The 56695-nt window shown below is 72.1% G+C and carries 47 protein-coding genes; 18 read left to right on the top strand and 29 right to left on the bottom strand.

What is annotated here, in order from left to right; genetic code table 11:
- From AC4IJH_RS31650 to pulA, 3 genes are all read left to right on the top strand, one after another.
- Positions 1–434 (top strand): substrate-binding domain-containing protein (locus tag AC4IJH_RS31650; RefSeq protein WP_490855366.1); only part of this gene is annotated, 434 nt, incomplete at its 5' end.
- A gap of 151 nt (positions 435–585) precedes the next feature.
- Positions 586–1980, top strand: coding sequence for an alpha-amylase (locus tag AC4IJH_RS31645; protein WP_490855365.1), 1395 nt, complete (start codon positions 586–588; stop codon positions 1978–1980).
- Between the two features lie 59 nt (positions 1981–2039).
- Positions 2040–4664 (top strand): pullulanase-type alpha-1,6-glucosidase, encoded by a 2625-nt coding sequence (gene pulA / locus AC4IJH_RS31640; protein WP_490855364.1) that lies wholly within the window; start codon positions 2040–2042, stop codon positions 4662–4664.
- 79 nt (positions 4665–4743) lie between these two features.
- Here the strand turns inward: pulA and AC4IJH_RS31635 are convergent, their stop codons facing one another.
- Positions 4744–5871, bottom strand: a complete 1128-nt coding sequence (locus AC4IJH_RS31635; RefSeq protein WP_490855363.1) for a PP2C family protein-serine/threonine phosphatase — start codon at positions 5869–5871, stop codon at positions 4744–4746.
- 352 nt (positions 5872–6223) lie between these two features.
- Here AC4IJH_RS31635 and AC4IJH_RS31630 point away from each other — a divergent pair, with 352 nt between their 5' ends.
- On the top strand, positions 6224–8305 hold the full coding sequence (locus AC4IJH_RS31630; protein WP_490855362.1) for an ATP-binding protein: 2082 nt from the start codon (positions 6224–6226) through the stop codon (positions 8303–8305).
- Here AC4IJH_RS31630 and AC4IJH_RS31625 read toward each other — a convergent pair.
- The 13 genes from AC4IJH_RS31625 to AC4IJH_RS31565 all read right to left on the bottom strand — a co-directional run bounded on the left by AC4IJH_RS31625 (position 8277) and on the right by AC4IJH_RS31565 (position 22525).
- Positions 8277–8789 carry a GNAT family N-acetyltransferase gene (locus AC4IJH_RS31625; RefSeq protein WP_490855361.1) on the bottom strand — a complete coding sequence of 171 codons (513 nt, stop codon included), beginning with the start codon at positions 8787–8789 and terminating at the stop codon, positions 8277–8279. The genes AC4IJH_RS31630 and AC4IJH_RS31625 overlap by 29 nt on opposite strands.
- Before the next feature lie 141 nt (positions 8790–8930).
- Complete coding sequence (locus tag AC4IJH_RS31620) at positions 8931–9629, bottom strand: TetR/AcrR family transcriptional regulator (RefSeq protein ID WP_490855360.1); 699 nt, start codon at positions 9627–9629, stop codon at positions 8931–8933.
- 35 nt (positions 9630–9664) lie between these two features.
- Positions 9665–10747 (bottom strand): PDR/VanB family oxidoreductase, encoded by a 1083-nt coding sequence (locus AC4IJH_RS31615; RefSeq protein ID WP_490855359.1) that lies wholly within the window; start codon positions 10745–10747, stop codon positions 9665–9667.
- A 1-nt stretch (position 10748) separates the two neighbouring features.
- Entirely contained in the window at positions 10749–11663 is a 915-nt protein-coding gene (locus AC4IJH_RS31610; RefSeq protein WP_490855358.1) for a metal-dependent hydrolase, read from the bottom strand.
- A gap of 116 nt (positions 11664–11779) precedes the next feature.
- Complete coding sequence (locus tag AC4IJH_RS31605; RefSeq protein WP_490855357.1) at positions 11780–13741, bottom strand: hypothetical protein; 1962 nt, start codon at positions 13739–13741, stop codon at positions 11780–11782.
- Between the two features lie 85 nt (positions 13742–13826).
- Positions 13827–14057, bottom strand: a complete 231-nt coding sequence (locus AC4IJH_RS31600) for a DUF397 domain-containing protein (protein ID WP_490855356.1) — start codon at positions 14055–14057, stop codon at positions 13827–13829.
- A gap of 79 nt (positions 14058–14136) precedes the next feature.
- Positions 14137–17241, bottom strand: a complete 3105-nt coding sequence (locus tag AC4IJH_RS31595) for an alpha-N-acetylglucosaminidase (RefSeq protein WP_490855355.1) — start codon at positions 17239–17241, stop codon at positions 14137–14139.
- Positions 17242–17379: 138 nt separating this feature from the next.
- On the bottom strand, positions 17380–18027 hold the full coding sequence (locus AC4IJH_RS31590; protein ID WP_490855354.1) for a LuxR C-terminal-related transcriptional regulator: 648 nt from the start codon (positions 18025–18027) through the stop codon (positions 17380–17382).
- On the bottom strand, positions 17991–19337 hold the full coding sequence (locus AC4IJH_RS31585) for a sensor histidine kinase (protein WP_490855353.1): 1347 nt from the start codon (positions 19335–19337) through the stop codon (positions 17991–17993). The genes AC4IJH_RS31590 and AC4IJH_RS31585 overlap by 37 nt, the downstream gene beginning before the upstream one ends.
- A gap of 153 nt (positions 19338–19490) precedes the next feature.
- Positions 19491–20108, bottom strand: a complete 618-nt coding sequence (locus AC4IJH_RS31580) for a winged helix-turn-helix domain-containing protein (RefSeq protein ID WP_490855352.1) — start codon at positions 20106–20108, stop codon at positions 19491–19493.
- A 302-nt stretch (positions 20109–20410) separates the two neighbouring features.
- Positions 20411–21034: a rhomboid family intramembrane serine protease gene (locus AC4IJH_RS31575; protein ID WP_490855351.1), complete on the bottom strand. Its 624-nt coding sequence runs from the start codon at positions 21032–21034 to the stop codon at positions 20411–20413.
- A 200-nt stretch (positions 21035–21234) separates the two neighbouring features.
- On the bottom strand, positions 21235–21501 hold the full coding sequence (locus AC4IJH_RS31570; protein ID WP_490855350.1) for a carboxypeptidase-like regulatory domain-containing protein: 267 nt from the start codon (positions 21499–21501) through the stop codon (positions 21235–21237).
- Between the two features lie 94 nt (positions 21502–21595).
- Complete coding sequence (locus AC4IJH_RS31565) at positions 21596–22525, bottom strand: trypsin-like serine peptidase (RefSeq protein ID WP_490855349.1); 930 nt, start codon at positions 22523–22525, stop codon at positions 21596–21598.
- 376 nt (positions 22526–22901) lie between these two features.
- On the opposite strand from AC4IJH_RS31565, the gene AC4IJH_RS31560 reads away from it, so the two are divergent.
- Complete coding sequence (locus tag AC4IJH_RS31560; protein ID WP_490855368.1) at positions 22902–23783, top strand: Gfo/Idh/MocA family protein; 882 nt, start codon at positions 22902–22904, stop codon at positions 23781–23783.
- A gap of 44 nt (positions 23784–23827) precedes the next feature.
- Here the strand turns inward: AC4IJH_RS31560 and AC4IJH_RS31555 are convergent, their stop codons facing one another.
- The 3 genes from AC4IJH_RS31555 to AC4IJH_RS31545 all read right to left on the bottom strand — a co-directional run bounded on the left by AC4IJH_RS31555 (position 23828) and on the right by AC4IJH_RS31545 (position 26413).
- Positions 23828–24307, bottom strand: coding sequence for a hypothetical protein (locus AC4IJH_RS31555; RefSeq protein ID WP_490855348.1), 480 nt, complete (start codon positions 24305–24307; stop codon positions 23828–23830).
- Between the two features lie 487 nt (positions 24308–24794).
- Positions 24795–25418: an NAD(P)H oxidoreductase gene (locus AC4IJH_RS31550; protein WP_490855347.1), complete on the bottom strand. Its 624-nt coding sequence runs from the start codon at positions 25416–25418 to the stop codon at positions 24795–24797.
- A 167-nt stretch (positions 25419–25585) separates the two neighbouring features.
- Positions 25586–26413 carry a polysaccharide deacetylase family protein gene (locus AC4IJH_RS31545; RefSeq protein ID WP_490855346.1) on the bottom strand — a complete coding sequence of 276 codons (828 nt, stop codon included), beginning with the start codon at positions 26411–26413 and terminating at the stop codon, positions 25586–25588.
- A gap of 281 nt (positions 26414–26694) precedes the next feature.
- On the opposite strand from AC4IJH_RS31545, the gene AC4IJH_RS31540 reads away from it, so the two are divergent.
- The 4 genes from AC4IJH_RS31540 (at position 26695) to AC4IJH_RS31525 (ending at position 30063) form a co-directional block, all read left to right on the top strand.
- The gene (locus tag AC4IJH_RS31540; protein WP_490855345.1) at positions 26695–27402 is read left to right on the top strand and encodes a response regulator; all 708 of its coding nucleotides are present in this window, start codon (positions 26695–26697) and stop codon (positions 27400–27402) included.
- Positions 27399–28973 carry an ATP-binding protein gene (locus tag AC4IJH_RS31535; RefSeq protein ID WP_490855344.1) on the top strand — a complete coding sequence of 525 codons (1575 nt, stop codon included), beginning with the start codon at positions 27399–27401 and terminating at the stop codon, positions 28971–28973. Before AC4IJH_RS31540 ends, AC4IJH_RS31535 begins: the two co-directional genes overlap by 4 nt.
- Positions 28970–29518 (top strand): hypothetical protein, encoded by a 549-nt coding sequence (locus AC4IJH_RS31530; protein WP_490855343.1) that lies wholly within the window; start codon positions 28970–28972, stop codon positions 29516–29518. Before AC4IJH_RS31535 ends, AC4IJH_RS31530 begins: the two co-directional genes overlap by 4 nt.
- Positions 29519–29790: 272 nt before the next feature.
- Complete coding sequence (locus tag AC4IJH_RS31525) at positions 29791–30063, top strand: hypothetical protein (RefSeq protein WP_490855342.1); 273 nt, start codon at positions 29791–29793, stop codon at positions 30061–30063.
- Positions 30064–30130: 67 nt separating this feature from the next.
- On the opposite strand, the gene AC4IJH_RS31520 is transcribed toward AC4IJH_RS31525, so the two are convergent.
- Positions 30131–30517 (bottom strand): hypothetical protein, encoded by a 387-nt coding sequence (locus AC4IJH_RS31520; RefSeq protein WP_490855341.1) that lies wholly within the window; start codon positions 30515–30517, stop codon positions 30131–30133.
- A gap of 806 nt (positions 30518–31323) precedes the next feature.
- On the opposite strand from AC4IJH_RS31520, the gene AC4IJH_RS31515 reads away from it, so the two are divergent.
- The 5 genes from AC4IJH_RS31515 (at position 31324) to AC4IJH_RS31495 (ending at position 36348) form a co-directional block, all read left to right on the top strand.
- A complete protein-coding gene (locus tag AC4IJH_RS31515; protein ID WP_490855340.1) occupies positions 31324–32364 on the top strand; it encodes a hypothetical protein in 1041 nt (346 codons plus the stop codon).
- 230 nt (positions 32365–32594) lie between these two features.
- Complete coding sequence (locus AC4IJH_RS31510; protein ID WP_490855339.1) at positions 32595–33182, top strand: TetR/AcrR family transcriptional regulator; 588 nt, start codon at positions 32595–32597, stop codon at positions 33180–33182.
- Positions 33183–33303: 121 nt separating this feature from the next.
- Entirely contained in the window at positions 33304–34515 is a 1212-nt protein-coding gene (locus AC4IJH_RS31505; RefSeq protein ID WP_490855338.1) for an MFS transporter, read from the top strand.
- A gap of 200 nt (positions 34516–34715) precedes the next feature.
- Complete coding sequence (locus AC4IJH_RS31500) at positions 34716–35420, top strand: NADPH-dependent F420 reductase (protein ID WP_490855337.1); 705 nt, start codon at positions 34716–34718, stop codon at positions 35418–35420.
- Between the two features lie 154 nt (positions 35421–35574).
- Positions 35575–36348, top strand: a complete 774-nt coding sequence (locus AC4IJH_RS31495) for a methyltransferase domain-containing protein (protein WP_490855336.1) — start codon at positions 35575–35577, stop codon at positions 36346–36348.
- A gap of 101 nt (positions 36349–36449) precedes the next feature.
- Here AC4IJH_RS31495 and AC4IJH_RS31490 read toward each other — a convergent pair whose 3' ends face one another.
- Positions 36450–38051 (bottom strand): ABC-F family ATP-binding cassette domain-containing protein, encoded by a 1602-nt coding sequence (locus tag AC4IJH_RS31490; protein WP_490855335.1) that lies wholly within the window; start codon positions 38049–38051, stop codon positions 36450–36452.
- Between the two features lie 344 nt (positions 38052–38395).
- On the opposite strand from AC4IJH_RS31490, the gene AC4IJH_RS31485 reads away from it, so the two are divergent.
- Complete coding sequence (locus tag AC4IJH_RS31485; RefSeq protein WP_490855334.1) at positions 38396–39307, top strand: maleylpyruvate isomerase family mycothiol-dependent enzyme; 912 nt, start codon at positions 38396–38398, stop codon at positions 39305–39307.
- A 464-nt stretch (positions 39308–39771) separates the two neighbouring features.
- On the opposite strand, the gene AC4IJH_RS31480 is transcribed toward AC4IJH_RS31485, so the two are convergent.
- From AC4IJH_RS31480 to AC4IJH_RS31440, 9 genes are all read right to left on the bottom strand, one after another.
- Complete coding sequence (locus AC4IJH_RS31480; RefSeq protein ID WP_490855367.1) at positions 39772–40764, bottom strand: acyl-CoA desaturase; 993 nt, start codon at positions 40762–40764, stop codon at positions 39772–39774.
- Between the two features lie 306 nt (positions 40765–41070).
- A complete protein-coding gene (locus AC4IJH_RS31475) occupies positions 41071–41499 on the bottom strand; it encodes a DUF5994 family protein (protein ID WP_490855333.1) in 429 nt (142 codons plus the stop codon).
- Complete coding sequence (locus tag AC4IJH_RS31470; protein WP_490855332.1) at positions 41496–41909, bottom strand: hypothetical protein; 414 nt, start codon at positions 41907–41909, stop codon at positions 41496–41498. The genes AC4IJH_RS31475 and AC4IJH_RS31470 overlap by 4 nt, the downstream gene beginning before the upstream one ends.
- Positions 41906–42496, bottom strand: coding sequence for a DUF5994 family protein (locus AC4IJH_RS31465; protein WP_490855331.1), 591 nt, complete (start codon positions 42494–42496; stop codon positions 41906–41908). The genes AC4IJH_RS31470 and AC4IJH_RS31465 overlap by 4 nt, the downstream gene beginning before the upstream one ends.
- A gap of 178 nt (positions 42497–42674) precedes the next feature.
- The gene (locus AC4IJH_RS31460) at positions 42675–43727 is read right to left on the bottom strand and encodes a zinc-binding dehydrogenase (RefSeq protein WP_490855330.1); all 1053 of its coding nucleotides are present in this window, start codon (positions 43725–43727) and stop codon (positions 42675–42677) included.
- A gap of 155 nt (positions 43728–43882) precedes the next feature.
- Complete coding sequence (locus AC4IJH_RS31455; protein WP_490855329.1) at positions 43883–45142, bottom strand: MFS transporter; 1260 nt, start codon at positions 45140–45142, stop codon at positions 43883–43885.
- 10 nt (positions 45143–45152) lie between these two features.
- Positions 45153–46532, bottom strand: a complete 1380-nt coding sequence (locus tag AC4IJH_RS31450; protein ID WP_490855328.1) for a hypothetical protein — start codon at positions 46530–46532, stop codon at positions 45153–45155.
- Positions 46533–47716: 1184 nt separating this feature from the next.
- Positions 47717–49417 (bottom strand): glycosyltransferase, encoded by a 1701-nt coding sequence (locus AC4IJH_RS31445; RefSeq protein ID WP_490855327.1) that lies wholly within the window; start codon positions 49415–49417, stop codon positions 47717–47719.
- Positions 49410–50813 carry an alpha-amylase family glycosyl hydrolase gene (locus tag AC4IJH_RS31440; protein WP_490855326.1) on the bottom strand — a complete coding sequence of 468 codons (1404 nt, stop codon included), beginning with the start codon at positions 50811–50813 and terminating at the stop codon, positions 49410–49412. The genes AC4IJH_RS31445 and AC4IJH_RS31440 overlap by 8 nt, the downstream gene beginning before the upstream one ends.
- Positions 50814–51487: 674 nt before the next feature.
- On the opposite strand from AC4IJH_RS31440, the gene AC4IJH_RS31435 reads away from it, so the two are divergent.
- The gene (locus AC4IJH_RS31435) at positions 51488–53599 is read left to right on the top strand and encodes a glycoside hydrolase domain-containing protein (RefSeq protein ID WP_490855325.1); all 2112 of its coding nucleotides are present in this window, start codon (positions 51488–51490) and stop codon (positions 53597–53599) included.
- 147 nt (positions 53600–53746) lie between these two features.
- Positions 53747–54214 carry a hypothetical protein gene (locus AC4IJH_RS31430; RefSeq protein WP_490855324.1) on the top strand — a complete coding sequence of 156 codons (468 nt, stop codon included), beginning with the start codon at positions 53747–53749 and terminating at the stop codon, positions 54212–54214.
- 97 nt (positions 54215–54311) lie between these two features.
- Here the strand turns inward: AC4IJH_RS31430 and glnA are convergent, their stop codons facing one another.
- The gene (gene glnA, locus AC4IJH_RS31425) at positions 54312–55721 is read right to left on the bottom strand and encodes a type I glutamate--ammonia ligase (RefSeq protein WP_490855323.1); all 1410 of its coding nucleotides are present in this window, start codon (positions 55719–55721) and stop codon (positions 54312–54314) included.
- A 284-nt stretch (positions 55722–56005) separates the two neighbouring features.
- Between glnA and AC4IJH_RS31420 the strand changes: the two genes are divergently transcribed.
- The gene (locus tag AC4IJH_RS31420; protein WP_490855322.1) at positions 56006–56473 is read left to right on the top strand and encodes an RDD family protein; all 468 of its coding nucleotides are present in this window, start codon (positions 56006–56008) and stop codon (positions 56471–56473) included.
- Positions 56474–56695 lie beyond the last annotated feature (222 nt).

The raw sequence follows: 56695 nt of genomic DNA, 5'->3' as shown, positions 1-56695 counted from the left end.
CGTTCGGCCTGCGGAGGGGGCAGGCCGAACGACTCGTGCAGCACACCCTGTTCAGTGTGGAGGGCGGGCACGCCGCGGGCGCCGCGCTGCTGGAGGCGGGGTGCACGGGAGTGGTCTGCGGCAGCGACCTGATGGCGCTGGGCGTCGTACGGGCGGCCCGGCAGCGCGGCCTGGACGTGCCGCGGGCGGTGTCGGTGGTGGGCTTCGACGACTCCCGGCTGATCGCCTTCACCGACCCGCCGCTGACCACGGTGCGCCAGCCGGTGCAGGCGATGGCCACGGCCGCGGTGGGCGCGCTGATCGAGGAGATCCAGCAGGTGCGCGCGCTGTCCCAGGGGGAGAGCGGGGAAAGCCCGGTGCGGCACACGGAGTTCGTCTTCCAGCCGGAGCTGGTGGTGCGCGGTTCGACGGGGCCGGTACGGGCAGGGGCGTGAGCCGCGGCGTCGGCGCGGTGCGCAACACCACTGCAATCTCTTGCGCAAAACCTTGCACCACGGCGGGGTGGCGACTAGAACCGTCAACGGCCCCACGGACATGGCGCCTTGCCGCACCGGGGCCACTCCTCACCCCCCTCAGGAGGACCCCATGCACCATCGGTTCCGTATACCGAGCAGACCGGCGAGCGCCGTTCTCGCGCTGCTCACGTGCGCATCGGCCGCTCTCGCCGCCCCACCGGCGCAGGCCGCCCCGCCCGGCGACAAGGACGTCACCGCCGAGCTCTTCCAGTGGCGCTACGACGCGGTCGCAAGGGAGTGCAAGAACACGCTGGGGCCCGCCGGTTACGGCTATGTGGAGGTCTCCCCGGCCACCGAACACATCCAGGGCGGCCAGTGGTGGACCTCGTACCAGCCGGTCAGCTACCAGATCGCCGGCCGGCTCGGCGACCGCACCGCCTTCAAGAACATGATCGACACCTGTCATACGGCGGGCGTCAAGGTCGTCGCGGACGCCGTCATCAACCACATGTCCGCCGGCTCCGGCACCGGCACCGGCGGCTCGTCGTACACCAAGTACACCTACCCGGGCATCTACCAGCCCCAGGACATGGACGACTGCACCGCGCGCATCGACAACTACAAGGACCGCTTCAACGTCCAGCGCTGCGAACTGGTGGGCCTGGCCGACCTGGACACCGGCGAGCCTTATGTCCGCACCCGCATCGCCCGCTACCTGGACGACCTGCGCTCGCTGGGCGTGGACGGCTTGCGCATCGACGCCGCCAAGCACATGGCGGCCGAGGATCTGGCCGCCATCAAGAGCCAGGTGAAGGACCCCGGCGTCTACTGGAAGCAGGAGGCCATCCACGGCGAGGGCGAGGCCGTCTCGCCCACGGAGTACCTGGACAACGGCGACGTGCAGGAGTTCCGCTACGGCCGCGACCTCAAGCGGGTCTTCCAGAACGAGAAGCTCGCCTATCTGAAGAACTTCGGCGAGGGCTGGGCCTATATGCCCAGCGGGAAGGCCGGGGTGTTCGTCGACAACTGGGACACCGAGCGCAACGGCACCACCCTCACCTACAAGGACGGCTCCGACTACACCCTCGCCAACGTCTTCATGCTGGCCTGGCCCTACGGCTCCCCGGACGTGCACTCCGGCTACGAGTTCACCGACCACGACGCCGGGCCGCCCAACGGCGGGGCGGTGAAGGCCTGTTGGCGGGACGGCTGGAAGTGCCAGCACAAGTGGCCCGAGATCACGTCCATGGTCGCCTTCCGCAACGCCACCCGCGGCCAGGCCGTCACCGACTGGTGGGACAACGGCAACGACGCCATCGCCTTCGGGCGCGGCGGCAAGGGCTTCGTCGCCGTCAACCACGAGAGCGGCGCGATCAACCGTACGTTCCAGACCTCCCTCGCCGCCGGGGACTACTGCGACGTACAGAGTGGCCGGAAGGTGAGCGTGGACGGCGCCGGGCGGTTCACCGCCGCCCTCGGCCCCAACACCGCCCTCGCCCTGCACACCGGCGCCCGGACCTGCTGACCGCCCGTCCGCGCAGCTGACCGTCCGACTTTCCGCCGACGACCTGAAGGAGCCTTTACGTGAGCGGCACCCTTCGCCGTACCGTGACAGCCGTGGCCATGGCTTTGTGTGCGGCGGTCCTGACGACCTCGCCACCCGCCGACGCCGCGCCCCCGCCGGAACCGCAGCAGGTCAAGGCGGAGGCGCAGTGGATCGACCGCGACACGGTGGTGTGGAAGGGTGCCCAACGCGCCGATGCGCGACTGGAGTTCGGGGGTGCCGGGCGGCTGCGCCTGCCACCCGCCCGGCTCACCCCGGCCGAAGCGGCCAAGTACCCCCACCTCAAGGACTTTCCGGCCTTCGCCGTCGACCCGCGCGACCTGCATCTGATCCCCGGCGCGCTGCGCGAGCGCGTCGTGGCCACCCAGGGCGCGCCGGGCGGGCCGCGCGCCACCACCGGCGTGCAGATACCCGGCGTCCTGGACGACCTGTACGGGCCGGCCGCCCTGCGCGCCGACCTCGGCCCCGTCTTCCGGCACGGCCGCCCCACCCTGTCCGTCTGGGCGCCCACCGCACAAGAGGTGGCGCTGGAACTGGACGGGCGCACGGTCCCGATGCGCCGGGACGACGCCAGCGGCGTGTGGAGCGTACGGGGCAAGCGCGCCTGGAACGGGAAGCCCTACCGGTACGTGGTGCGCGTCTGGGCCCCGAGCGCGGGCGCCTTCGTCACCAACCGCGTCACCGACCCCTACTCCACCGCCCTGACCACCGACTCCGCGCGCAGCCTGATCGTCGACCTCACCGACCCCAAGCTCGCGCCCCGCGGCTGGCACCGGCTGAAGAAGCCGCGCGCCGTACCCCTGCGGGCCGCCCAGATCCAGGAACTGCACATCCGGGACTTCTCCGTGGCGGATGGCACCTCCCGCCACCCCGGCGGCTATCTCGCCTTCACCGACCGCGGATCCGACGGCATGCGGCACCTGAAGTCCCTGGCCCGCGCGGGCACGTCGTACGTCCATCTGCTGCCCGCCTTCGACATCGGCACCATCCCCGAGCGGCGCTCCGACCAGGCGCGGCCCGGCTGCGACCTGGCCGCGCTGCCCGCCGACTCCGAGCGGCAGCAGGAGTGCATCGCGAAGACCGCCGCCAAGGACGCCTACAACTGGGGCTACGACCCGCTGCACTACTCCGTCCCCGAAGGGTCCTATGCCTCAGAGCCCGAAGGGCCGCTGCGGACCGTGGAGTTCCGGCGGATGGTCCAGGGCCTGAACCGCACCGGACTGCGCACCGTCATGGACGTCGTCTACAACCACACCGTCGCCGCCGGCCAGGACCCCCGCTCCGTACTGGACCGGATCGTGCCCGGCTACTACCACCGGCTGCTGGACGACGGCAGCGTGGCCACCTCCACCTGCTGCGCCAACACCGCGCCCGAGCACGCCATGATGGGCCGGCTCGTCGTCGACTCCGTCGTCACCTGGGCCCGGCACTACAAGGTCGACGGCTTCCGCTTCGACCTCATGGGCCACCACCCCAAGGCCAACATCCTCGCCGTGCGCAAGGCCCTGGACGCGCTGACCCCCAAGAAGGACGGCGTCGACGGGAAGGCGATCGTCCTGTACGGGGAGGGCTGGAACTTCGGCGAGGTCGCCGACGACGCCCGCTTCGTCCAGGCCACCCAGAAGAACATGGCGGGCACCGGCATCGCCACCTTCAACGACCGCTCGCGCGACGCGCTGCGCGGCGGCGGCCCCTTCGACGCCGACCCGCGCGTCCAGGGCTTCGCCTCCGGTCTGTTCACCGACCCCAACTCCGCGCCCGCCAACGGCAGTACCGACCAGCAGCGGGCCCGGCTGCTGCACTACCAGGACCTCATCAAGGTCGGACTGAGCGGCAACCTCGCCGAGTTCACCTTCACCGACAGCGCGGGCCGCACCGTCAAGGGCTCCCAGGTCGACTACAACGGCGCCCCCGCCGGATACGCCGCCGCCCCCGGCGACGCCCTCGCCTACGCCGACGCACACGACAACGAGACCCTCTACGACGCCCTGGCCTTCAAACTCCCGCCCGCCACCTCCGCCGCCGACCGGGCCAGGATGCAGGTGCTGGCCATGGCCACCGCCGCGCTCTCCCAGGGCCCGGCCCTCTCCCAGGCGGGCAGCGACCTGCTGCGCTCGAAGTCCCTGGACCGCAACTCCTACGAGAGCGGCGACTGGTTCAACGCCATCCACTGGGACTGCGCCCAGGGCAACGGCTTCGGCCGCGGCCTCCCGCCGGCCGCCGACAACCGCGACAAGTGGCCCTTTGCCCGCCCGCTGCTGGCCGACCCCGCGCTGCGCCCCGGCTGCGCCGCGATCACCGGCGCCTCGGCCGCGTACCGCGATCTGCTGCGCATCCGCTCCACCGAGCGGGACTTCGGCCACGCCACCGCCGCCGGGGTGCAGGCAGCGCTGTCCTTCCCGCTGTCCGGGAAGTACGAGACACCGGGCGTGATCACCATGCGGCTGGGGCGGCTGGTGGTGGTCCTCAACGCCACGCCGCAGCGCCAGGAGCAGCGCGTCGGCGCGGTGGCGGGGCAGCGGTACGCGCTGCATCCGGTGCAGGCCAAGGGGGCGGACAAGGTGGTCAAGTCGGCTGCCTACGAGCGGGGTTCGGGGACCTTCGTCGTACCGGCGCGGACGGTCGCGGTGTTCGTACGGGGCTGAGTACGCGTACAGGGCAGTACACCTACGGGGTGCGTGCGCGGCCGCGTGCCGGGGAGGGGCTGGGGGCCGGGACCGGGTGTCAGTCCTGCCGGTCCTCGTCGTACCTCTCCTGGCCGTGCCGCTCCCGCTCCGCGCGGCACGGCCGGTCCGGCCACGGGAAGGACTCGTCCATGCTGTGCACGGGCTGGCACAGCACCAGGGCCAGATCGTCGTGGGGCGGGGTGACGGTATGGGCCTCCAGCAGGCCGTGCAGCGCGTCGAGGGCGTCCTTGAGCAGCGGCTCGGTCAGCGCGGCGCGCACCGGCTCGCCCAGGGCGAACAGCGTCCCGCCCGGCGAGCGGGCCTCGGTGAGGCCGTCGGTGTAGAACAGCAGCCGCTCGCCGTCGCCGAGGCGGGCGCGCTGCTGGAGGGGGTCGGGGTTCAGGCCCAGCGGGGGCGAGGGGTCGGCGGGGGAGAGGTGCTCCAGGCGGTGGCCGATGCGCAGCGGGGGCGGATGGCCGCAGTTGACCAGGCGCACCTCGCCGCGCGCGAACTCCGCGAACACGGCGGTGACGAAGTCCTCGGGCTCCAGCTCGGGGGCGAGCCGGGCGTTGAGGCCCTTGGCCAGGGTCGGCAGATCGCAGGAGGTGTACGCCAGGTCCCGGAAGGCGCCTATCGTGGCCGCCGCGAGCCGGACCGCCTCCAGGTCGTGGCCCCGTACGTCGCCGACCAGGACGCGCAGGCCGAAGGGGGTGCGCGCGATGTCGTACAGATCGCCGCCGATCACCGCGGCCCGGCAGGCGGAGTAGTAGCGGGTGGCGACCTCGACCCCGCCCAGCCGCAGGGAGAGCGGGCGCAGGATGGCCCGCTGGGCGACCTGGGCGACCCGGGCCAGCTCGGCCTCCCGGGTGGTGCGGTGCAGGGCGATCCGCGCCGCCGCCACCCCGCCCAGCGACAGGACCACGCACTGGACCACGAACTCCGCGGTGGGCAGGGAGTGTTCGAGGGCTCCGAGGGTGAGGGCGACGGCCATGGTCACGGCGGCGACGACGGCGGTGTGCCGGCCGTCGAGGCGCCCGCAGGCCAGCAGCGGACCCACCAGCAGTGAACCGAGCAGGAGGGTGGGCCGCCCGCCCGCCACTCCTGTGAACGCGAGCAGGGCGACCGGGGCCAGGGACAGCAGGACCCGTCCCCCCGGTCCTTGCCACCACTGGGTGCTCTTGGTCACGAACCTTGCCTCCCCACAAGGGTGGTGAGGGCGACACTATTCCCCGCTGAGCGCTGGATGGCGACCTATTGATCACAGGTGGCGGGAGTTGATCGGGTGCTTTCGGCGTATGACGCGGTGGTGAGACACCCTGCCGCTTTTGCGCGGGGTGCGCGGGTGGCGCCTGCGCGCGTATCCCCGACGTGCGCTCCTTGCACGCTCCGCGCGCCATTTGGACAACTCGCGACCGTACTGATGCGATCGCCTGCGATAGGCGTGTGGCGTGGGTCACTCTGTACCTCGTCGCTACCAGGGCGTGGGGAGCCGGTCGAGGGAAGCAGGCATCGTGGCGGGGAACGGCAGGATCCGGTGGGTGGGCAACCTCCCGGCGGAGACCACGAGTTTCGTGGGACGCAAGGACGAACTGGCACGGCTGGAGGGCGTACTGGCGCGGTCCCGGCTGGTGACCTTGACGGGCGTCGGCGGGGTCGGCAAGTCGCGGCTGGCGCTGCGCGCGGCGGACGCGGCGCGAGCCGAATTCCCGGACGGCGTATGGCTGGTGGAGCTCTCGCCGGTGCGCGACGGGATGCTGCTGGCGGCCACGGCCGTGGAGGCGCTGAGCCTGTCCGACCAGGGCGGCCGCCCGCTGCGCGAGGTGCTCGGCCAGTGGCTCGTCGACAAACGGCTGCTGCTGGTGCTGGACACCTGCGAGCATGTGGCCGCCGACTGCGCCGAGTTGCTGCTCGAGCTGCTGGCGGTGGCCCCCGGGCTGAAGGTCCTGGCCACCAGCCGGCAGCCGCTGGGGCTGGACGCCGAGGACGTGATGGAGCTGCGGCCGCTGAGCGTGCCGGGGGAGGTGTGCGACACCGAGAGCGCCGAGAGCGCCGAGAGCGAGGCCCTCCAGCTCTTCCGGGAGCGGGCCGCCGCCGCCTCGCCCGGCTTCACGCTCACCGGCCCGCAGCGGGGGCCGGCGGCCGAGCTGTGCCGCCGCCTGGACGGCATCCCGCTCGCCATCGAGCTGGCGGCGGCGCGGCTGGGGGACTGGCCGGTGGACGAGCTGGCCTCCCGGATCTCCGGCCGCCTGGACCTCCTCGCCGCGTCCGGTACGACAGAACTTCCCCGGCACCGCACGATGCTCACGGCCATCGGCTGGAGCCACGAGCTGTGCCGCCCGCTGGAGCGCCTGCTGTGGGCACGGCTGTCGGTGTTCGCCGGCGGCTTCGACCTGGACACCGCCCAGATGGTCTGCGCCCGCGGCCCCCTGCCCGCCGGGCAGATCCCCGGCCTGCTGGAGGAGTTGGTCGCCAAGTCGATCGTGCTGCGCGAGCACCGCGCGGGCCGGGAGCGGTACTGCCTGCTGGACACCCTGCGCGAGTACGGGACGCAGTGGCTGGTGGAGCTGGGCGAGGACAAGGACCAGCGGCGGCGGCACGCCGAGCACTATCTGCGGCTGGCCCGCAGGGGCGCGGCCGAGTGGATCGGCCCCGACCAGGTGGAGTGGTCCGCACGGCTGACCGCCGAGCACGCCGACGTACGGGCCGCGCTGGAGTACCACTTGGTGGAAGGGGAGCCCGCGGACGCGCTCGCGATGGCCGGCGCCCTGTGGTTCTTCTGGATGGCCTGCGGCTTCCTGCGCGAGGGACGCCACTATCTGGAGCGGGCGCTGGCTCTGGAGTGCGCGCCCGGACCGGAGCGCGACGAAGCGTTCTGGGCCCATGGAGTGCTCACCCTGATCCAGGGGGACCAGACCGCCGGGCTGCGCACGGGCGAGGAGTGTCTGGCCGCCGCGCGGGGGCGGGACGATCCCGATGCGGCGTACCCCGGCATCTATCTCGTAGGGGCGAGCCGGGTGCTCATGGGGGACTGTCTGGGGGCGCTCGAAGCGCTTCAATGGCGAGCCACACCGCCACGGAACAGCCGCTACCGGGGTATCTGGCTGCTGATCGGCGTTTCCCGCGGCTTTGCCCTCGTCGGCCGGGGGGAACTGGACGCCGCGGCGGCGGAGATGGACACGCTGCGCAGGGAGCACCTCGGCCCCGGGGAGCAGTGGATCCGGGCGTTCGCCGCCTATGTGCAGGCGCTGGCGGATCTCGGCCGGGGCCGGATCGCCCCGGCCATCGACCACGCACGTGCCGCGCTGTCGGGCAAGGCCGTGCTGCGTGACGTCCTCGGTCTCGCGATGACGGTGGATCTGCTGGCCTCCGCGACCGCGGCGGCCGGCGAGGGGGCGCGGCCCGCCCGGCTGCTGGGCATCGGGGAACGGTGCTGGCGGACCGTGGGCTCGCCGCAGTACGGCTCCGTGAGCTTTGCCCAGGCCCGGCGGGCCTGCGAGCAGCAGGTCCGGGGCGCGATCGGCGACACCGCCTTCGAGGCGGAGTTCCGGCGCGGGCTGGAGTACGGGCGCGAGGAGGGCCTGGACTACGCCCTCACCTCAGACGCTTCTCCAGGAGGGTGACGGCGTACGGACTGCCGCCCCCGTCCTGTTTGGCCCGCTGCTCGCCGACGACCGTGTACCCGGCCGCCTCGTAGTAGCGCCGCAACCGCGGATTGGCCGCCAGGCAGTCCAGCCGGCTCACCTCCCGCCCGGCCTCGGTGATCCGCTCCTCGGCCCGCGCGAGCATCGCCCGGCCCGCGCCCGCCGGGGCGCTCGTGCGGTCCACCATCAGCCGGTGGACATAGCCCGCCACCGGCGGCTGCGGCCCCCAGGCGGGGAGGTCCTCCCACCACAGCTCCCAGCCGCCGACGGCCACCCCGCCCACCTCCGCGAGCCAGACCTCGCCCTCCTTCATCCGCAGCCGGAAGTGCTCGGCGTCCTTGCCGCCCGGTTTCCACTGGTCGATGCCCGACTCCCGCATCCAGCGGGCCGCGCCGTCGTACAGACCGGTGAGCACCGGCAGGTCGGCCGGGTCGTCGGTGCGCCGAAAAGTGATCATGTCCATGCGCGGGATTGTGCCCTACGCGCCTGCTCGGCCGCCCCTGGGAAAGGTCACCCCGGCACGCTGCGCCGCGTGGGCGCGATCAGCTCCCACCGGCTCGCCGATTCATGACCCCACTTCCAGCGAAGGGCCACGCGGCGCCGTTCACAGCGGCTGGGGCGCCAGTGCCAGCAGCCGGGCCACCAGGTCCCCGAACGGCCCGCCGGCCGGCTCGTCGGCGAGCATCCGGCGCAGGGTGTGGGCCATCTCCTCGTCGTAGGCGGCGCTGACCGCCGTCAGTGCCGCGAAGTCGTGCACGAGCTGGCGCTCCAGCTCGCCGCGCGGGATGCGCCGCCCGTCCAGCCACAGCAGCGCCGTGGTCTCGGCCAGCGAGATCCACGAGCGCACCACCAGCTCCAGGCGCGGGGCGGGGGCGGAGACCCCGAGGTGGGACAGGATCTGCTCGTACGCCGCCTGCCGCACCCCGTCGATCATCGCGCTCGCCTTGCTCGACCCGATGGCCGGACCGCCGCGCATCAGCGCGGAAAAGCCGGGGCCGTGCACCTCCACGAAGTCGAAGAAGCGCTCGGTGACCCGCAACAGCCGGGCGCCCAGCGGGCCTTCGTGCGGTTCGACGAAGCGCGCGGCCAACTCGTCGGCGGCCCGCCGCAGCGCGGCCTCGTACAGGCTCTGCTTGCCCGGGAAGTAGTGGTAGATCAACGGCCGGGATATCCCGGCGGCCTCGGCGATCTCGTCGATCGACACGTCCTCGGGGGAACGGTGGCTGAACAGATCGAGCGCCACGGCGATCAGCTGCTCGCGCCGTTCTTCCACACCCATCCTGCGGCGCGCCCCGGTCGTCATACGAACACCCTAACGACCGCGGGCGCACCGGGGAATCACAGGTCCAGGACCAGCCGTCCGCCGCGCGCCCGCGAGACGCAGATCAGCGCCGAGTCCGCGCGCTCCGCGTCGGTCAGCAGCTCGTCGCGGTGGTCCACCTCGCCGTCCACCACCCGCACTTGGCAGGTGCCGCAGAAGCCCTGCTCGCAGGAGTACGGCAGGTCGGGCAGGGCCGCGCCCCGCACCGCGCGCAGCACGCTGGTGCCGGCCGGTACGGTCACCGTGCGGCCCGTGCGGCGCAGCTCCACCTCGAACTCGGTGTCCTCACCCCGGAGTTGAGGTGCGGCGCTGAAGTGCTCGGTGTGCAGGGTCAGCCCCGGGGGCAGCAAAGCGGCCACCGCGTCCATCAGCGGCTCGGGGCCGCAGCAGTGCACGGCCGTGTGCGGCGGGGCGGCGGCCAGCGCGGCGGCCAGGTCGGGGAGCCCGTCGGTGTCCTCGGCCACGACCGAGACCCGCTCGGATCTGGCCCCCGCCAGCTTCTCGATCTCGGCCAGGAACGGCATCGAGGCGCGCGACCGCCCGCCGTACACCAGCCGCCAGGGCACCCCGTCCCGCTCGGCCTGCCGCAGCATCGGCAGGATCGGGGTGATGCCGATGCCGCCCGCGATGAAGAGATGGCCCGGGGCCTGCTGGAGGGGGAAGCGGTTGCGCGGCCCGCGCACCTCGACCGCGGCGCCCTCGCGCAGCTGCTCGTGCACCTCGCGCGAGCCGCCCCGGCCGCCCGACTCCTCCTCGATCAGCCGGACCGCGATGGTGTACGCGCCGGTGTCGGCCGGATCCCCGCACAGGGAGTACTGGCGCACCGCCCCCGACGGCAGCACCACATCCACGTGGGCACCGGGCTCCCAGGCGGGCAGCGCGTCCCCGGCCAGCCGCAGCCGCAGCACGCCCGCGGCCTCCTGCGTCCGCTCGGCCACCCGCAGCCGCAGCGCGCCACGGCCGCCGCGCCCGGTGCCCGATACGGGGTTCTCCAGCGCGGGCAGCGGCCACAGCGGCGAGCGCCGCACCCGGCTGCGCAGCGCCTGCCGTGCGGCCAGCGCGGCCCCGGCCAGGGCCAGCACGGTGTGCGCCCTGGGCATCTCAGGCGGCTCCCTTCGTGCGGTCCTCGGCCGCGGTCGCGGCGGGGGAGGCGGCGAGATAGGCGACGGCCTGCTGCGTACTGCCGTGCTGCGAGGGGTGGTAGCGGCGGCTGAGGTACTGCGGGATCGAGCGGACCATGGCCCCGGTGGTGGGCAGCACGCCCTGCCGCCCGGCGCGGAAGAACTCCGTGAAGGTGGCGTGGCCGTTTGTCAGCGTCGGGTCGTTCTCCATGAAGTAGCGCACCCCGCGCTGCCACAGGAACACCAGCGCCGAGAACGCCGTCGCCCAGGTCCGCACCCGCCGCCGGTAGCCGCCGTCGACGTGCACGAACAGATCGAAGGCCACCGAGCGGTGCTCGACCTCCTCCGCGCCGTGCCAGCGCAGCAGGTCCAGCATGGTCGGATCGGCGCCCCTGGCGTCCAGCGCCTTCGCGTTGAGGACCCAGTCGCCCAGGAAGGCGGTGTAGTGCTCGATCGCGGCGATCATCGCGACCCGCTCCATCAGCCACCACTGCCGCGCCCGCCCCGGCGGCAGCGTACGGTCCCCGAGCATCTTCTCGAAGAGCCAGTCGACCTGCGCGGTGTACGGGGTCGGGTCCAGGCCCAGGTGCTTGAGGTGCGGCAGCACGTCGTCGTGCGCCTGGGAGTGCATCGCCTCCTGGCCGATGAACCCGATGACGTCCTGGCGCAGTTGCTCGTCGCGTATCTGCGGCAGCACCTGCTTGTAGACGTGGACGAACCAGCGCTCCCCGGCCGGCAGCAGGAGGTGCAGCACATTGATGGTGTGGGTGCTGGCCGGGTCGCCGGGAATCCAGTGCAGGGGGGTGTCCGCCCAGTCGAAGGCGACGTTGCGGGCCTTCAGCGGGGTGTGCTCGGACGCGACCGGCTGGGGCCGCAACGAGGCCGTATTAGACATGGCGTCAATGTACTGGCGGGTAAGCGGTCGGCAATACCCCTGTGCGACAAGGTTTTCGAGCGGGCCCGGCGCTCCCGGCGCCCGCTCCCTGTCTCTTCCCGGTCCCTTCTCGCGGCTCAGTGCAGCGCCGACAGCCGCCCGCCGTCCGCCAGCTTCGCGGCCAGTTCGGCCCGCGCCCCCGCCTTGGCGCGTACGGCCAGCGTCCGGCCCTCGGCGCGCGCACCGACGCCGCCGGACGCGGTGATCTCCGCGACGTCGGGGCTGCCCGCTGCCAGCAGCCACCACTGCCCGCCCCGGGCCTTCCACAGCACGCCCGCCAGCGCGCGCGGCGCCCGCGGACCGCAGGCCGTACCGCCCTCGGCGCGCGCCGCCACCGCCCCCGGAGCCTGCGGCCGCCCGCCCCCGGCCGGGCCCTGGAACTGCGCGAGGGTACGGCTGCCCGTACCGCGCCAGGTCTCCGCGCGGGTGCACACCCACGCCGCGCTGCCGCCGCCCTCGGGCAGCTGCTGGCGCGCGAACTCCCAGGAGTTGACCTCGCGTACGCCCCGCCCGCGCACCGCCGGGAGATGGCAGGCCGTGCGCGCCCAGGCCGTACGCGCCTCCTGGCCGCCGAGCGCGCGCGGATGCCGGGGGTCGCCGTAGGTGAGCCGGGCCGGGGTCAGCTCGCCGAGGTCGGTCAGCACCTGCCCGTCCATACGCAACGCCGGCCAGCCGGTGCAGTCGCGGGCCTGCGCGGGCGAGCGCAGCGGATCGCTCACCCCGTCCTCGCCGATGCGCAGCGCCTGCCCCGGCGCCTGGGGCGTGAGCAGATCGATCTGCTCGGCCTTCTTGACCCAAGGAGCCGTCAGATAGCGGACGTTGCCGTCGCCGCGGTCGATCACCAGCGCGGCGGATCCGGCGGGGCCCGCCGCGTCGGTACGGGCGAAGTCGAGCGCCGCACCCTCGGCCGAGCCGTCCGCGGACTCGGCGTAACGGACCACCCGCAGCCCGTCGTAGAGCATCACCACCGCGGCCCGGCCCACCACGCCCGCGTACAGCAGCCGCGGCGGCCCCGCCGCGGGCCCGGTCGCGGTCTCCGGCGTCGCGGACACCCGCACCCGGGCGCCCGGCCTGGCCCACACCGCCAGCGCCCGCCGCAGCAGGCCGCGATCGCCCAGCCGGTCACCGCGCGCGGGCCAGGCCGAGAAGTCCTCCCTGGCCCCGGTCCGCCACGCGTCCGCGTCCGCATGCGTCAACCGCGCCGGATCCAGGGCAGCTTGGGCGGCCGCGTTGCGGGCGTAGGGGGGAGCGGCGGCGCCGTCGGGCCCCCAGCCGTCGCCGGGCAGCCCCAGCAGCGCACCGCACACCAGCACCGCGGCGCCCGCCGCCACCATGGCGCGTACGTGCTGGCGCCGCCGCATCAGATCGGTCGGCCGCGCCTGGAGCGTGCACGGGTCGAACTCCGCGGACTCCAGCAGCGACTGGTCCTTGCTGCCGGCCGGTGACCCGGCCCGGTCCGCCTCGGCCAGCGCCCCCGCCGGGTCCTCCACCCCGGCGGCGGCCAGCGCCGCGTACACCTCGGGGTCGCTCATCGCCTCCAGCCCGCGCAGCACATACGCGGCGCGCCCCGGGCCCGAGAGCGCCGACAGGGCCTGGTCCAGGGCGAGTTCATCGGCGCCGCCGGAGCGCGGGAACAGCCGCAGGCCCCACACCTGGGGCAGCAGCGGGGGCAGCGGCACCTCCCGGCGCACCACCGGCAGCCGCAGACGGGGGTGCTCGGCGGCCAGCGCCGCGCGCAGCACCCGCAGCCGGATCAGCTGGTGCCCCGGGTCGAGTGCCGCCGCGCCCCGCCTGCCGCGCTGCGCGGGCAGCCCGAGCCGCTCGGCGCTGGTGCGGTTGCGCGGCAGGGCGCGCTGGACGACGGAGTGGGCGGTCAACACCCGCCGGTTGCGCCCCAGTTTGGGCGGAAGGACGAGATAGGCCAGGCGCACCAGCCGCGGGTAGTGCTCGACGAGTGCGGCCTCGGCCTGCTCGACGTCGATGACGCCGACGGGGGAGGTGCGGTCCGAACGGGGCGCTGTCGCCTGCTGCTGTTCCACGTTAGGTGAAACGAGTGAATCCTGCGATGGTCACCTTGATGGCGGACGGCCGCTCCGACGGCGGGCCGTCCCTCTCCGCCGCGGTTCAGCGCTTCAGGTCGAACTCCCCGTCCCGGGCGCCGAGTACGAAGGCACGCCACTCCGCCTCGGTGTACCGCAGCACCACATCGGGCTCCTTGGAGTTGCGCATCGCCACCGCCCCGCGCTCCAGGAACGCGATCTCCACGGCCTCCTCGGCCTCTCCGGGCGCGCGCTGCCAGGTGGCTTTGGAGATGTCGAGGGCGTAGAGCCATTCCTTGTCGGCTGCGGTACTCATGCGGTGCACTCCTCTGTGATGGGGGGCTCCTCGACCGCGCCGTGGGCTCGCGGTCCGTGACGGCTACAGTACGCGCCGCTCATGTCAGCTTCCAGCCGCTGAACTCGGCCGTTCCGCGGGCGCCCGTACCGCCGTTGGACGCCGACATGTGCAGCCCGGTGTCCTGGGCACCGGCCGCGCCGGGAACGCTGACGGTGCCGACGGTGCGCCAGGTGGCGCCGCCGTCCGCCGAGCACTCGCCGCGGTAGGTGCCCGCGGCCTCGCGGGTCAGCCGGAGGGCGGCGGGCGCCGTGATGCCGGGGATGCGGTCGAAGGTGTCCAGTACGCCGTCGCCGTCGGAGTCGTAGGACAGGACGGCGCCGTTGGCGGGGGTGACGGAGAGGTTGAGGAAACCGGGGGAGGCGGGATCGGCCAGGCTGTTGCGGACCACGATCCCGGCCCGGGCCCACGAGCCGGTCCGCTCCTGGGAGGTGACCCGCACCGTCACGGACGTGCCGGTGCGCAGCGCCCGCGCGCGGTAGACCGCGCCGAACTCGGCAGTGGCCCGCCACAAGTCGCGCCCCGCGCCGTTGACGGCGATACGGTCGCCGAGCTGCCCGAAGACCGCCTCGTTGGTGGTGACCGTGCGCAGGTCGGCGGCGAGCGGACCGGCCACGAACAGCGCGCCGGAGCGCACCGCCCGGACCCGCTCCTGACCCTTGGGCCCGTACCGGACGGCGAGTTCGTACGGCAGCGGCTCCAGCGGGCGCTGCGGCGGGCCGGGCGGCGCGGTGACCCGCCAGCGCGCCCGGCCCGTGGCGCCCGGGGCGACGGAGGGCAGCGTCAGAGGGCCCTGGGGCGTGGCGTCGGGGCCGGTGAGGGCGAAGTCGACACGGCCGGTGGCGCGCAGCCCGTTGGTGTTGCGCAAGGAGGCGGTGAGGCGGGCCGTGCCGCCCGGCGGCAGGGCGGGCGGCTCCGCGGCGAGGGCGAGCGTGCCCTGGTAGGGGGCCTTGGCCAGGGCGTCGTGGGTGCGCAGGGCGGCGCGGTGGGCGTCGGTGGTGGGGCGCAGCGGGTAGTCGCCGCGCGCGCGGGTCCAGGGCTCCTCGACGGCGTACCAGTCGAACGCCTCGGGCGGGCGGCCCTGGGCCAGGGCGTCGGCCAGCTCGTCCAAGTAGGCCTGCCACTGCGGCAGATGGACATCGCCGATCAACCCGTGCCAGTCGCGGTTGGCGTAGTTGGCCAGGCGTCCGCCGTCGGCGGTCGGCCGGTCGGCCCAAGTGGTGATCAGGGTGCGCGCGGTGCGCTCCAGCCGCGCCGCCTCCGCCTCGCCGGCGGCCGACCGCCGGGCCTGGTCCAGCCACGGGCCGAGCAGGAAGCGCCGGTGCGCGCCGGTGACCTCCTCGCTCAGCCGCATCAGCTGCAGCCACAGGCGCGACAGGCCCCGGAAGGTGGCCAAGTCCTTGCGCTGATAGGCCTGTTGGAGCTGGGGGATCAGCTGCCAGGAGCGGTTGGCCAGGGCCTGGCGGGCGGCATCGGTCAGGTCGTGGCGGTAGGCGTCGCTGCCGCGCAGCGCGGGGCGCACGGCCAGCAGCGCGGCGAAGGCGGTGTCGAAGGCGGCCGGGTCGAAGGCGGGGGCGTGGGTGGCGTAGTACGTACCGGAGCGGGCGGCCAGGTCGGGGCGGGCGGCGAAGACGGAGTCGTGCGGGCGGCCGTCCGCGCTGTCGATCGCGTACGCGCTGGTGCGCAGCGCGGCGTACGCCTTGCGGGCCTGGGGGTCGCGGCCTCCGTAGCGCGCGTCCGCGTACGCGTCGAACCACCGCGCGCGGTCCACCGCCTCCTCGCGCCAGGCCAGTTCGCTGAACAGCTCGAAGGCGGCCGGGTCGCGCTCGGCGGCCTCGGGCATATAGGCCGTGCCGACCAGCTTGCTGCCCGGCTTGTCGCGCCACGCGGTGAACCGCTCGGCCCACATATGGGTCTTGGCGCCGACGGTGGTGCGGCCGCCGAAGTTGGGGATGCTGCCGAAGGCGTACGGCACCGCGCCCCAGTCCCGCTCGCGGTCGGTGACCGTCTCCAGGTCCGAGAGGCCGTCCACGATCAGCATCCGGCCGTGGTCGACGGCGTCCAGCAGATCGCGGCGGGGGTTGTCCTGCCAGCCCAGGATCACCCAGGTCGCGCCGGGGCGGGCGGTGCGCAGCGCCTTCTCCACGGCGCGGGCGGCCTCGGGCACCGGGACGTCGCCCGGGTCGCCGCCCTCGTGCAGCAGATCCATCTTGAAGTGCTCGGCCGGGCCCAGGAGTTCGCGCTGGTGGCGGTAGAAGGAGGCGGCGACCTCGGCGAAGGCGGGGGTGCGCGGGTCCAGCCAGTCCGGGCGCGGCAGCCCCGACCAGTCGCCCTGGGGGACCGTACGGGCGGTGGGGTTGCGGTCGGCGAAGCCGCCGGGGACGGTGCCGAAGTAGCCGGGCAGCACCGGGTGCATGCCCAGGGAGCGCAGCCGGTCGGTGATGCGGCGCCCCAACTCGGCCCGCTTGTGAAGGAGTTCGGTGCTGATCGGGCCGCCGTAGCCGCTCATGTTCTGCAGCAGCCACCACGGCTGGTGGGTGGGGGCCGGGATCCAGGCGCGGGCCTCGGCGTCGGTGTAGCCGAAGTCCTTCAGCAGCCGGTGGTAGACGGCCTCCGAGCCGGTGGTGACCAGCACCTCGTTGACGCCGTGCAGCGCCAGGGTGTCGAGGGTGCGCTCCCAGTGCGGCCAGTCGGCGTACGGGGCGGTGTAGCCGTCGTGGGTGTCGTTGAGGGCGAAGCGGTGCGGCAGGGAGGTGGCGCGCTCCAGGGGGGCCTCGGGCGCGGGCAACTGCCCGGGGAGGTGGTCCAGCTGGTCGCCCGACCAGGACAGATGGGCCCGGCAGGCGTACTTGAGATACCAGTGCACGCCGGTCAGCAGCACCGCCGGGCTGGTGCCGGCGACCTCGATGCGGCCGGTGCGTCCGGTGACCCTGAAGCGCTCGCGGCCGCCGCGGAGCGGGGTCAGGCGGAACTGCTCCGCGTGGCCGGGCAGCAGCCGCCGCAGCGCGGCGCGGGCCGGGGCCGGATCGAAGGCGTGGCCCTGGTCGTGCTGAGGGCCCGGGCCGGGGGAGCGGGCCCCGAGCGCGGTCGCGGCGCCGATGGCCCCTGCGGTTCCCAGCACACTGCGTCTGGACCAGTCACTCACGTGTGCCCCCACTGCTCGGCTCTCGCAGCGCTCCGGCGCCGGTGGCGGGCCGTTGATCCCTGCGGACCCGTGCGGACCTGCGACGACGGCGGAACGGCTGCGGCGGAAGAGACGTACGGGGCAAACGCTAACGGTCCGTCAGTCCCGGTCCAAGTAGGCCAGGACGGCCAGGACACGGCGGTTGTCGTCGTCGGAGGGCGGCAGGCCCAGCTTGGTGAAGATATTGGAGGTGTGCTTGGCGACGGCCCGCTCGGTGACGACGAGTTGGGAGGCTATCGCCAGGTTGGAGCGGCCCTGGGCCATCAGCTCCATCACCTCCACCTCGCGCGGCGACAGCCGCCCCATCGGCCGGTCCCGCGAGCGCCGGTCCAGCAGCTGGGAGATGACCTGCGGGTCCATGGCCGTACCGCCGCCCGCCACCCGCCGCACCGCGTCGATGAACTGCTCGGCGTCGAAGACCCGGTCCTTGAGCAGATAGCCGATGCCGCCGCTGCCGTCGGCGAGCAGTTCGCGCGCGTACAACTGCTCGACGTGCTGGGACAGGACGAGCACCGGCAGGCCGGGCCGCTTGCGGCGGGCGGCCAGCGCGCACTGGAGCCCCTCGTCGGTGAACGACGGCGGCAGCCGCACATCCACGATGGCCACATCCGGCTCCTGCTGCGCCAGCGCGAGCGCCAGATCGGGACCGTTGTCCACGGCCGCCGCGATCTCGAAGTCGAAGGCCTCCAGCATCCGGACCAGGCCGTCTCTCAGGAGGAAGAGGTCTTCGGCGAGGACAACGCGCACGGGATCTCCAGCGTGACCAGGGTCGGGCCGCCCGCGGGGCTGCTGACGGCGAGTACGCCGTCGAATGTACCCAGCCGCCGCTGCAGCCCCCGCAGCCCCGACCCCGCGGGGCCCGCCGCCGCGGCGCCCCGCGGGAGGACGGCACCGCCGCGCCCGTCGTCCTTGACCGCGACCCGCAGCCGCCCCTGCGCATGGCCGATGTCCACCCACACCCGCTCGGCGCCCGCGTGCTTGGCGGCATTGGCCAGCAGCTCGCCGACCGCGAAGTACGCGGCCGACTCCACCGGTGCCTCGGCCCGCCCCGCAAGGTCCACCCGCACCTCGACCTGCAGCGCCATCCGCAGCGCCAGCGCGCGCACCGCGTCCCCCAGCCCGCGCTCGGCCAGCACCGGCGGGTGGATGCCGCGCACCAGGTCGCGCAGCTCGGTCAGCGCCTCGGCCGAGGACCGGCGGGCCTGGGCGAGCAGGTGTCTGGCGCGCGCCGGGTCCTTCTCGATCAGCGCCTCGACCGTGCCCAGGCTCATGCCCATGGCGACGAGACGGGCCTGCGCGCCGTCGTGCAGATCGCGCTCGATGCGGCGCAGTTCGGCCGCTGAGGCGTCCACCGCGTCGTGCCGGGACTCGGTCAGCTGCGCCACCCGCTCGGCCAGGTCGGCCTTGGGGGGTATGAGGAAACCGGCGGCGAGCCGGAAGTGGGCGCGCAGGACGGCGGGGTTGCCGTACAGGGCCAGGGCGAGCATGCCGGCACCGATCAGCGGCAGCGACGCCGCCATCAGCACGTTGTCCAAAGGCAGGAAGGCCAGCCCGAGCCATCCGCCGCCGGCGCCGGTCGCCAGATGGACCAGCGGCAGCAGGATCGCGCCGAGTCCGTACCCCACCAGCGATATCGGCAGCAGCGCGAGCAGGTAACCGGCGGAGAAGTCCACCGGCAGCCACAGCAGTTCGCGCCAGGTGGCGGGGTCCCGCAGGAGTACGGCGCAGCGGCGCGCCCTGCCCCGCAGCCCGCCGCGCAGGTCCGCGGGGAAGGGACGGTAGGCGGCCGGTATGCGCACATCCGCCCAGGCGTGGCCCCACAGCCGCCGCTGGTTGGCGAAGGCGCGCAGCCATCCGACGACGGCCGGGGTCGTGATCACGCCCACGCCCAGCACGATGAACACCAGGGACAGGACCGTGAGCACGGTCAGCACGATGGATCCCACGAGCGAGACGACGGCCAGAGCCAGCCCCTGTACGGAGACGAGCAGCGCGCGGCCGATCCGCGCCCCGTATCCCGCACCCGCTCCCGTATCCGCCGTTCTGTTCAGATTCATCGCGCCCTGTCCCCGATCTCGTGCGCCCGGCCGACGGGCGCACGATCAAGTCTGACCGGTGGCGGACGGCAGGTCACGGGGGGTGGCCCCCCTATGCGACGGTGGCCCGCACCACCCCCTTGAGGGTGATGCCGGCCACCGCCCCCGAAGGGCTCAGCTGCTGGGCACGTACTTGTAGCCGACCCGGCGCACCGTCACGATCGACGCGCGGTGCTCGGCGCCCAACTTGCGGCGCAGCCGGGCGATATGGACATCGACCGTGCGGCCGTCGCCGACGTGCCCGTACCCCCAGACCGTCGTCACGAGCTGGTCGCGGGTGTGCACCCGGTGCGGGTGCGCGACCAGATGGGTCAGCAGCTCGAACTCCAGGTAGGTCAGGTCCAGGGCCCGCCCCTGGACGTGCACCGTCCGCTGCTCCGGATCGATCCGTACGACCGTGTCGCCGGTGGTCAGCGGGGCCGCGCCCGCCGCCGGTGCGGCCGGCGGATGCGGCGAGGGGGTGGGCTGCGGCGCGGGGCTGTGCGGCGGGGCGGGCGCCGTCACCGTGGCGGTCCGGTCGGCCGGTACGAGCACCAGATAGCCGACCATCGGCGGCTGACCCGGCAGTACGGGCACGGTGTGCTGCGGTGCGGGCAGCCAGGTGGCGCCCGAGCTCAGCAGGTCGGCGACCGGCGGCACCTCGTCGGGTGCCACGGCTCGGAGTCGCTGGCGGGGCAGTGCGGGAATGGAGGCCGTCGTGGAAGTGGCAGGAAGGGTACGGACGTTCGTCATGATCGGTCAGCTCTTTCGCGCAGGAGGGCGTCGTGGACGTCGTGCGCGCGGGCAGGGCTGTGGACGCTAAGAATCGTGGGACATCAGCGTCGGCAAGGAGTGTGCGGGCCCGCGCTCAGTGCGCGCGGCAACACAGACGATCGAAGTGGTGCGCCTGCCGGGACGGCCAGAAAGGCTCGAGGTCGCTGCGACCTGTCGCGGTGTCTGTAAGGCTGGCCATGCCCCCATTGAACCAGACGAGCTGTGATCTGTCCTTCACACGGTCTGCGGTATGACGTGAATCAATCCCCGCTCCCCGTGCCCTATTTGCGCCTCATGTCCCCCTTCCCGTGCTTGCGTCCGGGGCGCAGCAGCCCCGTCGCGACCCCCACCCCGATCGCCGCCAGATGCCCCGCGTCGGTGAAGGTCCGCTCCTTGCGCAGCAGGGGCCGTACCCCCAGCGCCAGCAGCCCTGCCGTGGCCGCCGTGCGCGCTCTGCGATGCGGTACGGACACGGCGAGCGCGCCGAGCACCGCGTTGAACCCGTAGCTGGCGCCGACGTCCACGGCCCGCTCGGTCTCCGGGGCGAGAGGCGTGCGGCGGGCGGCGGCCGCACGCAGCCCTCCGTACACGAGCAGACTCGCGCCGATGTGCCCCGCGGCGAACACCGCGGCCGCCCGCCGCGGCCCCCAGAGCACCTCGGCCGTACCGAGCGCCCCCAGCAGCGCGGCCCCATATGGCAGCGGCACCGGCCGCGTCACCAGCAGCGCGCTGGTCACCAGGGTGTGCCAGCGCCCCGCCCGCAGATTCTCCACATTCGTCGACTGCCCCCGCAGCAGCGCCTCGCGCCGCCGCTCGGACATCCGCCCGGTGACATACGCACCACCCTGCACCACACCCACATAGGCCGCAGCAGCCCACGGTACTTCCACAGAAGGGGAGTTCACCGTTCCATCATCCCCCACAACCCGCAGCCCGGCGGGGGCCGACCGCACAGCTCCCCGCGCCCCTTACCAGGGGCTTCGGCAACACACCCGAGCCACAACGAACCTCGCCGCACCCCGACCGCCCCGCGCAGCGGCACAGCCCGCCGCAGGCGCAACGGCGCCGCACCCGATCGGCCGGAAGACGGCAGCACGCGGCGGTCTCAGCCCAGCCGGATCTCCAGCAGCGTCGCCCGCCCGTTCTGCACCTCCACCGTCGCCTCCGCCGACCGGGAGTCGCCGGCCCACTCCGCGCGGCAGGCGACGGTGTAGAGCCCGTCGGTGCCGGCGGAGAGGGTGAAGCGGCCCTCGTCGTCGGTGAGCACGGCCACGTCGGGGAAGGGCGCGGGGCCCTCGGTGAGGAAGACCCGCGCGTCCGGCACCGCCTCCCCGGCCGCGCCCACCACCACTCCGGAAATCACCGCAGTCATACGCTCACGTCTACCCGCCGGGCCCGGTTCAACCGGCCGCGCCGCCGCGGCCGGCCGAGCCCCGCCCCACGTTCCGAAGGACGCGCCGCCCGGATCAGGCCTTCCACGCCACGTAGTTGTTGTAGACGGGAGTGGTGATCCGCGTTCCGGAGTTGGTCACCGCGCCGCCGTAGGCGTGGATGGCGATGCCGTAGCGCCCTCCGTTGTGGAAGCGGTAGACGGAGCTGCCGCTCTGCCCGCCCGCCGTGTCGATGTCGTAGAAGACCTTGCGCGGGCCCACGGAGGCGATGCCGCGGGCGTCGTACCACTGCGTCCCGGCCGGTTTGTCGCCCGGATAGCCGGAGATGTTGGCGACGGTCTTGAGCAGATCGGCGTCCGGCCACACCCCGAACCCGAACCAGCCCGTGGTGGCGCCCAGATCGGTGGGCAGGATGATCGCCCCGTAGTCGTAGTTCTCGTCGCCGTTGTTGATCCAGCCGTTGACCGAGCGGAAGCTGGTGCTGGTGACGACCCCGTAGGGGAGCGCGTCGCCGTTGCGGCCCGGCATGACGTTGATGCTCTTGACCCAGCCGTCCCGCCCCGGGACGCCGCTGTTCTTGATGTAGACGACGTGCCCGGCCGTGGCCAGGGTGTGCGGGCCGATGAACCAACCCGTCCCGATCCAGCGGGAGTTGTCCGCCGCGGTGATCAGCAGCGAGCAGTGCACCCGCCACGGGTACACGGAGGTGTCCTGGATCTGGACCCGGTCGTCCGGGCCGTGCACGGTCTCGGCGGCGGGCGCCGGAGGCCCGTAGGAGGCCTCGCCGATGTCGGGGAGCGAGGCGGTCGGCGGCTGCCACAGCTGCTCGGGCGTGCCTTCGGGGCGGCTGTAGCCGGGCACGTTCTCCAGCCCTTCGGCGCTGCCCCGGCCCGCCTCTCCCGCCAGCCCTTCGGACGGCGCCTGGACCACCAGGTCATCGGCGGTGACTACGGCGTGCTGCTCCTCCGGCTCGTTGGAGACGGGGGTGTGGAACTCGATCGGCATCGATGTTCACCAGGCCTCTCGGTGCTCGCGGTCGGCTGTGCTCGGGAACGCTCCGCGCGCTGGAGTCCTCCTCTTGTACTGCGGTCCCAGGGGGCCGACAACGAACATTGCGATGAATTCGTGCTGTTGGTCCTTGCGTACGCCAGATGTCCTGCGCCGCCCCGGCAACGGCACGAGGGCACCCGCAGAAGCGGGTGTGAGCACCACCTACGCGGCCGTGCGCCCCGCGCGAGAAGCGGCGCCAAGGGGCAGAGGGGAGTCCGACGGCACGCCCTGACTCCGTGGGCGACATGCCCCAGGGGCGCCGGGGACACTGGAGTCCATGACGACCTCGCCGCCCGCCCCGCCCGCACCCGACCCGGCCGCCGCCCCGCCCCTGCGCATCGGACTCCTGGGCACCGGCCCCTGGGCGCAGCGCGTGCACGCCCCCGCGCTCGCCGCCCACCCCGGCGTCCGTTTCACCGGCGTCTGGGGGCGCAGGCCCGAGGCGGCACAGGCCCTGGCCAAGGCCCATGACACCCGCCCGTACGACACCCCGGAGAGCCTCTTCGCCGACTGCGAGGCGATCGCCGTGGCGCTGCCGCCCTCCGTCCAGGCCGAGTGGGCGGTACGGGCCGCCGAGGCCGGGTGCCACCTCCTGCTGGACAAGCCGGTCTCCACCGACGTGGCCCAGGCGCGCGCCGCGGCCCGGGCGGCGGGCCGGGCGGGCGTCGCCTCGGTGGTCTTCTTCACCGCCCGGTTCGGCGCCGAGGAGGGGGCGTGGATCACCGAACAGGTCGCGGCGGGCGGCTGGTTCACCGCGCACGCCGACTGGCTCGGCTCGGTGTTCGCCGCCGGCAGCGACAGCCCGTACGCGGCCTCGCCCTGGCGCCGGGACAAGGGCGCCCTGTGGGACGTGGGCCCGCACGCGCTCTCCGTCCTGCTGCCCGTACTGGGCGATGTGACACAGGTACGGGCGACCCGCGGCCCCGCCGACACGGTGCTGCTCGCGCTGCGGCACGACAGTGGCGCGGCCAGCACCGCGGCGCTGAGCCTGACCGCGCCGCGGGCCGCGGCGGGCGTGGCGGTCACCCTGCGCGGCACCGCGGGCGTCGCCACGCTGCCCCGCCGCCAGGACGGCCCTGCGCCCGCCTATCACCGCGCCGTCGACGCCCTGCTCGCATCGGCGCGTACGGGGCTGCCGCACCCCTGCGACATCGGCTTCGGCGTGCGCGTCAGCGAGATCCTGGCCGCGGCCGAGGAGTCCTTCGGCGCGTAATCGCGTATTACCGGGCGGAACCCGCTGCTGTGACAGCTCACTTGTCACTTGATGACCGCGTTGGCCGCCGCGATCACCAGCCCCAGCGCCGAGTCGGCCGCCCCGATGAGGGCGGCCCCGCGCCGCCGGTAGCCGGACCGCAGCGCGGCCAGGTTGCCCCAGGCGAAGAGCAGCGTGGCGTTCAGCAGCAGCCCGCCCACCGCGGTCGGGCCCCCTGGCCAGTCGGCCAACCCGGCGGTCAGCAGCAGCGCCACCGTGGGCGCGCAGCCCGCGACCATCGGCCATTCATCGGCCAGGCTGCGGGCCAGCGCGCTCCAGCGGTGACCGGCGGAGGGCTCGTCGCCGCGGTGGGTGGCCATGTGATGCGCGTAGCCGTGCGCGAGGGCGGCCGTCGCCGCGGTGACCAGCACCCACAGGGCGTCGCGGAAGGGCGTGAACGGCGCGTCCTCGCTCTGCAGCGCGGCCAGCAGGGCGCTGGCCAGCACCGTCCCGTACACGCCGCCGAACAGGACATGGGACTTCATGGGTGCTCCCCCGAGAAAACGGAAATGGAGCACTCCACGCTAAGCCGCATTTCTGCCCGGACCCTCGCCGGAACGGACGAGAAGAACTGGCCGAAAGAATGACAACGCGCTGCCGCGCCTCATCCCACCTGCTCATTAACGTCCAGGTAAGTAACTGACCTGTAAGTAGGCAATTGCGGGGGAGTGGGCGGGCGGCAACGGTGCATCAGGCGCGCCGCATTTCCCGCTCGGGCCCAATTCGCCCGGGCTGTCCGCCGTCTGCCACCCGATCGCCGTCTGGAACCGCACCCCCGGCAAGGCCGGCGGCCATCGCCGCCGACGTCGTCCTCCCCACCCGCTCCCTGATGCAGCGTCAGATAGACCAGGGGCACGGCGCGGCCGGCGTCGCCCGCATCATCGAGAGCGTCAAGCCCCCGGACCAGGGCATCAAGCCCCGGACCAGGGCATCAAGCCCCGGACCAAGCCACCACGCACCCGGAACGGCGCATCAAACCCCAGGAACAGGACTGAGACCGGGGACGGCCCCCGCGGCCCCCGCCGCCCGCCCGGCCAGGAATCCGGCCAGCGCCTCCTCAGTGGATGCGAGCGCGCCCGCGCCGTCCCCGATCGACTCGTGCGCGAGATGGAAGGCGGAGTCCTCGATGCCGCAGTAGCGGGAGACCCCGAGCAGCAGCTGGCGGTCGACGACGCCCTCCAGGTCGCGCCCCGCGAAGCCCTCCCGGGACTCGCCCGCCAGCGCCAGCCACAGCATCCGCTTGCCCGCCAGGCGGGGCTTGCTGCGCCCGTAGGCGAAGCCGTAGTTCCAGACCCGGTCGATCCAGCCCTTGAGGATGGCCGGGGGCCCGTACCACCACACCGGGAACACCACGACGAGGGTGTCGGCGGCGTCGATCCGGCGCATGTGCGCGCGCACCTCGGGGGAGTACTCCTTGTCGCGGTCGCCCCAGGAGGGCTCGTCCGCCGGGCCCAGCCGCGGGTCGAAGTCCTCCGCGTACAGGTCGAGCAGATCGACCTCGTACCCCTCGGCCTCCAGTCGCCCGCGCGCCCGGTCGGCGGTCTGTGCGGTGAGGGAGTCTCCTCGCGGGTGGGCGAGGACGAGCAGGGCGCGCATGGGTGGCCTCCGGTTTCTGTACGGGCAAGGGGCGGCGGTCGGCGAGACGGGCGAGTGTCCTGCCGTGCCGGCCCCGCGCGACATGCCCCAGAACACCTCCGGCGCGCGATCTATGCCCTCGGACACCGACGCCTCGGCCCGCGGCGTGCCGCCGGCGTGCCGGTCCCTCAGGACGTGGCCTTGGGGAAGCCGAACCGGTAGCCCTCTTCCTTCAGCCAGGGCAGCAACTGCTCCAGTGCCTGCATCGTCTGTGCGCGATTGCCGCCGCCGTCGTGCATCAGGACGGTCGGGCCGTTCTTCAGCTGGTTCTTGACGGCGCGGACAATGGTGTCCGTACCGGGCCGGTTGAAGTCGCCGGGATCGACGTTCCAGCCGAGATTCCGCATTCCCTCCGAGGCGGCGATCTGCCGGCTCTGCGGAGTGAAAGCACCGCCCGGCGCACGGTAGTACCAGATCTTCTCGCCGCCGGACGCCGCATCGATCAGCCGCTTCGCGTCCAGGATTTCCTTCTTCTGGTAATCCACGGACTTCTTGTCCATCGCGGTGTCATGGCTCACCGAGTGATCGCACAGCCGGTGCCCGGCGGCGACGACCTGCTTCACCAGATCCGGATGCGCCTTGGCGTTCGGGCCCGTCATGCAGAACGTCGCCTTGGCACCGTACTTCTTCAGCAATTCCAGGGCCTTGGGCGTCCAGGTCGGATCGGGCCCGTCGTCCAGCGTCAGATTCACCGCCTTGCCGCCGCCCTTTCCCTCGCCTTTCCCGCCGTCCTCGGCCTCCCTGACGATGGCCATGTCCACCTTCGGCGCGGGCAGCGAGGGGTCGGCGGCCGCGCTTCCCCGAGCCGTCCCGCCCGCCGCGGAGCTCTCCTGGAGACCCGGGTCGCTTGAGCCGCCGCTGGTGGCCAGCACGGCCGCCCCCGTCAGCAAAGTGGTGGCCGCCGCCACCGCCGCGATGGACGTTATTCGCTTGGTCCGATTCCCCGTCGTCTGCATGGCCGCCACCCGTTCCGTTCGTGTCCGTGCTGGTGTCCACGGCCCGCGGCCGCAGCGCTTTCCCCATCGACACAAACACGCCCGAGGGCCGTTTCCGAGAGCCGTCATCGATCCATCACACAACGGGAAACACGGCGTCATCCGGGCCGCGCATCATCGTCAAGCGCGCCACCGCCCGTACGCTCAGGAACACCTTCCGTACGGGCCCCTTCCGCACGGAATACCGACCGTACGGAAATCCTCCCGAAGCATTCACGAAGCCCTCGGAGAAAACCGCACCCATGACACGCGTACTGCTGATCGAGGACGATCTCGCCGTGCAGAAAGGCGTCACGCTCGCACTGCGCCGCCGAGGGCACGAGGTCGAGGTGGCGGGCAGCGGCGAGAGCGGCCTGCTCGCCCTGGAGCGGTTCCGGCCCGAGCTGGTGCTGCTGGATCTGATGCTGCCCGGCATGAGCGGACTGGAGGTGTGCCGCCGCATCCGCGAGACCCAGCAGATCCCGATCATCATCCTCTCCGCGCGCGGCGACGACATCGACATGGTCGTGGGCCTGGAGGCGGGCGCCGACGACTACGTCGTCAAGCCGGCCAGCGGCGAGGTGCTGGAGGCGCGGATGCGGGCGGTGCTGCGCCGCGTCGTACCGCAGCAGCCGAGCGGCCCATCGGCCGACGCCCCGGAGACGGGCGGCACCCAGACCTACGGCGCGCTGACCGTCGACCGCTCCGGCCTGATGGTGGCCAAGGACGGCAGCGAACTCGTACTGGCCCCCTCCGAACTGAAGCTGCTGCTGTTCCTGACCGATTCCCCCGGCCAGGTCTTCAGCCGCCAGCAGCTCCTCGAACAGGTCTGGGAGCACAGCTTCTACGGTGACGCGCGCCTGGTGGACGCCTGTGTGATGCGCCTGCGCGGCAAGATCGAGGACGATCCGCGCACCCCGCGCTACGTCCAGACGGTACGCGGCTTCGGCTACCGCTTCGGTCCGCTGTGACGCGCGAAGAACCACCGACGGGCCCGGCGGGTGCGCCCCCGGGCGGCCGGGAGAAACCGCCCGCCCCCTCCCGCCCCCGCCGCTTCCGCGCCGCCCTCGCCCATGTCCGCGGCCTGCGCACCCGACTGATCGTCGCCTTCCTCGTCGTCGCGGCCCTCAGCGCGCTGATCACCGCCACCCTCACCTTCCGCCAGGCCCGCAGCGCGATTCTCGACCGCACCACCAACTCCGCCGTCCGCGACCTGCGCGCCCAGATCGAATCCCTCGCCCCCGACCTGCTCTACCCGCCCACCACCCAGGACCTGCGGAACTTCGTCATCCAGCTCGACCGGGGCGGCGGCTCGCGGGACTGGCGCACCTCGGTGCAGTACAAGGACGAACCCCTCGTCCCCCAGGTGCCGCCGGGCGCGGCCAGCGCGGTCTCCGACGGGCTGCGCAGGGCCGTACGCGAGCAGCACGCGCCCATCCAGCAGCGGGTGGTGCGCGGCGGCGACCCCTGGCTGGTGATCGGCATGCCGGTCGACTTCGCCGACAGCGCCAACTCCCACGACAAGCCCTCCGGCCTGGTCGTCTATACCGAGTTCTCGCTGCGCGACGAGCAGAACGACATCGCCGCGCTGGTCACCGCGGCCCAGGCCGGAGCCCTCCCGGCGCTGGCCCTGGCGATCGTGCCCGCGCTGTTCGCGGCCCGCCGGGTGCTGCGGCCCGTACGGCGCCTGCGGCAGGCCGCCGAGCGCATCACCTCCGGCGAACTGAGCACCCGCCTGAGCGTCACCGGCAAGGACGAACTCGCCGACCTCACCCGCACCTTCAACGAGATGGCCGCCACCTTGGAGAAGGACGACGCCGAGCTGCGCCGCCTGGAGGCGGGCGCCCGCCGCTTCGCCGCCGATGTCTCGCACGAGCTGCGCACCCCGCTCGCCGCCATGACGGCCGTCACCGAGGTCCTGGACGAGGACGCCGCCGGGCTCGACCCCGATACCGCCGACGCGGTCCACCTCATCAGCGACGAGACCACCAAACTCGCCCGTATGGTCGAGGACTTGATGGAGGTCTCCCGCTTCGACGCGGGCGCCGCAGCCCTCCATCTGGACGAGGTCGACATCGCCGTCGCGCTGCGCAAGACCCTCCAGCTGCGGGCCTGGCAGGACCAGGTGGAGGCCGATCTGCCGCAGGGCGTACGGGCCCGCTTCGACCCCCGCCGCATCGACGTCGCCCTCGCCAACCTCATCGGCAACGCCCTGAGCCACGGCGGCGCCCCCGTACGCCTGCGGGCGCGGGCCACCGGCTCCCGGCTGCGCATCGAGGTCGCCGACAACGGCCCCGGCATCGACCCGGCCGCCCTCCCGCACGTCTTCGACCGCTTCTACAAGGCGGACGCCGCCCGGGCCCGCTCCGAGGGCAGCGGCCTGGGCCTGGCCATCGCGATGGAGAACGTACGGCTGCACCACGGCACCCTGACCGCCGCCAACTCCCCTTCCGGGGGCGCGGTGTTCACCGTGGACCTGCCGCTGGACCCGGCCGCCGCGCCGGACCCGCCCGCACCGACGACCCCACGGGACCACCCATGAGACGCCCGGCCCGCGCCACCCTGCTGTCCGCGACTGTGGCGATCGCCGTGGCCCTCACCGGCTGCGGCCTGTCCACCACCGGGTACGAACGGGCCGGCGCCCCGGCCGCGGGCATCCGCGAGCCCGGCACCCAGTCCTACACCGCCCGCCTGTACTTCCTCTCCCCGGTCGGCATGCGCGGCGTCTCCCGCCCGGCAGACGGCCCGGTCGGCCCCCAACAGGCCCTCGACCTCCTCCTGGAGGGCCCCACCCCGGCAGAACGAACCCGCGGCCTGGTCACCCAGGTCCCACCCATGCACGGCCGCCTGCAGGCCTCCGCCCGCGCCGGAGGAGTGGACATCCGCCTCCCCCTGGAAGTCCGCCTCCTGCCCATCGCCGCCGTCAGCCAACTCACCTGCACCGCCGCCAACGCCGCCCTCCCCGGCACCGCCCGCCCCTACACCGACATCGACATCCGCCTCTACGAACCCAACGCCGGCAACACCCCCTTCACCCTCCGCTGCGCCCCCACCGGCGACGCCTACCCGGCCACCACCTCCGGCTGACCCACCGCCGTCCGGCCCTGCACAGGCCGTCACACGACGGTCAGTGGTACGTCGTCCGCGTCGTCACCTGCGCCGTCCCGGGGCCCGTACGGCGGCGCCGCGCGGCTGCCTGACGCCCGTTCGCCCGAGGCGGCGCGCAGGCCCCGGGCCGCTCCCGAATCCCCCCTGTTCACGGCGGTGAAACCGCCCTTGGCCAGGGGGGATTGTCAGTGGCCGCCACTAAACTGGAAGCAGTTCCAGTGAGGGTCCGACACTGCTCCAGGAGGTCGCCGATGGCCCAAGCCGTACTCCCGACGAAACCCCTTCCGGCCCACCCTCTCCCCAAGAAGCCGCTGCCCGCGGGCTGGCCGCGCGAGCGCTATGAGTCGCACAACCGCCGGCTGAAGGCCATGCGTCTGGCCATCGCCCTGCTCGACACGGGCGTCTACGGGCAGAAGCAGGCCAGCAACAAGAAGATACGCACCACCGCGGCCCGGATCGGGGTGCATCCGCCCTCCGACATCACCTGCCGCATGGTGCGCTCACTCATCCGCTACCACCGCTGAGCGGGGGTCGGCGGGGGCGCCCGCAGTCCGGAGCGCCCCCGCCGTACACCGCGCTGGGCGGATCACCTCATTCGGTGATCGTCACACACGGCAGTCCGACACTAGCGCCGCCCCGGAAGCCCTCCGCGCACAGCCGCGTCCCGGCCGGGAAGTGCCGCTGCGGGTAGGCCTGGTCGCGGTAGGTGCGGAACTTCGCCACGTCCTCGACCTTGGTGTTGGCGCTCCAGCCGTTCGTGGTCCACACCCGCGCCGAGATCCGGTTCGGCTGGTTGGTGTTGGTCACCGACACCTCCACCCGCCCCAGGTAGGTCCCGTGGTCGTACGTCTCGATGCACACCGAGTTGTTGCACCACTTCCCCTCCGCCGACGCGGGCGGCCCCGCGGCGAGCACGACACCGACCGCCGCAGCGGCCACTCCCACGCCCGTGACGGCCTTCCCTGCCCACTGACTCACACCCATACCGCGCTGTCCCAACTCCTCGTACTGGCCCCGGCCGACAGTCCGGGCGCCCGGTCCGCACTTGTCTACCAGCGCAGTCCTGCCCCTCCAGGGAGGCCGAAGGGTGAAGTCACCGGGCCGCCGCGGGCTGTGCTATGGCCTGCTCGGTAACGATCCGATGCGCATGCATCGCCAGGGGGACGGCGATGTGATGCAATTGCATCGGAACGACTCGGCGAACACCGCGAGGGCCCGGCAGCGGCGACTTGCCCGCCGCGCGTCGCCCGGCTCGGCAACCGGCCCCGCCGCGTTCGCCGCCATCGAGTTCGTGACGGAAGCCGCGCAACTCCCGCCGCCCGGCGCCCGGTTCACGTCCCGTCCATGGGCCCGGCCGCATCGGCGGAGCCCATGCAGACGGCGCGGTGGCCCCTCGCTCCCTCGACGGGGGTGAGGGAATGAGGGGCCACCGGCCGGCGCCCTCCCCGCGCACGCGTCCCGTTGGTACGCCATCGGCTCTGCGCCCTCGTCTGCACACCTTCGTCTGCACGCTCTCGTCCGTACGCCCTCCCTCGTACGTCCTCCTCCGTACGCCCGTGTCCGCAGCCCCCGCCCGTACGCCATCGCCCATACGCCCCGCGAGCCGACGCCCCCGCCCGGCCTGCCCGCCGTAGCCCCGAGATCAGGGCGACACCGGCGCACGCCACCAGGGAAGAAGGTCCCGACCCCGCGGGACCAAAGGCCTATGGCCTGTGGGACCCTTCGCCGTAATGATCTTGGTTTGGCCTTCCTGGCCTTGGTTTGAAGGGATGTAAAGGCACGTCATGAAGTTACGTACGGCTGTTCTCGCATCGTGTACCGCGGCGGTGCTGTCCGTCGGGGTCGTCCAGGGGTCCGCGCAGGCGGCGACCTCGGACCGGCCCGCCACCGCGGCCACGGGCAAGACCGCAGACAGCCCGAGCTCGTCCGGCCCGCAGCAGCTGGACGACACGCTGTGCATCTACAGCACCGAGGTCACCGACAGGACCACCGGTGGCTATGTCTGGGACGTGGGCAAACGCGCCTACGACCTGTGGAGCGGCAAGGAGTTCAAGGACAAATACGGCAGCCTCTCCTACGCCGACCAGATGAACAAGCTCCTGTACGAGCTCAACGTCAGCCAGCACGTCTTCGGGCACAGCTGGCTGGTGCACTTCAACTCCGGCGGCAAGTTCCACCGGAAGCTCGCGCAGGGCGGCACCGCCCATTACGACACCTACTCCTTCCAGCCGGTCGACCCGGACGGAAAGAACGGTGACGGATCGCCGGTCGACGGAATGTCCGTCAACTACACGGGCTACGACATCAATTCGCCGGGCAAGCCCCTGGTGGAATGGGACCGTCCGAGCCGCAAGCAGGACCAGAACGGTGCGCACTCCCCGCGCGCGGCGCGCTGCAAGACCCTCAGCGGGGCGCAGAAGACCGCGTTCCAGAAGGAGATCCAGCGGCGTACGGAGCTGGGTGAGAAGTACACCCTGCTCCCCACCTGGAACTACCTGCTGACGGGCGGCTGGGCCGGTTCGCCCGCCCGGAACTGCACCACCTTCGCCCTCCAGGTCTGGGACAAGGCGATGGCGGACACTCCCGGCGAGCGCATGGAGCCGACCACGGGCCTGCCCACCGGCGAGATCAACAAGCTGGGTGCCAAGGCCCCCGCCGATCTCACCCAGAGCGAGTTCTCGGCCTGGATCCCGGCGCTGGCCGGAAAGTGGATCCACGAGAAGAACGGCAACCGGAACGAGAACGCCGACGTTCCGCGCTTCGCCGACGACAACGCGTACCCCAACGGTGCCGCGGCCCCGAGCGCCGCAGCGCTGAGCCGGTAGCCGTACCGCACGGCAGCACACCGGATCGCGCCGCGTCACACCGCACCGCACCGCACCGCACCGCACCGTACGGGTTCCGTACGGGTGCCGTGCGGCATCGCCGGGCCCCCGCGCTTCTGCCCCCAGGAAGCGCGGGGGCCCGGCCCGCTCCCTTCGCGTCCCGTCGCGCACGGCTGCCTTGGCGCAGTAGTTCTGAAACGAACGGTTGGGAATGCTGTAGTGTGCTGCGCATGGCCCGCCCCAAGGAGTTCGACCCGCACGCCGCACTCGACGCGGCGATGGAGACCTTCCGTCGCCAGGGGTACGAGGCCACCTCCGTCCAGGATCTGGTGGACGCGCTGGGCATCAACCGCTCCAGCATGTACGCCGCCTACGGCTCCAAGCACGACCTGTACCTCAAGGCCCTGCGGCGCTACTGCGCCCTCCAGGCCGAACGGGCACAGGAGGGCCTGGCCGCCCCCGGCCCGGCGCTCCCCGCGCTGCGCGACTTCCTCCTGTCGTACGTGGAGGACGCGCTGGCGGACCCGGAGCGCACCGGCTGCATGGTCACCCATGGGGTGATGGAGCGCCTGCCGGGCGACGCCGACGCCGCGCGATGTCTGGGCGGCGCGCTGGGGAACCTGGAAGAGGTCTTCTCCTTCTTGCTGCGCCGCGCCCGCGCCGAAGGCGAGATCGCCTCCGACGTGGACGTACAGGCCGCGGCCCGCTTTCTGGTCACCTTCACCCAGGGTCTGCGGGTCATGGAGAAGGCGGCCGACCGCGCCTATCTGACCCAGGTGATCGACCAGGCGCTGAAGGCCGTCACCTGGAGCGGCTGACCTGCCGGTGCCGTTCGTACCGCATTGAGCCGTCCGTGCCGCATTGATCAACTCCCTTGCCCGTCAGGGGCTTTCGCGCGCCCTCATTCTGAAACGATCGTTTAGTTATGGGAGGAACCCCATGCCCAAGGCCGTATACGTCCTCGCGCTAGGCATCTTCGCCATGGTCACCGGCGAATTCGTGGTGGCCGGCCTGATGCCGGAGATGGCGCGGGGCCTCGGTGCCACCATCCCCGAGGTCGGCTATCTGATCACCGCCTTCGCCGTCGCCATGGCGGTGGGCGGCCCCTTCCTGGCGACCGCCGTGCTCAAACTCCCGCACAAGGCGGCCCTGATGGTGCTGTTCGCGATCTTCCTGGGCGGCAATGTGCTCGCGGCGCTGTCGACCGACTACGCGACGATGGTCACGGGCCGCGTCATCACCGGCGTCGCCTCCTCCGCGTTCTTCGGCGTCGCCCTGTCGGTGGTCGCCGAGATCACCGGCCCGCAGATGCGCGGCAAGGCGATCGGCGCCGCCATGAACGGGCTGATGCTCGGCACCCTGCTCGGGCTGCCCCTGTCGACCTTCGTCGGAGGGCAGCTGGGCTGGCGCGCGGCGTTCTGGGCGATCTCCGCGCTGACCGTAGTGGCCGCCTTGGCGACGATCTTCGGTGTGCCGTCCGTGGCCCGCGAGGGCGCGGGCGCCGGTTCCGTACGGGAGGAGCTGCGCGCCTTCAGGAACCCGCGGCTGTGGCTGGTGTTCTCCACCTCCACCCTCATCATCGGCGCCACCTTCTCCGCCTTCAGCTACTTCACCCCGATCCTCACCCAGGTCACCGGCTTCAGCGCGGGCTCGGTGCCGTGGCTGCTGGTCGCCTACGGGGCCGCGACCGTGGCCGGCAACGCCGTCGTGGGCCGCTTCGCGGACCGGCACACCATCGCGGTCCAGATCGTCGGCCTCGTGCTCAATGTGCTCTTCCTCGCCGGCTTCGCACTCTTCGCCGAACTCGCCGCGCCCACCGTGCTCTTCATGCTCGGCATCGGCCTGGTCGGCGTCACCATGAACCCGGCGATGATCACCCGTGTGCAGCGGACCGCGAACGCCCGCCCCCTGGTGAACACCGTGCACTCCTCCTTCATCACCTTCGGCATCGTCATCGGCTCCTGGCTGGGCGGCGTCGGCATCAACACCTACGGCCTGCGGGCCCCGCTGGTGCTCGGCGTGATCATGGCGTTCCTCGGCATCTTCACGCTGCTGCCGGACCTGCGTGGGGCGGTAGGGGCGCGCGGGGCGTTCGGGGGCGGGCGTACGGCCGACACCTCCACCCCCGCGCCACAGAAGGCCGGGGTGTGAGCGACGCGCCCCGGATTCTTTGCAGTACGAATGTATCGATGCGGCGATACGGGTAAATGGCCGAATCGTTGCGACGCTACGCGCTGTATGTCCCATTTGACCGAACCTTCGCTCTCGCTCTACAGTACTTATGTACTAGTTCGCGAGCCGGTCTCCTCTCGGCGCCCGAACCGCACCGCACACGGCAAGGAGTCAGGAAGATGAAGATCGCAGTTCTGGGAACCGGTGGCGGCGGCCGCGCGCACGCCGCGAAGCTCGTCGAGCTGGGCCACGAGGTCTTCGTCGGCACTCGCGACCCGAAGGAGACCCTGGCCCGTACCGAGCCCGACATGATGGGCAACCCGCCCTACGGCCAGTGGCTCGCGGGCCACCCCGGCATCACCCTCGTCACCTTCGCCGAGGCCGCGGCCGCCGCCGACGTGGTCGTCAACGGCATCGACGGCCACAACGCGGTCCGGGCCCTCACCGGCATCGGCGCCGACAAGCTGGCCGGCAAGGTCCTGATCGACTACGCCGTGCCGTTCCTCTACAACCCCGACGTCGAGCACCCCTGGCCCACCCCGTGGGGCGTCATGCCGAGGCTCGACCCGGTCGACATCGACAGCCTCGGCGAGCAGATCCAGCGCGCCCTGCCCGACACCAAGGTGGTCAAGGCCTTCGTCACCCAGGAGCAGGACACCGTCGTCAACCCCCGGTCCGTGGGCGACGACCACACGATGTTCGTGGCGGGCGACGACGCCGACGCCAAGCGGGTCGTCACCGACCTGCTCGCCTCCTACGGCTGGAGCGACGTCATGGACCTGGGCGGCCTGGTCTCCTCGCGCGGCATGGAGATGTACGCCCACATGCACAGCGCCATCGGATTCGCCGTCGGCGGCCACTTCGGCATCAAGGTCGTCCGCTGACACCACTCGGCGGACGCGGCCGGCAGAGGGCATGCGGCACTGCGCCGCATGCCCTCTGTGTTGTATTCGGGCACGCCAATACCGGCCCCTGGCACGGTAATTGAGCCGGGGTCATTTCTTTGCGTATTCGGATTTCTGCGGTAATGATTCGGGTATGTCACGCACCTTTGATGAACTGGTGGACGAGGCCGATTCCGTATCCGTGGACGGGTGGGATTTCTCCTGGCTGGACGGCCGGGCCACCGAAGAGCGCCCCTCGTGGGGCTATCAGCGGCTGATGGGCGAGCGGCTGGCCCGCGCGCGGGCCGCACTCGACATCCAGACCGGCGGCGGCGAAGTCCTGGCCAAAGCCGGGAAACTGCCGCCGGTCATGGCCGCCACGGAGTCCTGGCCGCCGAACGTCGCCAAGGCCACCCGCCTGCTGCGGCCGCTGGGCGCGGTGGTCGTCGCCGACGAGGACGAGCCGCCGCTGCCCTTCGCCGACGGGGCGTTCGACCTGGTCACCAGCCGCCACCCGGCAACCGTGTGGTGGACCGAGATCGCCCGCGTACTGGAGCCCGGCGGCACGTACCTCTCCCAGCACGTCGGCCACGCCAGCGTCTTCGAACTCGTCGAATACTTCCTCGGCCCACAGCCCGAGGCCCGCGGGCGGCGCCATCCCGACGACGCCCGCCGGGAGGCCGAGGCCGCCGGACTCGACGTCGTCGACCTGCGGTTCGAGCGGCTGCGGATGGAGTTCTTCGACATCGGCGCGGTGGTCTATTTCCTGCGCAAGGTGATCTGGATGGTCCCGGGCTTCACCGTCGACCAGTACCGCGACCGGCTGCGCGAACTCCACGAGAAGATTCACAACGAGGGCCCGTTCGTGGCCCATTCGAGCCGCTTTCTCATCGAGGCGCGGAAGGCGGACCGTACGGCAGACCGATAGACCGTTTCCGAAAGCGGCCGACCGGCGGCGGGCCAGGGGAATCCGTGGCGAGGCAATATCACCTCACCGCGGATTCCCCCGCCCCCCGACCGGATTCCCGGTCAGGCCGACGCGACCAACTCCACGTAATCCGGGCTCCACAGATCCTCGTCGCCCTCCGGCAGCAGCAGGACCCGGTCCGGGCGCAGCGCCTCGATGGCGCCCTCGTCATGGGTGACCATCACGATCGCCCCCGGATAGTCGGCGACCGCGCCCAGAACTTCCGTGCGCGAGGCCGGATCCAGGTTGTTGGTGGGCTCGTCCAGCAGCAGGACGTTCGCACCGGAGTGGACCAGCGAGGCCAGCGCCAGCCGCGTCTTCTCGCCGCCGGAGAGCACCCCGGCGCTCTTGTCGGCGTCGTCCCCGGTGAAGAGGAAGGCCCCCAGTACACGGCGGACCTCGCCGTCGGTGAGGTGCGGCGCCGCGGCGGCCAGGTTCTGGCGGACCGTACGCGCCGGATCGAGGGTGTCGTGCTCCTGGGCGAAGTAGCCCAGACGCAGCCCGTGGCCGTGCACCACCCGCCCGCCGTCCGGCGTCTCGTGCCCGGCGAGCATGCGCAACAGGGTCGTCTTTCCCGCGCCGTTGAGCCCGAGCACGACCAGACGGCTGCCGCGGTCGACGGCCAGGTCCACGCCCGTGAGCACCTGATGGTCGCCGTACGCCTTGGCCAGGCTGACGGCCCCCAGCGGTGTGCGCCCGCACGGCTCCGGCTCAGGCAGCCGGATGCGGGCGACCTTGTCGCCGCGGCGCGCGGGCTCCAGGTCCGCGAGCAGCCGGTCCGCGCGGCGGGCCATGTTCTTGGCGGCCACCGCGGTCGCCACGTTCGAGCGCATCTTGTCGGCCTGGGTACGCAGCGCCGCCGCCTTGCGCTCGGCGTTGGACCGCTCGCGGGCCCGGCGCCGCTCGTCGGCCGCGCGCTGGGCGAGGTAGGCGTGCCAGGTGGTGTTGTGGATGTCGATGGCGGCCCGGTGCGCGTCCAGGTGGAAGACCCGGTTGACGGTGTCCGCCAGCAGGCCGGTGTCGTGGCTGATCAGCACCAGGCCGCCCGGATACCCGGCCAGGTAGGTGCGCAGCCAGGTCACCGAGTCGGCGTCCAGGTGGTTGGTGGGCTCGTCCAGCAGCAGGGTGTCGTGGCGCGAGAAGAGGATCCGCGCCAGCTCGACCCGGCGCCGCTGGCCGCCGGACAACTCGCCCACCGGCTGCGCCAGTACGCGCTCGGGCAGCCCGAGCCCGGCGGCGACCCGCGCGGCCTCGGCCTCGGCCGCGTACCCGCCGAGCCCCTGGAAGGCGTCCTCCGCGCGGACGTAGGCGGCCATCGCACGGGCCTGCGCGGACGGGCCGTCGGCGGCGGCCATCGCGCCCTCCGCGGCACGCAGCGCCGCCACGGCGCGGTCCAGGCCGCGGGCGGACAGGATCCGGTCGGTGACGGTGGTGGCCGGGTCCGCGGCGCGCGGCTCCTGCGCGAGGTAGCCGAGCGAGCCGGTGCGGCGCACGCTCCCGGCGGCCGGCTGCGCCTGCCCGGCCAGGGTCTTCATGAGAGTGGTCTTGCCCGCGCCGTTGCGGCCGACGAGGCCGATGCGGTCGCCGGGGGAGATGTGGAAGGAGAGGTCGGACAGCAGCAGACGGGCGCCGACGCGCACGTCGACACCGCGCACGGTGATCATGGGATTACGCTCCGGAAAAGCTCAAGGACACACGGGTGGCGTGAAAGCGGGTGTCCGAGCTAAGAAATCCGGGGCATAGACATGCGTACCAGGGTAGGCGCTGGGACCGACGGGCGCACACGGATTTTCCGGCGCCGCGGCGCGGGGCCGTACGGGGCGGCGTGCCGACCGTCCTTGCCGGGTCTCGCGAACCGGTCCGCTGCGCGTTCCTGTCGGGTCTTGCGTACCGGCCAGCCGTGCCCGGTACGGCGCCGCGTCCGTACCGCGTGATCCTTCGGCGCCGCGGTCGGCCGGAATGGGATATTCAGTGGCCGATCAGGTGCCCGTTCGGCACGCTTTTGGCCATGGACTCCCAGCTCAGCGACGGGCCAGGTCATTCCTGGCTCGGTGCCCCGATCGACGCCCGTTGTCTCTTCGCACCTGAGCAGGGCGCGCTGATGGCCACGCTGCGTGGCCTGGCGCCCGCGGACTGGCGGAAGGAAGCGGTGCCGGGCTGGACCGTACGTGATCTGGCCGCCCACCTCCTGGGCGACTTCTACGGACGCCTCGCCCGCGACCGCGACGGGCACACGGAGGGGCCCGCCTTCGCGCCGGGCGAGACGCTGGAGACGTTCATCCACCGCATCAACCAGGAATGGGTGGAGGCCTGCCGCCGGGTGAGCCCGGCCGCGCTCGTCGACACCCTGGACCTGGTCGGCGGTCAGCTGGCCCGCTTCTTCGAGACGACCGACCCCGACTCCCCGTCGCTGGGCGTGTCCTGGGCGGGCGTCGACCCGGCGCCCATGTGGCTGGACAGCGCCCGCGACTTCACCGAGTTCTGGACCCACCGCCAGCAGATCCGCCACGCCACCGGCCAGGAAACCGACCCCGACCCGCGGTTCCTGTCCGTGGTCCTGGACACCTTCCTGCGGGCCCTGCCGCACACCCTGCGCGACGTCGACGCCCCCGCCGGCACGCAGATCCGGATGCGCATCGACGGTCCGGCGGGCGGCACTTGGACCGCCACCGCCACCGCCACGGCCACGTCCACCGCCACGTCCACGTCCACCTCCGCCGCCCCGGCCCCCGGGCCTCGCTGGTCCCTGGCCGAGGCGGACGCCGGGCGCCCCGCCGCGACCGTACATCTGCACCAGGAGACCGCCTGGCGGCTGTGCGCCCGCGGCATCCACCCGGCCACCGCCCTCGCCCTCGCCCGCATCGACGGTGACCGCCGACTGGCCGAAGCCGCCTGCCGGATCGTGTCCATCGTCTACTGACCGCCCCCGCGGTGCGCCGGGCCGTCCGCTGTCCCCCTTGCCGGTCAACTGCGGCCCCGCAGCCGGGGACCGCAGTCACCAGGCCGGCGCCACGGAACCCCCGTCCTCCGGTGGCTGCGGCCCCGAAGATCCTGAGCCGTCCACGGCCGGAGGCGAGGAGCCGCTGTCCGTACGGCACCACCGGACCTCATCGCCGAGCGGCCGCACCTCACGGGCGCGGTGCGACCACCCCCGCCACGAACCCTTCGGGGCGGGGGCCGCGTCACGGACGGCGCACCCGCTCCCGCGCGCGACGCGAGGTCAGTCGTGCGGCGGCCGCCCTGGTGGCAGTCGGCGATCGCGAGGGTGCCGCCGGTGCGGGTGGCCCGGTCGGCACGGGCGAGCGTGTCCGCCGCGCCGCAGACACCACGGCCTGGCTCCGCGCTGCCCGGCCGGCCGCATGTGTCCGCCGCACGCCTGGCCCATCAGTCCACCGACTCCTGTGCCGCGAGTGACGCGCGGCGCCCTTCGAGGCGTCCGGGGCTGGGCCACCGTACGTCGCTGACCCAGCCGAACCGCTCGAAGAGGCGGATGACGGCCGCCGTCGGGTCGATCTGGCCCCGGTCCACCCCGTGCCGGGCGCAGGTGGGATCGGCGTGGTGCAGGTTGTGCCAGCTCTCGCCGAAGGAGAGCAGCGCCAGCGGCCAGAAGTTGGTCGCCCGGTCGTGCCGCCGGGTACGGAACGGGCGCCGCCCGACCATGTGGCACAGCGAGTTCACGCTCCACGTCACATGCTGGAGCAGCACGATCCGTACGAGCCCGGCCCACAGCAGCGCCGTCAGCGCGTCGTGCAGGGTGCCGCCGATGGCCCACCCGAGACCGAACGGCAGCGCGAGGCTGAGCGCGCACCACAGGGGAAAGGTGCGCGAGAGCAGCCGCATACCGCGGTCCGCGAGCAGATCGGGGGCGTAGCGCTCGGCGGGTGTGCTCTCGGTGCGCAGGAGCCACCCGAGGTGGGCGTGGCCCAGCCCGCGGAGCCGGCCGCGCAGGCTCGTACCGAAGCGGTACGGCGAGTGCGGGTCACCGGGGCGGTCGGTGAAGGCGTGGTGCCGCCGGTGGGTGGCGACCCAGCCGATCAGGTCCCCCTGGAAGCTCATCGACCCGGCGACGCCGAGCGCGATACGCAGCGGGGGAGCGGCGGTGAAACTGCGGTGCGTCAGCCCCCGGTGGAATCCGGCGGTGATCCCCAGACCGGTGACGACATAGAGCCCGAACGCGATCAGCACATCGGCGGGCCCGATCACCCGTCCCCACAGCACCCACCCGGCGAGCGCCACGGCCAGCAGCGGAAACATCACGATGCCGCCGGTCAGCACGAGTTGCAGCCGCTGACCGGCGGTACGGGCCCGGGCGCGGCGGTCCGGCCCGGCGGCGGGGAAGGGGGCGTTGCCGTCGTACCCGGGGGCCGGTGGCGCCAGGTCGGGTGGCGGCGATGACGGCGATGACGGTGGTGTCGGCGACGGCGGCCACGACGGTGACAGTGGCGACAGCGGTGCCGGTGGCGACAGCGGTGCCGGTGCCGGTGGCGGTGCGCTGCGAGTGGGCACTTCGGGCACTTCGGGCTCCTCGGCCGTGGTGGTGTGGGACGGTGCGGCCGGGGGCTGGGGCTGCCGGAGAGTGCGGACCGTACGGAAGGTGCAGAGGGTACGGAAGGTATGGAGGCGGCGGAGAGGGGAGCGGGCCGGTGGCGGCGCGTAGCCGTACCTCGGCCGGGGCAGCCCCGCTCAGAGGTGCCGCGGCCCCGTCCAGGTGCCGGTGCGGCGGGCGGCCGCCATGATGCGGTCCGCCTGGGCCGCGGAGGCCTCGGGCGGTACGACGAGCAGGTCGCAGCGGCCTACGCCGACGGAGAGGAGGCACACGTTGTGCCGATGCCCTTTGACGACGGACCAGTTGATGTGCACCACGCGGTCGACGAGCGCCATGCGGCGGGGACTGGCGAGCCACATGGTGGCGTCGACGGTGACCCGGGTGATGCGGCCCCAGCGGGGCGTCAACTCGGCGAGCAGAGGCGGCAGTTCCTCGGTCAGGTCGCGGGAGCGGGGCCACCACGCCCCGTCGATCCGGTGGACGCCGGAGCCCGGCGGCTGCAGAGCGAGCCGGGGCGGGAGGGCGGGCGGTGCGGGGGACAGCGGTGCGCTGATCGTGCTGGTCATGGCGGGGGCCTGTCTCCGGACGGTTCGTCCGGGGTGGTCGGGTGTCCGGGGCGTACGGATACGGATACGGGTAGGGAAACGGGGACGCCCGGGAGCTCGTCGTGGTGCGGGTGACCGGGCACCGGCCAGGGCAGGCCGGGCCCGGAGGCCTCGGCGCCGCGGGCGGTGTCCACGGTGAGATGGAGCCTGGTTCCGCCGCCGAGGGGATCGGCGGGGTAACTGCGCTGCTCAGTGGCGGCGAAGTGACGCCGGAGCACGTCGGCGACCTGCCGGGCGGCTTCGGGGGACGCCGCGATGATGCGCACCTCGGCCTGATCGGCGCCGGGGACCGCGGGTGCGGCAGCCGACGCGTTCTCCGGGCGCGCGGTGAAACGTGCTGGGCGGACGGACTCCGCCCGGTGGTGCGTCATGGGACCAGGCGTTCTGTGCCGGACTGCTCCGGTACGGCCTCCGCCGCCAGGCTCCGGTCCGGTGGTGTCAGCGCCCCCGCGACGAGCATCAAGCCGCTCGCCGTGAGGGCGTTGCGCGGGTCCGCCGCGGCGGCCATCAGCAGGCGTGCCGTGGCGGGAGGTGTCTGCGGAGGAACGGTCAGCAGGTCCCAACGGCCCACGGTGTAGGAGAGCAACAGGAGTTTGTGCGGGTCCTGTTCGGCCGCGAACCAGCCGACGTGCATCACCCGGTGCCCGACGACGCCCCGTGTCGCCACGGAGACCTTGCGCGGGATGTCCGGCCAGTAGGCGGGGTTCACCGCGACACGGGTGATCCGACCCCATAGGGGATCCAGCACGGCGGCCAGCAAGGGCAGTTCATGTGACAGATCCCGGGAGTAAGGCCACCAGGCGCCGTCCAAGGGGCCTGGAGTACGGCGTGTCGGGGTCAAGGACAGCCGGGCCGCCCGGCGCACAGGGCGGGAACCGTCCAACGGACGGTCCGGCTTCGGTGCGGTGAACACGGTCACGCTACGGCCCCACCCCGGGCTCACGGCGACCGACGCCATCCGCCCGGTGGTTGTCGTTCGCCGAGAACGACCTCGGCATGGGAGCCGGTGTGCGAAATGCCCTCGGTGGTTCCAGGGTACTCCAGCGGTCATGCGATCGGGTTCCGGCGGGACCGATATCCGGCCCTTCGCCCATGAGTGTCGTGCCGTGAACTCCCGTGCGCCGGTGCGGTGTTGCTCACAAGGCGGTGTACGGACGCGGCTCGACCACCGCCTTCACGAACCCCTCGGGGCGGGCGGCCGCGGTGCGGAAGGCGGTGGGTGCGTCGTCGAGGGAGTAGCGGTGGGTGAGCAGGTCGGAGGGGTCGAGCCGGCCCGAGTCGACCAGGGCGACCGCGGTCCGCATGCCGGACAGGATGGTGTCGAGGTCGCGGAAGTGGGCGTTGGCGATGCGCAAGGCGCGTTCGTTCCAGCGGGCGATGTCGATGGTGCGGGGGCCGCCCTGGTGGTAGCCGACGATCGCGAGGGTGCCGCCGGTACGGGTGACCTGACCGGCGAGGGCGAGTGCGTCCTCCGCCCCGGTGGCCTCGTACACCACATCCGCACCGTCCGCACCGTTCGCGCCATCGGCGCCGGTGGTCTCCGCGACGGCTTCGGCCAGGGACTCCGTACGCAGATTCACCACCCGTGTCGCGCCCCGGCCGAGCGCCTCGGACAGGGGCTCGGGGCGGCGGCCCGCCACGATGACCGACCGGGCGCCCTTGAGGACCGACAACCGCTGGACGAGGCGGCTGATGAACCCCGTGCCGATGATCACCACGTCCGCGCCCATCCTCGGGGCGGCCAGCTCAACGGCGTTGACGCAGCAGGCCAGCGGCTCGGCGACGGCAGGGAAGGGGCTGCCGGGGCGCACGGGAACAGCGTGACGCGCCTCGATGACCATGAACTCCGTATAGCCGCCCCCGGGAACCCAGGACGCCACCTGATCACCGGGCTTCAGGGACCCGCCGTAGCCATCACCCCCGTACTCATCGTCCCCGTACCCGTCGCCCCTGTACCCATCGCCCCCGTCCTCCTCAGGCGCGATCTCTTCGACCACACCGGCGACTTCATGACCTATCTCGACGGGATAGCGATCGGCCTTGCCCAGCCACTGATCGACTTCCGACGCGCACACCCCGCACTGCGTGACCCGCAGGAGGGCCTGACCGGCCCGCAGCGGCGCCAACTGCCTGCGCCGCGTCTCCACCTTCCCGGGGCCAGTGATCAGAACTTGCTTGGTTGTCAGCACGACAGCGAATTCCTCTCTCCTCGTCCGGTGTGCTTCGCTCGTGCCCCGAAAGGGGCGCGGGGCTGCGTCGCTATGCGGCTTTGCCGCGCGGGCGCGACCAGCCACGACGCACCCGCGGACGAAGCACCCGCGGACGAAGCACCCCACGGAGCCCGTCACCCATCGGCCGACGGCCGAACCCGCGTGACCGGCGCCAGTCCCGCGATGACGACCGCGGCCACCGCCAACACCCCCAAAGCAGTCGGCAGCCCCACGAGCGTCGCCAGGCCGCCGATGATCGGCGAGACCAGCAGCCAGCCGAGATTGCCCGCGAAGCCGACCTGGCCCATCGCCAGCGCCGGATTCGGCAGCGCACCCGCGGCGGTGAACGCCCCGGGGAACACCGCGCTGATCCCGGCACCCGCCACGACCAGCGCCACCAGCGTGGTCACCGGCTGCCCGACCAGCAGCGCGGCAGTGAGCGCGACGGCGCAGCACAACGTCCCGATACGGATCAGCCGGACCCACCCGAGCCGGTTCACCAGCCAGTCGTTGAGCAGCCGCGTGACGACCCCGCCGGCGGAGAAGGCGGCGTACCCGGCGGCGGCCGTCGCGGCATCCGCGCCCACCTGCCGCAGATACACACCGCTCCAGGAAGCGGGCGCGTCCTCCACCAAGGCGGCGAGGAAGGTCATCAGGGCCAGCAGCAGTACGGCCAGCCGCCCGTTCATCCCCCGCGTCGCCGCACCGGCCCTCGCCCCCTCCGGTACGTCCGCGGCCCGCTCCCGTACCTCGTCGGTGCGTTCCCGTACCTCATCAGTACGCTCCCGTACGCCCCCGCTCCCCGGGACCTCCTCCGGCTGAAGCCCGCAGGCCGCCACCGCCGACACGACGGCCAGTACCACCGCCATCGCCACGAACTGCGTGGTCAGCGTCAGCCCGAGGGACGCGGTGGCGACCCCGGCCAGCCCGCCCGCCACGGCGCCGATGCTCCGGATGGCGTGCATGGAGTTGAGCACGGTCCGCCCGTACTGCCGCTGTACGACGACGGCCTGGGCGTTCATCGCCACGGACGTGCACCCGTCGGCGGCACCGAGCAGCACCAGCAGCGCCATGAGCACCCACGCGGAATGCGCGGTCGGAATGAGGCCCAGCGGAACGCTCAGCAGTACCGGCGCCAGCGCACTCACCGTACGGCTGCCGAGCCGGTGCACCATCAGCCCGCCCGCCTGACTCCCGGCGAGCGCCCCGAGCCCGGGACCCGCCAGGATCAGCCCCAACATCCCTGCGGACAGGTGGAGTTCATCCTGTACGGCGGGCACGCGGGCGGCCCAGGAGGCGAACACGGCTCCGTGCACGAAGAAGATCGCCGACACCGCCACCCGCGCCCGCCGCAGCCGTACGGACACGGCTGCCGGACGGCCCTCACGCGTCACCGGACTGCCCTCACGCTTCACCGGGCAGCCCCGCCTCCGCAGTGCGACGTTGTCCCTCCGCGGGCCCCGGCCGCGCCGCGGGCACGTGATGACCGTCCCTCCCGTACGGCGCCGACGGGGCGCGCGACCCGTACCCGCCGTCCAGGACCTCCCGCAGGTGATCGGCGAGCCGCAGCGTCAGGGCGATTCCGGGCAGTACGGGCCCGGCCGAGTCGAGCGCCGGGAAGACGGCCGGGCCGGCGACGTAGACGTTGTGGGCCGCGTGCAGACGGCAGTTGGAGTCGGTGTGCGAGCCGTGTGGATCGGGGGCCAGCGGGTCGGGCTCCAGTGGATCGGGCCCCAGTGGATCGGGCCCCATCCGCAGCGTGCCCATCTCGTGGTGACCGCAGCCGAGCGGCTCCCGGCGGTCCTCCGCGCCGAGCGCGGCGGCCAGCCCCTCACCCTCGCCCAGCGGTACGAAGCGCCCGCTCCGCAACACCTCGACGCCACCGTTGCCCACCAGGGCACGGACCACCGCATCGGCCGAACGGTCCATCGCCTCCCAGGTCCGCAGATCCGCCGCCCCGGGCGCGAGCCGTACATAAGCCCGCCGGGCACCGAACTCATCCCGCTCACCGAGCAGCGTCACCTCACCGATCCCGATCCCGATCCCGGTCCCGGCCCCTGCTCCTTCTTCCGCTCCTGCACCACCGCCATCCCCGGCCGCCGCTGCCGCTGCCTCGCCGACACTGGCGAGCGTGACGACAAGATGCCGCGGCGGCTCCCGCAACGCGCGCTCCACCGCCTCCACGTCATACCTGGGCGTATCCGCATACAACCGACGAGAAATCTCCTCAGGGACTGCGCCGACCCCGTAAGCAGTGATCTGGTGATGAAACCGCGTCGCGGGGCCCGACGGATGCGCACACGAGCCCCGCAGATGCAGCGCAACAGCACCCCACTCACGCGCCCCAACGGCCCCAACACCCCCTACGGGAAACGGGAACGGCACCCGCACCGTCACATTCGACCGCAGATGCGTCGTGAGCCCATGCGCCGCCCCCTCGCGCGGCTCCACCCCCTCGGCCCCCAGCACCAGCCGCGCGTTCTCGATCGTCCCGACCGCCAGCACGACCACGGCCCTCTCCGGTACGCGCAGCACCCCGCGACCGGTCTCGATCGCAACGACCCGCCCACGTTCCACCCGCAGGCCGACGACATGGCAGTCGGTGAGCACCTCCACCTCACCGGTGCCGTCCCGCAGCCGCTCGTTCAGCAACGGCGCCGAACTGAACCGCACCAACCGAGGCCCCTCCGCGCCCCGCACCACATCGATCGCCAGCGGCATGTTCAACCGCCGCGCCCAGCGCCCCACATCGCGCCATCCACCAACAGCGCCGCGCGCCTCCATGCCAACAGATGCGCGCACTCCGGAAGCCTCCGCCGCCTCAACAGCTGCTCGTTCGTCCACGACGCCGGCTGGGGCGACGGGCCCCCGAGCGCCGACAGCCGCCCGTACGCCAGCGGCGGGTCCCGGCGGCCCCGCCGACTCCCGTGCACCTTCCGGGCCTTGCCTGCCGGTGGCCTCCGCCGCTTCGGTCGGGTCGTGTACGGCGACGGATTCCCGTACCCCGCCGGCTGTCGGCACGTCCACAGGCTCCGACGATCCAGCTGGCCCGCGTACCCTCGCGGGACCTGAAGCGCTGCCGGGCTCCCGTGCCTCGGCGGCTGCTCGCCCGTCATCAGGTACCCGCGCCGTGACGGATGCCCGTTTGCCCGAGGGCCCCGATGGCCTGCCCGGCTCCCGTGTGCCCGCAGTCGTCGCTGCGCCGTTGGCCTCCTGCGGCGGGCCTACGCCGTTCCGGCTACTGCCGGTTTCCCGTACGTCCATGGCACTAGGTGCATCAGCAGTACCAGGTGCATCAGCAGCGGCAGGTACGTCGGCAGCGGCATCCGACAGCCCGCCCGAAGCCCGAGCCCGTACGCCCGCAGGACCCCGCGCACCGAGCGATCCTCCGACACTCCCCGGTCCCTCCGGAAGCTCCTCGGGAGGCCGGATCCCCAACAGCCGCCCCGCCGCCACCGCACCCACCACCCGGTCCCGCAGCCGACGATTCAGCTCGCCGTCGAAGTGCGGCGCGGGCCGTGTCAGGCCCAGCAGTTCAGCGGCGGCGGGCAGATACCGGTCGTCGAGCTCGGCCCGTACCCCGCTCGGCCAGTGCTCCCGTACGCCTTCCTGGCCCAGCTCCGGCCACACGCAGTACGCGCCCCAGAACAGCGACCGGCCGCCACCGCCGTACGCCAGCCCGTGGTACGGCAGATGGGAACGCCACGGCACCCGCCACCGCACGCCGTCCACCACAGGCGCGGCGGCCCCCGGCTCCAACAGGATCGGCGGCGGCACGGTCTCCTCCGCGACCGGGGCGTTCTGCACATGCTCCGCCCGCTCCAGCCGCCCGGACTCCAGCACCAACGTCCGTATCCAGCGCCCGACTTGGCCTAGCTGCCAGGCGAGCACCGACCCGAACGTACCCGCCCCGACGACGATGACGTCCGGCTCCTGCCGAGGCGTGAGCGGGTCCGTCTTCGCAGCGGTCATCGCCCGACCGCCCCCTCCGCGCCGCCCTGATCCGTACCGCTCAGGCCCGTACCGCACAGATCCAGATAGAGCAGCGCATGATCGCGGAACTCGCGCCACGCGAGATAGTGCAGCGCACAGTGATCATGCGCCGCCCGTCCCAACTTCTCCCGCAGCGAGGCGTCTTCGAGCAGCCGGACCACCTCCCGCCCGAAGCCCCGCAGATCCGCCGGATCGTCCACCAGCAGCCCGTTCACGCCATGGGCCACCTGCATACGGATCCCCCCGACCGAACTCGCCACCACCGGCCGCGACTTCCACATCGCCTCCGCCACCGCCAGCCCGAACCCCTCCTCCACACTCTTCTGCGCCACCACCGTCGCCCGCCGCTGCAACGCGTTGACCACCAACGCGTTCGCCCGCAGCTCCACCGCGTCATCGGCGAGCCCCAGCGCGACGAGATGGACGCGCCGACGCACCTCCACCGGCAGCGCCGCGCGGTCCCGCAGCACCGCCTCGAACACCGCCAGGTTCTCCGGATCATCCGCGATATCGGCCGGATCGGGCCCGGCCAGCACCAGATGCGCGCCACTCACCGGCGCGATGTGCCGTACGAAGGCGGTCAGCGTCCCGACCATGTCCTTCAACGGGTCCCACCGGCACAGCTGTAGCACCGTCGCAACGTCCGGCGGCAACGGCTGCTCCTGCCATATCCGTACGCGCCGCTCCAGGTACGCCCCGGTCGCCGCCTCGTACGTCCCCAACTCGCCTGATTTTCGGCGGAGTTGACCGACAGTAGTCGATTCCTCGGCCCCCTCGGCACCCCGCCACTCCGCCGCCCCGACCAGCCCGATCGACGCCAGTATCCCCTCTGCTTCCCCCTCCTCCATCGCCCGGCACTTCTCCGACGCCTCGTCGATGGACGGCGCGATGATCACGGCGCGCCGACTGTCCGCACCATCCAGATCCGGGCTGCCCACACCACCCGAACCACTCACACCACTCACACCACCCGAACTATCCGGACCACCCAGCCCCGGCGGCACGTACTGCGGCAACGAAAAGACACACCGCAGCGGCGCCGCGACAAACGGCTCCAGGAACTCCCACGCGGCGGCCACCGCCGGACGGCCGGGGGAGGAGGTGCCGATATGGCTGCGCCAGGCCACCCGCATACCGGCCCGCCCCAGCGCCGGCGCCATTCCCAGCGTCTGCGGATCGTGCAGCAGCACCAGATCGCCGGGTGTCATGTACGGCAGCGCCTTGCCCGCCGCCTCCCGCGTCGTACGCTCGTACACCGCGAACTCGGCGTCACCCAAAGCCCGTCCGCTGCCGAAGCTGCCGTGAAAGAGATGATGCAGCTGCTTGGTGATCCCGAAGAACTCCTGCCCCGCCCGCACCACCAGCCACCGCGCCCGTAACCCGGCCGCCGCATGCCGCGGCATCGCGGAACGCAGCAACTCCGCCACCCCGCCACCGACCGCCGTGGTGTTGATGTGCCAGACGGTACGGCCACCGAGCGCACCCCGCGCCGCCGCAACCACCGCATCAACACCACTCACCTCATCGGCACCCGCGTCGCCAACAAGCGCGTCACCAACTCCCACCACCCGCGCGCCCCCTGGCGCCTCTGCTCTCGCCTTCGCCACCAAGACTTCGGCCACCTCGACCGCCCCCGCCGAACCGGCCACCTCCGTCGTACCAGCCACCTCACCCATCGATCCGCACCACCGATCCCGTGAAGTCGAGCTCCACCGTGACGTCGCCGCGCCGATACCGCCAGCTCCCCTCCCGGGCGGGCAGCGGCACGTACGGCCCGGCCAATCGCTTCTTCAGCGCTATGAGCCGCCGCGTACCGTTCAACACCGAATCCGCGTCGGCCATTTGATCCTCGACATTCCGCCCCGGATCACCCAACGGCAACCACGGCTCCCCGGCCGTAAAACCACCCGATTCCCCCCGCTCCCAGCGCATCGGCGTACGGCTGGCGTCCCGCGGCCACGGCGCCTGATCCCGCCCCCGCCCGACCGGAATCACCGTGTCCTCCATCCCCAACTCGTCGCCCTGGTAAAGAACACAGGCACCGGGCAGAGTCAGCAGCATCGCCAGCGCCATTCGCGTCTTGCGGTCATCGCCTTCGCACCAGCGCGTAGGGAAGCGCGACAGATCATGATTCGACCCGAGCCACACCGCGCAGTCCTCCGGCCCGAGCGCTTTCAGCCACCGCTCCACGCACTCCCGTAACGCCCCCGCCTCGAAATCGGCGAACAGCAGCGGAAAGTACTGCGGCAGCTGGAGCTCGTCCCCCTTGCCGTAATACGCGACCAGCTCACCCGGCTCCGGGACCCACGTCGCCCCCATCAACAGCCGCGGCGGATCGTACCGGTCCGCGATCGTCCGCCACCGCCGCAGCACATCGTGCACCTCGGGCTGATGGGCGCTGTGCACCGGCCGCTGCCCACGGTTGAGATCCCACATATGGTCTCCCGCGCGCGCCACCGGGTTATCCCTCAACTGCCGATCCTTCAGAATCACATAACACGCATCGATCCTGAACCCGGCCACCCCTTTGTCGAACCAGAACGCCAGAATCTCGTCGAACTCGGACCGCACATCCTCGTTCCACCAATCCAGATCCGGCTGTTCCGGAAGATAGCTGTGCAGGTAGTACGCCCGCTCCGCGTCGTCATGGGACCACGCCGGAACGTGCAGCGAACTCACCCAGTTATTGGGCCGCTCCGCCCACACGTAATAACTGCGCTTCGTCTCCCGCGACTTGAACCACGGATGCTCAACACTGGTGTGATTCGGTACGAGATCCAGCATCACCCGGATTCCCCGCCGCCCGGCCTCCGCCACCAGCCGCTCGAAGTCCGCCATGCTGCCCAGCGAAGGATCGATCGCCCGGTAATCCGTTACGTCGTACCCGTAGTCATGATTGGACGAAGCGGTCACCGGCGTACACCAAATGGCATCCACGCCAAGCCATTCCAGATACCCCAGCCGGGACACGATGCCGCCGATATCCCCGACGCCGTCCCCGTCGGAATCCGCGAACGACCGCACATACACCTGATAGATCACCGCATTGCGCCACCACTCCTGATCCCCCATGACCCAACCTCCCGAGGTGCGCCCACGGGCTCCCCGGCATGCCACCGTCCACCGCACCCAGGGGTACCCACCAGAACTGACACCCCGTCACCGTGACACATCCCACCCCATCCGTAACACCCCCTGTACGACCGGACCGACCGCCGAGCAGTCAAGAATCCGGCCGTACGCTGCACTGTTCTGCCGTATCGCTGCCGTACGGATTCGCCGACGCCGACCGACGCCGGTCGGCAGCCGAGCAGCGCCGACGCGAACGAGCCCGGCGTCCGCCCCTCCCCGTGACAAGTCGATGCCAGGTCTCGCCCCGCCGTCCGCGCATCGCCGAAGACTGGTCGACGGAAATTGCGGAAAACCCGCAATGCGGCGCAACGCAACGCAATGCGATGGAGTACTGCACCAATTCCATCAATCAATGGTGTCTGTGACTGTCAATTCTCAGCTCCTGTCGTCGCGTCATGGTGCACGCGCGCCCCGTATATGAACCGCGGCCCGCAGTTGGTCTGGACTATTGACGGGATTCAAGTCGCCCCATCCGCACCCCCGCACGCCGTATGCGCACGCACTCGCATTAACGAAGCAATTCGAATAGATGCTGTTATAGAGTCCGCGATCAGAATCCAGGCCGGGCCCCGTTCGGGGCCAGCTGTTTGCCTGGTCACAGCAACAGGAGATTCATGCCGTCCCGAATATCGCTGCGTCCCTCTCTTGTCGCGGGCGCGATAGCCACCGCAGCACTTTTCCCCCTGGTGACGCCCCTGCCTGCGGCCGCCGATGACAGTTCGGTCAGCTACGGAGGCCTACAACTGCACCTGCCCCAGGGCTGGCGCGTGGTCGATCTGGCGAAGAACCCGGAAGCCTGTCTGAGACTTGACCAGCCCACGCTCTACCTGGGCCGCGCCGGGAGCCAGGCCCAGTGCACGGGGCGCGCCGTGGGCGAGCGGGCCGACACCGTGCACCTGGAGCCGCTGGAGGGCGCGCCCGAGCGCGTCGACATCCCCACCGAAGCCGTGCCGAGCGGCACCGAACTCCCGGACAGCCGACCCGACTCGGCCAGCGGCCAGGTGCGGTACGCCCTGGAGCAGTCGCGCCTGATGGCGACCGTGTCCTACGTGCAGTCCCCGGCCGTCGTCGAGCGGATCATCGAATCCGCCACCTCCAACGCCCCGTCCCGCCGCAAGCGTTCGCTCACCCCCACGTACGAGCCTCCGGCGCCGCCCACCGACATGGTCGTACCCGGCGCCTACAAGGGCGAGGGCTTCGACGCGTGCACCGCCCCCACGCCGGAGCGGATGAAGGCCTGGCGCAAGGCCTCCCCGTACCGCGCGATCGGTATCTACATCGGCGGCGGCGCACGGGCCTGTGACCAGCCGCAGCTCAGCGCCGAATGGGTGCGCCAACAGGCCGCACAGGGATGGCACTTGATGCCGCTCTGGGTCGGCCCGCAGCCCTGGCACCGATCCGTAAAGCCCGGCAACACGCTGGACAAGAACCCCGCCAAGGCCGCCGAGCAAGGACGAGCGGCGGCGAACGGCGCCGCGGAGACCGCCGCCAAGCTGGGCCTGGGCAAGGGCACGGTCCTCTACAACAACGTCGAGAGCTACGACGACCGCGACGTCTTCGACCCCCTGGTCGTCTCCTACCTGTCGGCCTGGACCGAGCGTCTGCACGAACTGGGCTACCGATCCGGCGCGTACGCCCACAAGAACTCCGGTATCCAGGCCCTGCGAAGCCACCGGAACACGTCCGGCGCCACCACCCCCGACGTCCTGTGGGCCGCTAACTGGAACGGCGCCGCCGACGTCTCGGACTCCTCCATGGGCCTGTCTCCCGGCGAATGGACCGGCCGGCGCGCCCATCAATACCGCGGCGACATCCGCGAGACGCACGGCGGAGTCACCATCGCCATCGACCGCAACTACCTCGACGTATCCGCCTCCCGCCCGAACCCGCCCACCAAGGACGACGAGGACACCATTACCGGAAGGACCTCGAAGCAGCCCAAGGCCCCCAAGGACGACAACCCGGCCACCCCCGCCCCCAAAACCGAACTCCTCCCGGGCCAGCGCCTCAACCCCGGCGAAAAGCTGGTGTCCCAGCGCGTGGAACTCCGCATGCAGCAGGACGGCAACCTGGTCATGTACCACAAGGCCGGCGGCGGAGCCCTGTGGGCCACCCAGACCCACCGCAACCCCGGCGCGTACCTGAAAATGCAGGACGACGGAAACCTGGTCCTCTACAAAAAGGACGGCGCCCAGGGCAAGGGCGGCGCCCTCTGGTCCTCCAAGACCTACAAGAAGAGCCTCGGCTCCTCCGTCCACCTCCAGGACGACGGCAATTTCGTCCTCTACAAAAAGGGCGGCCGCGCCAAGAGCGACGCCCTTTGGCACACCGGCACCTACAAGCGCCCCACCATCCTCACCGCCGGTATGGAACTCCGCCCCGGCCAGTGGATGGAGAACAAACTCACCACCGTCCTGATGCAGCGCGACGGCAACCTGGTCGTCCAGAACCGCACCACCACCGCCAACCTCTGGGCCAGCGGCACCTCCGGCACCGGCAATTACGCCCGCATGCAGGACGACGGCAACTTCGTCCTCTACTCGAAGTCCGGTGGTCAGGGCAAGGGCGGCGCCCTCTGGTCCTCCCGCACCTACAAGAAGAGCCTCGGCTCCTATCTCCACCTCCAGAACGACGGCAACTTCGTCCTCTACTCGAAGTCCGGCGGCCAGGGCAAGGGCGGCGCCCTGTGGTCCTCCAAGACCTACAAGGGCATCCGCGACAACTGATCGAGTCACCCGCCGTGGCGCGGGCGGTGGCACAGTCCCACGCAGTCCGCGCCACGGCGCCATCCGAGCGGCGGCGTCCTCACCCGGCCAGCCGCACGGGCTCCCGGTCCGCTCGCGCAGCTCCCCGCTTCCCGTGAGGCTGACCGTATGAGCGATCACACCGGACGGCAGCAGCAGCCTCCAGGGCAGCCGCAATGGGGACACAGCCCCTACGCACCCCCGCCGGTGCCGAAGAAGCGCCGCACCTGGCTGTGGGTCTTGCTCGCGGTGCTCATCCTGATGGTGGGCGGCTGCGTCGCGGTGGTCGTCAGCATCGGCAAGGAAGTGTCGAAGGAAGTCACGGTCACCTACGAGGTCACCGGAAACGCCTCCAACGTGGCCATCACCTACAGCACGTGGCACGACGACGATGTCTCGACCAGCCAGGAGACCGTCCGCTCGCTGCCCTGGCGCAAGAAGCAGAACACCTCAGGACTGGCCAAGGGCGGCACACTCACCGTGACCACCGGGGAATCCGGCGGTCAGGTCAAGTGCTCCGTGGTCGTAGGCAACGGCAAACCCAAAACAGCCACCGCCTCGGGCCCCTTCACAACAGCCTCGTGCAGCGGCTTCTAGAACCGCAGAGCATTCCCCCGACAAAGCGACGAGGCCCCTCGCCCATCTCCGCAGAGATGTCGAGGGGCCTCGCTCGTATGCCGGTCCGCCCGGAATCCTAGATGTCGAAGTACAGCTCGAACTCGTGCGGGTGGGGGCGGAGCTGGATCGGGGCGATTTCGGCGGTGCGCTTGTAGTCGATCCAGGTCTCGATGAGGTCGGAGGTGAAGACGCCGCCCTGCTGGAGGTACTCGTTGTCGGCCTCGAGGGCGTCGAGTACGGCCGGGAGGGAGGTGGGGACCTGGGGGACGCCCGCGTGCTCTTCGGGGGCGAGCTCGTAGAGGTCCTTGTCGATGGGCTCGGCGGGCTCGATCTTGTTCTTGACGCCGTCGAGGCCGGCCAGGAGGAGGGCCGAGAAGGCGAGGTAGGGGTTCGAGGACGGGTCCGGGGCGCGGAACTCGACGCGCTTGGCCTTCGGGTTGGAGCCCGTGATCGGGATGCGCATGGCGGCGGAGCGGTTGCGCTGGGAGTAGACCAGGTTGACCGGGGCCTCGAAGCCGGGGACCAGGCGGTGGTAGGAGTTCACCGTCGGGTTGGTGAAGGCCAGCAGCGAGGGGGCGTGCTTGAGGATGCCGCCGATGTAGTAGCGGGCGGTGTCCGAGAGGCCCGCGTAGCCCTGCTCGTCGTAGAAGAGGGGCTCGCCGCCGGACCACAGGGACTGGTGGACGTGCATGCCCGAGCCGTTGTCGCCGAAGATCGGCTTCGGCATGAAGGTCGCGGTCTTGCCGTTGCGCCAGGCGACGTTCTTGACGATGTACTTGAAGAGCATCAGGTCGTCGGCGGCGGCGAGCAGCGTGTTGAACTTGTAGTTGATCTCCGCCTGGCCGGCCGTGCCGACCTCGTGGTGCTGGCGCTCGACCTTCAGGCCGGCCTTGTCCAGCTCCAGGGAGATCTCGGCGCGCAGGTCGGCGAAGTGGTCGACCGGCGGGGCCGGGAAGTAGCCGCCCTTGTAGCGGACCTTGTAGCCGCGGTTGTTCTCCACCGCACCGGTGTTCCAGGCGCCGGCCTCGGAGTCGATGTGGTAGAAGGACTGGTTCGCCGACGTCTCGAAGCGCACGTTGTCGAAGACGTAGAACTCGGCCTCGGGGCCGAAGAAGGCGGTGTCGGCGATGCCGGTGGAGGCGAGGTAGGCCTCGGCCTTCTTCGCCACGTTCCGCGGGTCACGGCTGTACTGCTCGCCGGTGATCGGGTCGTGGATGAAGAAGTTGACGTTGAGGGTCTTGTCGCGGCGGAACGGGTCCACGCGGGCGGTGGAGAGGTCGGCGCGCAGGGCCATGTCGGACTCGTGGATGGCCTGGAAGCCACGGATCGAGGAGCCGTCGAAGGCGAGCTCCTCGGTCGGGTCGAACGCCTCTGCCGGAACCGTGAAGTGCTGCATCACACCGGGCAGGTCACAGAATCGGACGTCGACGAACTTGACGTCCTCGTCCGCGATGAACTTCTTGGCCTCATCGGCGTTCTGGAACATCCAACTCCTCCTAGCCCGGCCGCAGGGGGAGCGGACCCGGGGTTGCTACTCGGAGCGCGTCCATGTGCGGTGGCGCGCTCGCTTGACCTTAGGTAGGCGGGATTTCTCAAGCATGACCCACTTGTTTCGCCGAGGTTAACCGGCGGGAGCCCTTCATTACGCCTCATTGTGACAAGGAACAAGCACTTTCGGGCCGTCCCGGGAGCCCGGCTTCGAGGCGTCCTCAGGGCGCTGTTCGAGCCCCGAGGGGCAGGGAACGTATGCGGTCGCAGTACCGTGGACGGGTGGACAACAGGCAAGCAATCGGATCGTGGATCTCCGGGCCCCGCGAGGCAGCCGAGAACATGGGCGTCGACCTCGGATACCGCGGGCAGCGGCTCGGACTGCCGGAGGAGGGGCCGGGCTCGATCGCGCGTCCGGGCCGCCGCATCGCGGCACTCTTCATCGACTGGGTGCTGTGCATGGTCATCGCGTACGGGCTCCTGAGCGGCGGCAAGATGCAGTCGGCGAGCAACTGGGCGCTGCTGGTCTTCGCCGTGCTGAGCGTGCTGACCGTGGGCACGGTCGGCTTCACGCCCGGCAAGCGGCTGCTGGGCCTGCGCGTGGTGAGCGAGGGCGGCGGACGGCTGTCCCTGCCGCGCGTCGTGCTGCGTACGGTCCTGCTCGTCATCGTCATCCCCGCGGTCATCTGGGACCGCGACGGCCGCGGCCTGCACGACCGCCTGGCCCGGGCCGTACAGGTACGGATCTAGCCGTACGAGCACGCGGGGACGGGCTCTCCAGCCGTACGGGTACACGCTTTCGTACGGTACGCACGGGGGCGGGTCCCAGTACGCGGGTACGTCTCGGTACGCAGGTGCGGGGCCCGTACCGCCCCGCGGGAAGTGTCATGACATACGGCGGGGGGGGGGGGGGGGGGGGGGGGGGGGGGGGGGGGGGGGGGGGGGGGGGGGGGGGGGGGGGGGGGGGGGGGG

It is taken from the genome of Streptomyces sp. UF-297 (genome assembly GCF_058245575.1).
This window is presented reverse-complemented; position numbering and strand designations above follow the sequence as displayed.

Bases quoted from the DNA above. Each gene is read 5' to 3' on its own strand.
- AC4IJH_RS31615 (WP_490855359.1), bottom strand. From the start codon at position 10,747: ATGCCCAGGGCGCACACCGTGCTGGCCCTGGCCGGGGCCGCGCTGGCC.
- AC4IJH_RS31435 (WP_490855325.1), top strand. From the start codon at position 51,488: ATGCCGTCCCGAATATCGCTGCGTCCCTCTCTTGTCGCGGGCGCGATA.
- AC4IJH_RS31515 (WP_490855340.1), top strand. From the start codon at position 31,324: ATGAAGTTACGTACGGCTGTTCTCGCATCGTGTACCGCGGCGGTGCTG.
- AC4IJH_RS31625 (WP_490855361.1), bottom strand. From the start codon at position 8,789: ATGGACATGATCACTTTTCGGCGCACCGACGACCCGGCCGACCTGCCG.
- AC4IJH_RS31600 (WP_490855356.1), bottom strand. From the start codon at position 14,057: ATGAGTACCGCAGCCGACAAGGAATGGCTCTACGCCCTCGACATCTCC.
- glnA (WP_490855323.1), bottom strand. From the start codon at position 55,721: ATGTTCCAGAACGCCGATGAGGCCAAGAAGTTCATCGCGGACGAGGAC.
- AC4IJH_RS31585 (WP_490855353.1), bottom strand. From the start codon at position 19,337: ATGAATCTGAACAGAACGGCGGATACGGGAGCGGGTGCGGGATACGGG.
- AC4IJH_RS31545 (WP_490855346.1), bottom strand. From the start codon at position 26,413: ATGCAGACGACGGGGAATCGGACCAAGCGAATAACGTCCATCGCGGCG.
- AC4IJH_RS31465 (WP_490855331.1), bottom strand. From the start codon at position 42,496: ATGGCGTCGGTCGCCGTGAGCCCGGGGTGGGGCCGTAGCGTGACCGTG.
- AC4IJH_RS31525 (WP_490855342.1), top strand. From the start codon at position 29,791: ATGGCCCAAGCCGTACTCCCGACGAAACCCCTTCCGGCCCACCCTCTC.
- AC4IJH_RS31555 (WP_490855348.1), bottom strand. From the start codon at position 24,307: ATGAAGTCCCATGTCCTGTTCGGCGGCGTGTACGGGACGGTGCTGGCC.
- AC4IJH_RS31440 (WP_490855326.1), bottom strand. From the start codon at position 50,813: ATGGGGGATCAGGAGTGGTGGCGCAATGCGGTGATCTATCAGGTGTAT.
- AC4IJH_RS31565 (WP_490855349.1), bottom strand. From the start codon at position 22,525: ATGCCGATCGAGTTCCACACCCCCGTCTCCAACGAGCCGGAGGAGCAG.
- AC4IJH_RS31470 (WP_490855332.1), bottom strand. From the start codon at position 41,909: ATGACGCACCACCGGGCGGAGTCCGTCCGCCCAGCACGTTTCACCGCG.
- AC4IJH_RS31505 (WP_490855338.1), top strand. From the start codon at position 33,304: ATGCCCAAGGCCGTATACGTCCTCGCGCTAGGCATCTTCGCCATGGTC.
- AC4IJH_RS31450 (WP_490855328.1), bottom strand. From the start codon at position 46,532: ATGGAGGCGCGCGGCGCTGTTGGTGGATGGCGCGATGTGGGGCGCTGG.
- AC4IJH_RS31510 (WP_490855339.1), top strand. From the start codon at position 32,595: ATGGCCCGCCCCAAGGAGTTCGACCCGCACGCCGCACTCGACGCGGCG.
- AC4IJH_RS31490 (WP_490855335.1), bottom strand. From the start codon at position 38,051: ATGATCACCGTGCGCGGTGTCGACGTGCGCGTCGGCGCCCGTCTGCTG.
- AC4IJH_RS31530 (WP_490855343.1), top strand. From the start codon at position 28,970: ATGAGACGCCCGGCCCGCGCCACCCTGCTGTCCGCGACTGTGGCGATC.
- AC4IJH_RS31475 (WP_490855333.1), bottom strand. From the start codon at position 41,499: ATGACCAGCACGATCAGCGCACCGCTGTCCCCCGCACCGCCCGCCCTC.
- AC4IJH_RS31620 (WP_490855360.1), bottom strand. From the start codon at position 9,629: ATGACGACCGGGGCGCGCCGCAGGATGGGTGTGGAAGAACGGCGCGAG.
- AC4IJH_RS31445 (WP_490855327.1), bottom strand. From the start codon at position 49,417: ATGGGTGAGGTGGCTGGTACGACGGAGGTGGCCGGTTCGGCGGGGGCG.
- AC4IJH_RS31485 (WP_490855334.1), top strand. From the start codon at position 38,396: ATGGACTCCCAGCTCAGCGACGGGCCAGGTCATTCCTGGCTCGGTGCC.
- AC4IJH_RS31570 (WP_490855350.1), bottom strand. From the start codon at position 21,501: ATGACTGCGGTGATTTCCGGAGTGGTGGTGGGCGCGGCCGGGGAGGCG.
- AC4IJH_RS31550 (WP_490855347.1), bottom strand. From the start codon at position 25,418: ATGCGCGCCCTGCTCGTCCTCGCCCACCCGCGAGGAGACTCCCTCACC.
- AC4IJH_RS31495 (WP_490855336.1), top strand. From the start codon at position 35,575: ATGTCACGCACCTTTGATGAACTGGTGGACGAGGCCGATTCCGTATCC.
- AC4IJH_RS31430 (WP_490855324.1), top strand. From the start codon at position 53,747: ATGAGCGATCACACCGGACGGCAGCAGCAGCCTCCAGGGCAGCCGCAA.
- AC4IJH_RS31610 (WP_490855358.1), bottom strand. From the start codon at position 11,663: ATGTCTAATACGGCCTCGTTGCGGCCCCAGCCGGTCGCGTCCGAGCAC.
- AC4IJH_RS31645 (WP_490855365.1), top strand. From the start codon at position 586: ATGCACCATCGGTTCCGTATACCGAGCAGACCGGCGAGCGCCGTTCTC.
- AC4IJH_RS31540 (WP_490855345.1), top strand. From the start codon at position 26,695: ATGACACGCGTACTGCTGATCGAGGACGATCTCGCCGTGCAGAAAGGC.
- AC4IJH_RS31500 (WP_490855337.1), top strand. From the start codon at position 34,716: ATGAAGATCGCAGTTCTGGGAACCGGTGGCGGCGGCCGCGCGCACGCC.
- AC4IJH_RS31580 (WP_490855352.1), bottom strand. From the start codon at position 20,108: ATGACGAACGTCCGTACCCTTCCTGCCACTTCCACGACGGCCTCCATT.